The organism is Phycisphaerales bacterium, assembly GCA_016716475.1.
In the GTDB taxonomy this organism is placed as follows: Bacteria; Planctomycetota; Phycisphaerae; order UBA1845; family Fen-1342; genus JADJWG01.
This window is the reverse complement of record JADJWG010000004.1, coordinates 922,742-980,412: the sequence shown is the minus strand read 5'-3', so window position 1 is coordinate 980,412 and position 57,671 is coordinate 922,742. Positions and strand designations below refer to the sequence as shown.

General features: G+C 64.3%; 49 protein-coding genes and 1 tRNA gene (2 of these 50 running past the window's edge). 23 read left to right on the top strand and 27 right to left on the bottom strand.

Features of this window, described 5'->3' with window-relative positions:
* Both queD and IPM18_18030 read right to left on the bottom strand, forming a co-directional pair.
* On the bottom strand, window positions 1-259 hold the 5' portion of the coding sequence (gene queD, locus IPM18_18035; protein MBK9121483.1) for a 6-carboxytetrahydropterin synthase QueD. It extends 98 nt beyond the left edge of the window; the window shows 259 of its 357 coding nt (coding positions 1-259); it begins with the start codon at window positions 257-259; its stop codon lies beyond the left edge, outside the window.
* Between the two features lie 54 nt (window positions 260-313).
* A complete protein-coding gene (locus tag IPM18_18030) occupies window positions 314-973 on the bottom strand; it encodes a radical SAM protein (GenBank protein ID MBK9121482.1) in 660 nt (219 codons plus the stop codon).
* 281 nt (window positions 974-1,254) lie between these two features.
* Here IPM18_18030 and IPM18_18025 point away from each other — a divergent pair.
* Window positions 1,255-1,328: transfer RNA gene (locus tag IPM18_18025), tRNA-Val, on the top strand.
* Here the strand turns inward: IPM18_18025 and IPM18_18020 are convergent.
* From IPM18_18020 to IPM18_17955, 14 genes are all read right to left on the bottom strand, one after another.
* A complete protein-coding gene (locus IPM18_18020; protein ID MBK9121481.1) occupies window positions 1,288-2,154 on the bottom strand; it encodes a tyrosine-type recombinase/integrase in 867 nt (288 codons plus the stop codon). The genes IPM18_18025 and IPM18_18020 overlap by 41 nt on opposite strands.
* A 452-nt stretch (window positions 2,155-2,606) precedes the next feature.
* Window positions 2,607-2,819, bottom strand: a complete 213-nt coding sequence (locus IPM18_18015) for a helix-turn-helix transcriptional regulator (protein ID MBK9121480.1) — start codon at window positions 2,817-2,819, stop codon at window positions 2,607-2,609.
* A gap of 133 nt (window positions 2,820-2,952) precedes the next feature.
* Window positions 2,953-4,428 (bottom strand): DUF3987 domain-containing protein, encoded by a 1,476-nt coding sequence (locus IPM18_18010; GenBank protein ID MBK9121479.1) that lies wholly within the window; start codon window positions 4,426-4,428, stop codon window positions 2,953-2,955.
* Window positions 4,425-5,519, bottom strand: a complete 1,095-nt coding sequence (locus IPM18_18005) for a hypothetical protein (GenBank protein MBK9121478.1) — start codon at window positions 5,517-5,519, stop codon at window positions 4,425-4,427. Before IPM18_18005 ends, IPM18_18010 begins: the two co-directional genes overlap by 4 nt.
* Window positions 5,509-5,757, bottom strand: coding sequence for a helix-turn-helix domain-containing protein (locus IPM18_18000; protein ID MBK9121477.1), 249 nt, complete (start codon window positions 5,755-5,757; stop codon window positions 5,509-5,511). The genes IPM18_18005 and IPM18_18000 overlap by 11 nt, the downstream gene beginning before the upstream one ends.
* Window positions 5,758-6,083: 326 nt before the next feature.
* Complete coding sequence (locus IPM18_17995) at window positions 6,084-7,937, bottom strand: Mu-like prophage major head subunit gpT family protein (protein ID MBK9121476.1); 1,854 nt, start codon at window positions 7,935-7,937, stop codon at window positions 6,084-6,086.
* Window positions 7,938-7,939: 2 nt separating this feature from the next.
* Window positions 7,940-8,578 carry a hypothetical protein gene (locus IPM18_17990; GenBank protein MBK9121475.1) on the bottom strand — a complete coding sequence of 213 codons (639 nt, stop codon included), beginning with the start codon at window positions 8,576-8,578 and terminating at the stop codon, window positions 7,940-7,942.
* 719 nt (window positions 8,579-9,297) lie between these two features.
* Window positions 9,298-9,483: a hypothetical protein gene (locus IPM18_17985; GenBank protein MBK9121474.1), complete on the bottom strand. Its 186-nt coding sequence runs from the start codon at window positions 9,481-9,483 to the stop codon at window positions 9,298-9,300.
* 21 nt (window positions 9,484-9,504) lie between these two features.
* Window positions 9,505-9,807, bottom strand: coding sequence for a type II toxin-antitoxin system prevent-host-death family antitoxin (locus tag IPM18_17980; protein ID MBK9121473.1), 303 nt, complete (start codon window positions 9,805-9,807; stop codon window positions 9,505-9,507).
* A 526-nt stretch (window positions 9,808-10,333) separates the two neighbouring features.
* Entirely contained in the window at window positions 10,334-10,609 is a 276-nt protein-coding gene (locus IPM18_17975) for a hypothetical protein (protein MBK9121472.1), read from the bottom strand.
* 23 nt (window positions 10,610-10,632) lie between these two features.
* Window positions 10,633-10,854: a hypothetical protein gene (locus IPM18_17970; protein ID MBK9121471.1), complete on the bottom strand. Its 222-nt coding sequence runs from the start codon at window positions 10,852-10,854 to the stop codon at window positions 10,633-10,635.
* Window positions 10,855-10,871: 17 nt separating this feature from the next.
* Window positions 10,872-11,411, bottom strand: a complete 540-nt coding sequence (locus IPM18_17965) for an SUMF1/EgtB/PvdO family nonheme iron enzyme (protein MBK9121470.1) — start codon at window positions 11,409-11,411, stop codon at window positions 10,872-10,874.
* Between the two features lie 131 nt (window positions 11,412-11,542).
* On the bottom strand, window positions 11,543-13,363 hold the full coding sequence (locus IPM18_17960) for a hypothetical protein (GenBank protein MBK9121469.1): 1,821 nt from the start codon (window positions 13,361-13,363) through the stop codon (window positions 11,543-11,545).
* Between the two features lie 67 nt (window positions 13,364-13,430).
* Window positions 13,431-14,123 carry a TVP38/TMEM64 family protein gene (locus tag IPM18_17955; GenBank protein MBK9121468.1) on the bottom strand — a complete coding sequence of 231 codons (693 nt, stop codon included), beginning with the start codon at window positions 14,121-14,123 and terminating at the stop codon, window positions 13,431-13,433.
* Window positions 14,124-15,235: 1,112 nt separating this feature from the next.
* On the opposite strand from IPM18_17955, the gene IPM18_17950 reads away from it, so the two are divergent.
* The 9 genes from IPM18_17950 to IPM18_17910 all read left to right on the top strand — a co-directional run bounded on the left by IPM18_17950 (window position 15,236) and on the right by IPM18_17910 (window position 25,445).
* Complete coding sequence (locus tag IPM18_17950) at window positions 15,236-15,679, top strand: transcriptional repressor (protein MBK9121467.1); 444 nt, start codon at window positions 15,236-15,238, stop codon at window positions 15,677-15,679.
* A gap of 205 nt (window positions 15,680-15,884) precedes the next feature.
* Window positions 15,885-18,119, top strand: coding sequence for a catalase/peroxidase HPI (gene katG, locus IPM18_17945; GenBank protein ID MBK9121466.1), 2,235 nt, complete (start codon window positions 15,885-15,887; stop codon window positions 18,117-18,119).
* 502 nt (window positions 18,120-18,621) lie between these two features.
* Window positions 18,622-20,334, top strand: a complete 1,713-nt coding sequence (ftcD, locus tag IPM18_17940; GenBank protein MBK9121465.1) for a glutamate formimidoyltransferase — start codon at window positions 18,622-18,624, stop codon at window positions 20,332-20,334.
* Between the two features lie 63 nt (window positions 20,335-20,397).
* Complete coding sequence (locus tag IPM18_17935) at window positions 20,398-20,919, top strand: asparaginase (protein ID MBK9121464.1); 522 nt, start codon at window positions 20,398-20,400, stop codon at window positions 20,917-20,919.
* Between the two features lie 276 nt (window positions 20,920-21,195).
* A complete protein-coding gene (locus IPM18_17930; GenBank protein MBK9121463.1) occupies window positions 21,196-21,780 on the top strand; it encodes a PEP-CTERM sorting domain-containing protein in 585 nt (194 codons plus the stop codon).
* A 194-nt stretch (window positions 21,781-21,974) separates the two neighbouring features.
* Complete coding sequence (locus IPM18_17925; GenBank protein ID MBK9121462.1) at window positions 21,975-22,913, top strand: hypothetical protein; 939 nt, start codon at window positions 21,975-21,977, stop codon at window positions 22,911-22,913.
* 67 nt (window positions 22,914-22,980) lie between these two features.
* Window positions 22,981-23,400, top strand: coding sequence for a hypothetical protein (locus IPM18_17920; protein MBK9121461.1), 420 nt, complete (start codon window positions 22,981-22,983; stop codon window positions 23,398-23,400).
* A gap of 115 nt (window positions 23,401-23,515) precedes the next feature.
* Window positions 23,516-24,544: an HD domain-containing protein gene (locus tag IPM18_17915; protein ID MBK9121460.1), complete on the top strand. Its 1,029-nt coding sequence runs from the start codon at window positions 23,516-23,518 to the stop codon at window positions 24,542-24,544.
* On the top strand, window positions 24,516-25,445 hold the full coding sequence (locus tag IPM18_17910; GenBank protein ID MBK9121459.1) for a phytanoyl-CoA dioxygenase family protein: 930 nt from the start codon (window positions 24,516-24,518) through the stop codon (window positions 25,443-25,445). Before IPM18_17915 ends, IPM18_17910 begins: the two co-directional genes overlap by 29 nt.
* A 28-nt stretch (window positions 25,446-25,473) precedes the next feature.
* Here IPM18_17910 and IPM18_17905 read toward each other — a convergent pair whose 3' ends face one another.
* Window positions 25,474-28,236 (bottom strand): ABC transporter permease, encoded by a 2,763-nt coding sequence (locus IPM18_17905; GenBank protein ID MBK9121458.1) that lies wholly within the window; start codon window positions 28,234-28,236, stop codon window positions 25,474-25,476.
* Window positions 28,190-29,005 carry an ABC transporter ATP-binding protein gene (locus IPM18_17900; protein MBK9121457.1) on the bottom strand — a complete coding sequence of 272 codons (816 nt, stop codon included), beginning with the start codon at window positions 29,003-29,005 and terminating at the stop codon, window positions 28,190-28,192. The genes IPM18_17905 and IPM18_17900 overlap by 47 nt, the downstream gene beginning before the upstream one ends.
* A gap of 167 nt (window positions 29,006-29,172) precedes the next feature.
* Here IPM18_17900 and IPM18_17895 point away from each other — a divergent pair, with 167 nt between their 5' ends.
* The 3 genes from IPM18_17895 (at window position 29,173) to IPM18_17885 (ending at window position 32,637) form a co-directional block, all read left to right on the top strand.
* Window positions 29,173-29,841: an HAD family phosphatase gene (locus IPM18_17895; GenBank protein MBK9121456.1), complete on the top strand. Its 669-nt coding sequence runs from the start codon at window positions 29,173-29,175 to the stop codon at window positions 29,839-29,841.
* A 218-nt stretch (window positions 29,842-30,059) separates the two neighbouring features.
* A complete protein-coding gene (locus tag IPM18_17890) occupies window positions 30,060-31,274 on the top strand; it encodes a hypothetical protein (protein MBK9121455.1) in 1,215 nt (404 codons plus the stop codon).
* A complete protein-coding gene (locus IPM18_17885; protein MBK9121454.1) occupies window positions 31,249-32,637 on the top strand; it encodes a sigma-54-dependent Fis family transcriptional regulator in 1,389 nt (462 codons plus the stop codon). Before IPM18_17890 ends, IPM18_17885 begins: the two co-directional genes overlap by 26 nt.
* Before the next feature lie 65 nt (window positions 32,638-32,702).
* Here IPM18_17885 and IPM18_17880 read toward each other — a convergent pair whose 3' ends face one another.
* Genes IPM18_17880 through IPM18_17870 form a run of 3 tightly spaced genes read right to left on the bottom strand, consistent with a single transcriptional unit; the run spans window position 32,703 to window position 36,162 of the window.
* On the bottom strand, window positions 32,703-33,878 hold the full coding sequence (locus IPM18_17880) for an ABC transporter permease (protein ID MBK9121453.1): 1,176 nt from the start codon (window positions 33,876-33,878) through the stop codon (window positions 32,703-32,705).
* Window positions 33,875-34,786, bottom strand: a complete 912-nt coding sequence (locus tag IPM18_17875) for a sterol desaturase family protein (protein MBK9121452.1) — start codon at window positions 34,784-34,786, stop codon at window positions 33,875-33,877. Before IPM18_17875 ends, IPM18_17880 begins: the two co-directional genes overlap by 4 nt.
* Window positions 34,783-36,162, bottom strand: a complete 1,380-nt coding sequence (locus IPM18_17870) for a phenylacetate--CoA ligase family protein (GenBank protein MBK9121451.1) — start codon at window positions 36,160-36,162, stop codon at window positions 34,783-34,785. The genes IPM18_17875 and IPM18_17870 overlap by 4 nt, the downstream gene beginning before the upstream one ends.
* A gap of 342 nt (window positions 36,163-36,504) precedes the next feature.
* On the opposite strand from IPM18_17870, the gene IPM18_17865 reads away from it, so the two are divergent.
* Window positions 36,505-37,977, top strand: a complete 1,473-nt coding sequence (locus IPM18_17865) for an undecaprenyl-phosphate glucose phosphotransferase (GenBank protein ID MBK9121450.1) — start codon at window positions 36,505-36,507, stop codon at window positions 37,975-37,977.
* Between the two features lie 100 nt (window positions 37,978-38,077).
* Entirely contained in the window at window positions 38,078-39,463 is a 1,386-nt protein-coding gene (gene lpdA, locus IPM18_17860) for a dihydrolipoyl dehydrogenase (protein ID MBK9121449.1), read from the top strand.
* Window positions 39,464-39,505: 42 nt separating this feature from the next.
* Here the strand turns inward: lpdA and IPM18_17855 are convergent, their stop codons facing one another.
* Window positions 39,506-40,312: an HAD-IIA family hydrolase gene (locus IPM18_17855; protein ID MBK9121448.1), complete on the bottom strand. Its 807-nt coding sequence runs from the start codon at window positions 40,310-40,312 to the stop codon at window positions 39,506-39,508.
* A 185-nt stretch (window positions 40,313-40,497) separates the two neighbouring features.
* Here IPM18_17855 and IPM18_17850 point away from each other — a divergent pair, with 185 nt between their 5' ends.
* From IPM18_17850 to mgtE, 3 genes are all read left to right on the top strand, one after another.
* A complete protein-coding gene (locus IPM18_17850; protein MBK9121447.1) occupies window positions 40,498-41,742 on the top strand; it encodes a pyridoxal phosphate-dependent aminotransferase in 1,245 nt (414 codons plus the stop codon).
* A gap of 205 nt (window positions 41,743-41,947) precedes the next feature.
* Window positions 41,948-42,682, top strand: a complete 735-nt coding sequence (locus IPM18_17845) for an arginyltransferase (protein MBK9121446.1) — start codon at window positions 41,948-41,950, stop codon at window positions 42,680-42,682.
* Window positions 42,683-42,861: 179 nt separating this feature from the next.
* Entirely contained in the window at window positions 42,862-44,184 is a 1,323-nt protein-coding gene (gene mgtE / locus IPM18_17840; protein ID MBK9121445.1) for a magnesium transporter, read from the top strand.
* Window positions 44,185-44,635: 451 nt separating this feature from the next.
* Here the strand turns inward: mgtE and IPM18_17835 are convergent, their stop codons facing one another.
* On the bottom strand, window positions 44,636-46,738 hold the full coding sequence (locus tag IPM18_17835; protein MBK9121444.1) for a hypothetical protein: 2,103 nt from the start codon (window positions 46,736-46,738) through the stop codon (window positions 44,636-44,638).
* Window positions 46,739-46,991: 253 nt separating this feature from the next.
* On the opposite strand from IPM18_17835, the gene IPM18_17830 reads away from it, so the two are divergent.
* Window positions 46,992-47,735: a phytanoyl-CoA dioxygenase family protein gene (locus tag IPM18_17830; protein ID MBK9121443.1), complete on the top strand. Its 744-nt coding sequence runs from the start codon at window positions 46,992-46,994 to the stop codon at window positions 47,733-47,735.
* 39 nt (window positions 47,736-47,774) lie between these two features.
* On the opposite strand, the gene IPM18_17825 is transcribed toward IPM18_17830, so the two are convergent.
* From IPM18_17825 to IPM18_17815, 3 genes are all read right to left on the bottom strand, one after another.
* Window positions 47,775-48,449, bottom strand: a complete 675-nt coding sequence (locus IPM18_17825) for a uracil-DNA glycosylase (protein ID MBK9121442.1) — start codon at window positions 48,447-48,449, stop codon at window positions 47,775-47,777.
* 83 nt (window positions 48,450-48,532) lie between these two features.
* The gene (locus IPM18_17820) at window positions 48,533-49,213 is read right to left on the bottom strand and encodes a type II secretion system protein (protein ID MBK9121441.1); all 681 of its coding nucleotides are present in this window, start codon (window positions 49,211-49,213) and stop codon (window positions 48,533-48,535) included.
* Window positions 49,204-50,331 carry a hypothetical protein gene (locus tag IPM18_17815; protein ID MBK9121440.1) on the bottom strand — a complete coding sequence of 376 codons (1,128 nt, stop codon included), beginning with the start codon at window positions 50,329-50,331 and terminating at the stop codon, window positions 49,204-49,206. The genes IPM18_17820 and IPM18_17815 overlap by 10 nt, the downstream gene beginning before the upstream one ends.
* A gap of 515 nt (window positions 50,332-50,846) precedes the next feature.
* Here IPM18_17815 and IPM18_17810 point away from each other — a divergent pair.
* The 4 genes from IPM18_17810 (at window position 50,847) to IPM18_17795 (ending at window position 55,138) form a co-directional block, all read left to right on the top strand.
* Window positions 50,847-51,722, top strand: coding sequence for an alpha/beta hydrolase (locus tag IPM18_17810; GenBank protein ID MBK9121439.1), 876 nt, complete (start codon window positions 50,847-50,849; stop codon window positions 51,720-51,722).
* Between the two features lie 131 nt (window positions 51,723-51,853).
* On the top strand, window positions 51,854-52,879 hold the full coding sequence (locus tag IPM18_17805) for a transcriptional regulator (GenBank protein ID MBK9121438.1): 1,026 nt from the start codon (window positions 51,854-51,856) through the stop codon (window positions 52,877-52,879).
* A 585-nt stretch (window positions 52,880-53,464) separates the two neighbouring features.
* On the top strand, window positions 53,465-54,001 hold the full coding sequence (locus IPM18_17800) for a cysteine dioxygenase family protein (GenBank protein MBK9121437.1): 537 nt from the start codon (window positions 53,465-53,467) through the stop codon (window positions 53,999-54,001).
* 60 nt (window positions 54,002-54,061) lie between these two features.
* A complete protein-coding gene (locus tag IPM18_17795) occupies window positions 54,062-55,138 on the top strand; it encodes a putative sulfate exporter family transporter (GenBank protein MBK9121436.1) in 1,077 nt (358 codons plus the stop codon).
* A gap of 54 nt (window positions 55,139-55,192) precedes the next feature.
* Here IPM18_17795 and IPM18_17790 read toward each other — a convergent pair whose 3' ends face one another.
* Window positions 55,193-57,671, bottom strand: the 3' portion of a protein-coding gene (locus IPM18_17790) for a beta-galactosidase (protein MBK9121435.1). Its footprint extends 362 nt past the window's final position; only the last 2,479 of its 2,841 coding nucleotides appear in the window; the start codon falls outside the window, past its right edge; its stop codon occupies window positions 55,193-55,195.

Sequence of the window (57,671 nt, the reverse complement as noted above, 5' to 3'; positions counted from 1 at the left end):
GGGCGAGATTCTCCGCCGTCGGGTTCTCCAGCCCAGGAATCTCGTTCAGGCAGTAGTGATCAAGCCGCTGCTGCACCGGCTCGCAGGCCGCTTTGATTTCGCCGTAATCGATCAGGTAGCCGCGCTCCGCGGGGACCGTGCCCGCCACACGCACCTCCACCCGGAAGCTGTGCCCGTGCAGGCGGCGGCACTTGTGCCCCACCGGAAACGTCGGAAGGGCGTGGGCCGCTTCGAACGTGAACGATTTCGTCAACTCCACGTGCACGGGCGACTCCTGCTGCGGCCGGCGCGGCGAACCCAGCGGCGGTGCATCCTACACGCCGCGCGTCTCCGGCGGCCAGATGTATTTGTGCAGTTGCAGCCCCAGCCGTACGTCCAGCCGGTCGGCGAGGACCCAGTCGGTGAGGGTCAGCGGTTCGAGTCGCCCATGTACAGGCGCGAACAGCACCGGGCATTTCGCCGTCAGACCGTGCGTGTGAACCACGTCGCGCGCCCATTCGTAATCCGCACGGTCTGCGAGCACGAACTTCAACTCATCGCGGGGTGTGAGCAGTGCGATGTTCGGCCAGCAGTTGCGCGCTGCCTCGCCGCTGCCGGGACACTTGATGTCAAGGATGCGGATCACGCGTGGATCCACCTGTGCGATGGAGACCGCGCCGCTGGTTTCAAGGAGCACGGTCGGGTACTCCTCGCAGAGTTGCGTGAGCAGGGGAAAAACGGCTGGTTGCAGCAACGGTTCCCCACCGGTGACCTCAACCACCGGGCAGCCGAATTCTCGCACCCGTGCACGGATCGCGTCGAGTGACATCCAGCCGCCCTCGTAGAAGGCGTAGGCAGTGTCACACCAGGTGCACCGCAGGTGGCAGCCGGTGAGCCGTATAAAGACGCAGCGCAGGCCGGCACGGGTACCCTCGCCCTGGACCGAATGGAAGATCTCGTTGATCCGCAGCCGCGGCGGTCCGTCGCGCTTCATACTGATCCGTTCGGCATCACACTAATGTACTATGCAACTCCGCGGGTCACGTTCCGCGGCGGGGTGGGGAATTATAGAGGCGGCCAGACCCCGGCCGGCGGCGAGTGCCGCCCGCATTCGGCTGGGGTAACACGACCCGTCGGAGCGGAGCAATTCTGCATAAGCTGTTGCAGTCGCTTATTAGGGAGTGGCGGTCGGTCGAGCGGCAGCGCGGATCAAACCTTGACGGGAGCCGGCGAGTGTGGTTTGATACAAAAGTAGTCGGAGAGCCGGCTGCGGCCGGGCGTTTAGCTCAGTTGGCTAGAGCGCATCCTTCACACGGATGAGGTCACAGGTTCAAGTCCTGTAACGCCCAACCCCTTATTTTGCAAAGACTTACGATCGCTTGCAAACCCTTGCAGGGAAGCGCAGAACGCGGATTCTGATTCTTCCCCTTCTTCCTCCTGCATCTGTTTGCAAGCCCTCGCGTCAGTCTGCTGCACCGCATTTTGCAGCGCGCCCGGCTGCTCAGATTGTCCCGGTGTCTCAACCGCGGCCCCGAAGTGCGCATCCGTGACTTGCAGGTAATGCCGAGCAGCCACCAGCGTACTATTTCCGATCCAGGCCGCAGCCACATGCACCGGGAACCGCTCGGCTAGTTCTGTCTCACGGCTAGAACGAAGGTTCTGAAACAGCTTCGCCCACGGTGTAAGCCCCGCCCGCTTGATGATCTTCAGGAACGTCGTGCGGAGGTTCTGTGTTGCCTCCCGGTAGCGTGTCACAACGTGCACCGTCCCCGGCTCCGCCAGTTCGTGCAAGTCTTCAAGGATCGGCAACAACTCCGGGAACAAGGGCACCAGCCGGAATGCCTTGCCCGCATGGTGCTCCGTTTTGGGTGAGTGCACCATCATCTTGCTCGCTGCGAAGTCGATATCTTCCCACTTCAGCGCCAGTACCTCAGACGGGCACCGGAGCCCCCCAAACCGCGTCAGGGCCACGATTGCCCGCCATTGGGTGTCCGGGCATGCCTCCAGCAGCTTGACTGTCTCTGCGGGCGTTACGAAGCGGTCCTTAGTCCTGTTCGCAATCACGCCCCCGGAAAGGTCCGCAAATGGATTCACGCTCACGAGTCGTTTCCGTAGGGCAGCCCGGAAAAGTTGCTTCCCAATCTGCACGGTCTTTCGGGCTGTTGCCTCAGCCAGCCCCCCACCATCCGGCTTCCGGAGCCACCGGGCAAAGTCGTCACACTCTCCGGGATGGATCGTCCCCAGCTTTCGATCCTCGCCGAAGAATGTCACCAGCTTTGCCCGCGCCCGCTTGTACGTCGTGCAGGTTGAGTTCTTCGTGTCCGTGCGGCTCCCGATGTAGGAGTCGATGAACGATGCGAGCAGGGCAGATTCCCTATCTGGGACCAGCCCTACCGCCACCAGGCGAGCATAGAAGGGGTCATCCAGGGCGAGCAGCCATTCCGCGGTACCTTGCTCGGGTGTATGTCCGGTCCGCTTTGATGCGAGCAGCCGTTCAACGTGCAACTTGACGCTGAGGGCTTCCCGGCGATGCACACGCCCCAACCTGATCGTTCGGCGCTTCCCGTCTACCGGGCCGATGAATTGCACCGCTTTCAGGCCACCATGGTTACTGATGCTCGCCATAGCTACGGACCTCCTCTCCGCCGCCCGCGCTTCCGTCGCAACATGATCTTGTAGCCCAGGTAGTTCGCGACCCGCTCCGCATGCTCAATCTTGAGTGCGGAAATCCCGTTTACGAAACGAGACAGGCAGCTTTCAGGTACGCCTGTATCTTGCGCAATACGATACCTTGCGATTCCGCAAGTTTTGATAAGCTCTTTAAGGTCCTCGTAGACCATGGCACCATCCTATCGCCCCCCTTGCTAGTCCGCAATGATATTCCGGCCCTTCCCGCTCCCTGCTCGGAAATCCGATTTTCATCACATACTGCGCGCCGACGTAACCGAAACCCCGCGCCACGATAGCGCCGACCTAGGTTTCGTCGGCGCCCTGAGCCGCTTCAAGCTGAAACCGCTCGGCTGGACGCCCTCCGGCGGGTCCGATCGGCGCGTACTTGAACCGCCCAAATCCGGCCGCTTCCAACTGTTCCAGGGCCTCCCTTGCCGCCTCAGCATCGCCGCCGAACCGCCTTAGTCCACGCGCTAAATCACGGGCTGTGACCGACCCGCCGCGGGCCTCGATCCAGCTTGCAAGGTGACGCTGTTCCCGCTCCTCGTCACCCTCGTTGAGCAGCCCATAGACCCTGCGCGTTTCGCGGGCGAACCAGTCCACAATTTTGATTGCACGGTCGATGGAGTCACGGCCGATGCTCCGTGCGGCCTGCCCACCGGCTGCTACGGTGATGCACTCAAAGATGAGGGCGAGCCGAACGGACATCCCCTGCAACTTGGCCATGTGTGCACGAATGTCGTCATCGGATTCATCGGCAATCATGCGTTCGTGGGCATCGTGCCACGACACCCAGGCCATTTTCGCCCACTCGTCGATGGGCAGGCAGCGCGGCCGGGGGTCGCCGTCTTCATCAACGCCCGGAGGCAAATTGAGCAGGGTCTGTAACAGCGTCTTCCACGCGGCCATGACGGCATCGGGTACGCCCGCATCACGATACAAAGACGGCTTCTCAGGGGGCCAGCAGAGCAGCACGCGCGCGAGCAGCCCCGCTTCACGTTCAGCAGCGCCAAACACCCGGCGCAAGGTGCCGGGCTGGATGGTGCCGCAGATGGAGACGGCGCCGCGCTCCACGAAGGTACTGCCTCCTCCCTTGCGGTCAACCGAGTGTGGCGCCGCATCGTAGAAGGACAGCCAGCCCTCAGCATCGGCCCCCTTGCCGCCACGGTATTGATCGAACGATTTCACCCACCCGGCGAGCTCGTCACGAACAACGAGCAGGCCAAGGGGGTTGTCGTTGAGCAGCGCCGCCAACTTTTCAATCGTGACGTCGGACACCAGCACCCTTTTTTCGCGCGGTTCCGGGGGCCGGACCGGCGGGTCGGTCGTCTCGTTCTTCTGTTTTGATTTCCAGGTGGCGAGCTGTACGGCGTACCGCTCAGTTTCTACCTCATGCCGCTCGATTTCGTCGGCATACGTCTTTCGGTTTGCCTTGAAGATTTCCACCAGGGGACGGGTGCAGATTTTCAGAACGGGGCTTTTTGTGGTTCCGGACCGGCCCACCAGCGCCGCCCACACAATCGCGGGTTCAACCCAACTAGAATGAACAAGTCCGGCCGCCCGATTGCCAATGCATCCCGCGGCCGTCGTCAGCGCGGCCAAGGCAGAAAACGCAGGGTCCGTACCGGTTGCGTCAGCGACCGCGTGCACGAAGGTCTGCATCGGCTCCGGTAGTGCCTCAGCAGGGAAGGGTTGCCAAGCAATTGCCGGGGTCAGCGGGGGGTCATTTTCTGCCGATGCGAGCAGCATTGCGTTTGCAATGTCGGATGTTCTAGTCATGCGCGCACCCCCTTCCGGCGCGCGACCGCTCGCACGGCCGATGCAAACGACACCTTGACCTCCGACATGGACATGCCGCAGGCGCGGCCGCCGCCGAGCACAAGCTGGTACACTGCGCCCTCCGGCATGCCATGTCCGAGCAGCGTGCAGGCCGTTGAAAAGCACGCGGCGTTACGGGCACCCTCAGTAGTGCGACCCTCCAGGAAAGCACGCCCGCGACCGTCCAGGAAAGCTAACGGCCCCCGTCGGTCCCGTGGCAGATATGGTGCGCTATTGAGCCAGTCAAACTTCTTTCTCGACCGCGGGCGCGCTCGCGGGGTCCGGGCGCGGGCCTCAAAGACCCACTTGTGCCAGTAGTAGGCGTCGGCACGGGGCACAGCCCGAAGCGTGACATTGGGTTCACCATCTAGAACGTCAACCAGCAGGCCGCCGCCCCGCTCGGCGTAGACCCCGGCCCCGGGCAGTGTGAGCGGCCAGCCGTATGCCGGTCGCTCTACGGAGCGCGGGAACAACTCCACCGCCCCGGGCTGGCCGAGCTCGGCGACCCCTTTCGCGGTGGAGAAAGCGTGCGGGAATGGGCCGTCGGCAGCATCTTGGTGTGATACCCGCATCGCCGCGGCCGCGATGGCAGCCAGGCCAACGACAGCATCGGCCAACGGTGTTGGGTCAGGCAGCAGTAGCCATACATGCCTACCCTTCCCTCCTCTGCTAGTGGCCGTCAGTAGGCCGCCCCCCAGCCCGGCGTACTCGGCCTGCTCGGCCAGACACCGAGCAGCGTGACGCGGGTCCAGTAGGCCACCTTCCCCATGGCCATCGGCCGCGTCAACATCGACGGCAATCCACCGCGCCCGGCCATCGGCGTCCGGGCAGTATGCGCCGAGCGCGACGGCCGGGACGCGCTCTTTCCACACTTTGTCACCCGACGCTACAAATTGCAGCATGGCGGGTCTACCTGCAACATGCAGTGCGACTAGCTCGCGCCGCGCCTTCTCGTCGTCGGGCAGAATGATCCTCCCCGGCCGTCCATCGGCGCGGATCGCGGTTGCGGACTTGGCACCACCCAGAAGGGCGAGCAATGTATCAACTAACATGTTGCACCCCCTGTCCGCGCTGCTGAACCCACGCGCTAAGTGCAGCGGGGTCAAAACGCACGAGCTGGCCGATTTTGATGTAGGGCAGCCCATGCCGGGCGCGCCAGTCCGCAACAGTGCGGGCCGATACGCTCAGCAACTTAGCAGCACCACGGGTATCAACCAGCAGCGGGCCGGGCGAATCGGGGGATTCAGACTTGACAGTAACAGCACCAGTCGTATACTTGTTTCTTACCATCTTTTGCCTTTCGCGAACGCCCGGTTGCCTGCCGGGCGTCTGCATTTCTCAGGGCCGTCATCAGCTTCCTCCTTCGTGCGAAGCACCCGGACAACCTGCCCGGGAATCTGATCGCGTGCCACATTCCTTCCGTAGCACACCAGGAGCGCCACCGGCACCGTGCCAGCAGCTTCCAGATTCAAGCCCCGGCCGCGCGGGTAGCGTGGGCGCACCACACCGAGCCCGGTGTGATGCTTGATTTCCCGCGCGACCGGGAAGTACTAAGGTCGGTGGCGCCGAGTATGCTCGTGGTCACACCCAGCGCCACCTGGGGGCAGGGAGAACAATCAGTTTTCGCCCTTCATGTAGACGGCCGCCGCGGGGTCGGCCAAGGCGCAGCCGAAGCGGATGGTCCCGCGAAGCCCGATGCCGAGTTGGTCGATGGGCAGATCGACAATTTCAACCTGGGGCTCCTCGGCGCCATCGACGAAGGCCATCAGCACCGGGCTGGCGTCGGTCGGGCCGAACAGCAGCCAGTGCTTGGCGCTCGCACCCGTGAAGGTCTCGTTGCTCAGTCGCGGGTCAACAGCGAGCTCGGCCGACTTGTACCACGCATTGCCCACCGGGGCCGTCGCGCTGGTCTCGTCAGCGAAATTGTTGACTTCGACGGAAGTTAAGATGCGCCGCCCGATCGCCTCCAGCGCGGGCGGTACCAGTAGCGTTCGGGGTTCGACGTCGATCGGCCGCCCGTCGGCGTCGGTCATGCCCCGCAGCAGCGCCACCGCCGCCCCGAATGAGTCGATCGAGAGCGGCGTATCGGTGCCACTGTCATAATTGCCATTTCCCGATGTGAAGTGTGAGCCCACACCACTGAGCACGGTACGAATGAAAGCATCCGCCACCGCCCGGGCGCCAGCGCGACCAACGGCCGTCGCCGCATCCGCCAGCACCCCGGCGTCGTCGTTCTTGATGATTTGCTCGTCAATCACCAAGACCTTGCCGAGTAACTCAGCTTTCACCGAGAACGGCTGCTCGCCCGCCTGCGCGTGCTTCAGTTCGCCGCCGGGGGGCAGCACGTCGAAGTCGCCAGCGACGTTGAGGCGGATGAACGAGTTGTCCTTGTAGTTGGTGACGGGCACCACCCTGCAGCAGCGCCGCCACGCAGAAGGGGCCGCCTGGTAGGCCGCAAGCGCCAACTTGTGCGCCGCGTTGCCCAGGGCAACCGGCATGCTCAACGTCGAGAAAGCCGCCTTCAACATCTCGCCGCGGCCGCGGGGAACGGTCTGATGCTCCAGCGTCAGCGCCGCCGCCGCAAGATCGTGCAGCGAACCAACCCGGAGATCGTCGGCAGCTTCCATCGTGGCAGCACCGTACGCCCGCTCGCCGACGTCGGCACGGCCGCAGTACTTCAGCAGGGCCGCAGCCAGAACGTCGCCCTTCTGCGCCGGACTGTGCCCGCGCGTTGTGGTAGTGCCACTCACGTTCGGGCGTGCCGCCCGAACGTGGGCCAGCAGTCGGCGCGAAAGCTCGCGCTCGTCAATCTCGCCAGCCAGCGCCGCCGCGCGGATTTCGTCGCACCCCTGGACGCCTTTGCAGATCGCCTCGATGTGCGCGACCCGCTCGCGCTCGACCACCAAGGCCGCATCAACTTCGGTAGTAGTCTCTTGCATGTGTTGCACCTCCTGTGCATAGCTCGCCGCAATCGTTGCCGCGGCTTCATCATCCGCGCCGATTGCGACCAACGAGACTTCCTGTAGAACGCCGGACCGCGCCACCGTGAGCGGTCCCCTTTGCGCGCGACCGTTCACAATCACGGATGCACCAGCCGCCACGAATTCGGATCGGTCAACGCGCACGCCCACCGAAGCGGACCACTGAAACCCGCCCGCGGCGTGATTCAACACCTTCTGAACATTTTCATCGTCGCGGGCGGTGAGGGTCGCAGCTACTTCAACGCTCTTGTCCCCGATCACCGCCCGCCCCTGCCCCACCGGTTTCGATCCGTCATGATCTAGCAGGATGGTGAGCGGATCGCGGGCCTTGAGCCCGGCAAGGTCAATGACAACAGGGGAGTACCAGCCCGGCACGCGCAGCGCGCCGCCGCCGTAGACCAGTGCCGCCACCTTGGGCAGCTTCTTTGGATCACCGGCGCGGGCCTCAACATCGACGGGGGCGGTAGTAATAAGTTGCAGATTCTTCATGGTCAGTCCCCCGCGCCGAAGTCATACTGCGCACCGAGTTCGTCGCGATGATTCTCATACGCGCGCTTCACCGCCGCCAGTTGAAGTTGGTTCATTTTGCCAACATCAAACTCGTTCGCAGCCGCCCACGTCTCGAAGGCGCCCGGCACCGGCTCGGTGCGCTCAACCTGCCACATGTTCTGCCCTTCCGGGCGCCGGAGCACCCACGGGTAGTCCAGCAACTCGCCAGCGAGCACCTTCCCGGCGCTCTTGGCCAGCGCCTCGCGGGCAGCAATCTGCTGACAGGTCACCCATCGCGTAAACAGCAACGCAGTTTCATCGGGTGTCAAGTGCTCGACATCGCGAGCACCTAGACGCGGCTCGTTCGCGGTCATCACCCACTTGAGCGCCACCGCCATGCACTCAGTAGCAGCTGCGTTTGTCGGCACGTCCCGAGCGGCTGGCGCGGTGTACTGAACAAACTTTGCCAGCGCCTGCGCCCACTCAGGCGGGAGCACTGAATCGCGAAGCACCTCGGAAACTGTTCGTCCCGCTTTCACGGCCGCCTCTTTGAAGCCCTCCATGATTTCCTCATCTAGCCGGAAATTGGCATGCTGTTTTCTCGTCATATCTGTATCTCCTTCTGTGCGCCACCAGTGCATACAGAATCGTACGCGATATTTTGGGCGAGTCAAGCAGAATATCTCCCGCAACCTGTGCCACCCGACCGCTTGCTACACGAAATGTCAGCACCCCTGCCCCGGGTGCCCCGGGCGTGCTCAACCCGGGGCACCCCGACCGTCTACCGCTCTGGTTGCCGGAGTCTGGCCAGCAGCAGCCCCACCGGGGGCCACCCCGCGCTCGTGTGTGAGCGCAAATAGCTCACACCTACCAGTCGAAAGTTCCCGCCCATGGTCAGACAAACGCACGAACACACGTTCCCGCCGGTTGCCAGCCCCTCGCTTGAAGATCAGGTAGGTTGAGCCGTTCTTCATCAACGGCCGGAGCGCCTGGTTGGGCTGCCTCAGTCGCCAGCCATGGGCGGATGCGGTGGCGAGCACGCGCAGAACAACGTCACGGAGCCAGTCAGCATGACGAGCGCGTCGGCCGTAACCCGCGGGAACCGGGGGCAGACCAGAAAATTCATCCAGCAGTAACATCGTGGGTTTCCTCCACATGCAGGCATGGCGCCGCCCGTCGGCTCATCCGCTCTTGCGAAGCGGCGGGGCCTTACGGCTGGTCCCCGGCGAGCGGCGCCGTGCCTGGTCGCGCTTTTCGCGCGCATGGAGTCGGGTTTGGATTGTGACGCAAGATTCATGAGGGCTGCCACCCTACCGGTTGGTCGGGCAGGGGGTCAAGGTGCCGCCCTGAATTACATATCCTAGACGGGCAGGAAAACCCGTGCGAGCCGAGCTACGGTCTTTTCCTTCAAGTCCTCATTTTGAGGACTTGAACGCCGATCCCCACCATGCTGTTCCTTCAGCCGGTTGTAGCGCCGCCCACGCAGCAGCGCCGCCTGGTTCGGCGTCAGGTTGCGCCGCCCCGCCCAACTGCCCCGGGCGGTCAATCCGCAGAATGCCCCGAAAGATCAAAGTGACACTTCGGGGGGCGAGTCCACCGCCGCCACACTCGCCCCGGGCGCCAGCAGTTCCGTCAGGTCGGCGCGGTCCATGACGGATGCAATCCACGCATCCAAGGCGCTTTGCGTGAACGGTGGCACCCTATCCCGGAAGCGCGCTTGCAGCGCTTCGCACCAGACCGCCGCATCCGCGGGCAGTAGGGCCGCTACCGGCGCACCGTCCCTGGTGATGGTGATGGTCTCCCCGCGTTCAACGCGCTCAAGCACCGCCGCGGTGCCCATCCGGAGGGCTGTCACAGAAATTTCATTCATCTCTAGGTATTCCTTGCTGTAAAGAAAGTGTGTTACCATCGGTTGGTGCTCCGAGTGGGGTGTTTCCGCCCAACCAAAAGGAAGGACCCGTGAACCACCCCCACCCGTGCGCGCACGGCCAGCGACCCGCCCGGCGAGCAGTGGAAGAACATCGGGGGCGCCGACGAAACCCCCCTCTGCGGGAGCGTGTGCGCCGACGAAACCTAGGTCGGCGCTATCGTGGCGCGGGGTTTCGGTTACGTCGGCGCTCATAGACGTTTGAAATCTAGCCCTCAAGGTCTTTCACCTCCGCAGCGCCCACCAGCGCCACGATACCGGCCCGTACCGCTGCCGGGAGTCTGGGCCATGCCTGTACTACTAGCAGTAACCCGGAATCACCGAGTGCACCGCTTTTTGCAGCGCGCCCATCAGGAATTGACGTATTAGCCTTGACGTGTGTAAACGGTTCGAGTCCTGTAACGCCCAATCCCCTGATATGTCAACACTTGCGCACGTGCGACTACCTGCGTCCGCGGGGCTTTGTCGCTCAGAAGTTGCTATCAGCCCGGACCTGCTCCCCAAGAACCGTTCTAGGTGATATGAGAGTCGCTGAGCCGTCGGCGTCGTAGCCCAGCGACTTGTTCGGGCTTCCCGGTGGGCAGGTATCGGCGTCGTTGATCGTGAGGATCTGGTTGAGCGCATTGGTGCAGTAGTATTCCGGCGAGAAGCCCGCCAGCGGCTGGGTCGCCTGGCGGCGATTCCCGATCGGGTCGTAGGCGAAGCCGTGGTCGTTCGCGCTCACGTGGTTGGTCGCCGGGTACACGGCCGCGTGGTACTCCGCACTCGTCAGCTCCCCGCGGTCATTATACCCGTAGGCCTCGTAGAACGAAGGGGAATACCCGTCGCCGCTGCGCTGGTGGTGCGTACGCTGGGCGCGCGGGCGTTGAAGCCGTACTCGTGCTTGGAGACGGTCACAGGGTTGGCCCCGCCGCTGTCGTACCACGTGTTCGTGACGGCGTTCACGAGGTCGCGGTCGGCTTCGTAGGCCCAGACGGTCTCGAAGCGCATCGTCGAGCCGCCGGCACCTATTCCGGCACCAGCACGCAGCGGAAACCGGCGTTCCACCCCTTTCTGTCCTTGTCCATGAACCCCGCCCGATTGCGCACCGTAAGGAAGTCGCTGCGGTGCGTGTTCCAGTCGGCCCCAACCAGCGTCAGCGACCCCGTGTTGTAGCGTTCGCTCAGGTACTCCGACACATTGCCGCGCAGGTCGTAAATCCCCAGGCGGTTAACCTCCCCGCTGCCCACCGGCAGGGCCGTGTCCAAATGCGTACCGCCGCGCCCGCCCGCGGGTGTCACCGACCCCTCCAGCGGAGCATCCGCGACGTACTGCAAGTATTGGGCGTAGGTCGGCAGCCCATAAACGTACCCCTCCGGCAAGGTGCCCCGCCCGCGCTCGAACTCCGTCAGCCGCGCGCAGAATTCGAGCGCCTCGTCGCCGGTGACATTGGCGACCGGGCAGCGTGAGCACGGCCGCGGCATGGGGTTCGAGCCCATTACGAGTTCGTATTGCTCCTGCGTGGTCTCGTAGCGCGAGACGTAGTAGCCGGTGGAAAGCCGGATCATCTCCATCCCGGCCGCATTCGTGAACGATTGGCCCGGCACAGCTTGGACCGATTGTCCACACCCTGCAGCAAGGCATAGTACGCCGCCCACAGCAGCGAGCAACAACACGTGCCCTTTATATTGACAGCTTCTCACATCTGATATCCTGGGTTGAACGGATCCCAATGCCAACGCCAGACGGGCCCGTAGCCGCGTCGCTTGGGTTGAGGCGCTGGCTTCGCAGGCAGCGGCTGTGGCTGTGGTTTCGCCTCATCAGGCGGGACGCGCGGCTTGGTCGGCGGCGATGTCTGGGGTGCCGGGCAGTCGTCCTCCTCCTCGTCCTCGGGCTCGTCCTCCGGACAGCAGGTGCAGTGCTCTTTCTGTGTTTCTGTGTGTGCGTTGTCACCGTGGTCTCGCACCGCTCTGGCATACGTTTCAGCAATAGCCAGGCACCGCTTGAGTTGAATATACCGATCATACGGCATTGGATCGTAGCTTAGCCACCCATATTTGAGGTGGCATGCAGCCCGCATGTCGGTACGGAATTCCTCGTCGCATTCGGCCTGCGTCATTCCGCAATCTGCATAGCAGCGGTCGTGGGAGTTACACGATTCGGTGAAGTCGGCTCCGCCCGTTGGGTTATTGGGAACTACATACTGAGAGTACTTCGCTCCACAGCCATTGACCGATGGCTCTTTGCCCTCTATGGGGCATGGCTTCTGGCCCGGGGGACAGTCAATGCCTTTCAAGCCATATGGATCAATGACCCGATACGGTGAGTTGCCAACGAAACCATAAAGGGTGGCGCCTCCGGCCTCCTCAATCGGATCCCGGTTCACCCACCGTCCGTACCCGGGGTGGTAGTACCGTTCACCCCAGTAGCCCAGGCCACTCTCGTCATCCCAGGCCTTGGTGCTGAATCGGAACTTGTTCGTCAGCGCGTATGCCCCGCTGTGGGTGCGAACCTGTCCGTACGGCGTGTAGTCGTATCGCGCCTGACGCACGCCGCTACCCCAGGTGGTCGGCGCGAGGTCGACCACGTCCGTGACGTTGCCGTGGGCGTCGAAGGCGTACACGTACTCGGCGGTGCCGCCGACGGTGGCATCGTCGACGGCCAGCAGGCCGCCGATCCCACCGGCCGCATCGCCCGGCCGGCCGCCGCGCTGGCCCGCGAGGTCGAGGCCCCACCAGAACGTCCGCAGGGGGGCATTGCTCGCCAGCCCGTCGAGCTCGGCGATCAGCAGCCAGCCGTCCCACACGTACCGCGTCCGCGCGACCGGCGACCCGCCCCACGCCGAGCCGTTGTGCTCATAGACCGACTTCTGGACGCGCCGGTTGCGGTAGTCGTAGACGAACACCGCCTTCTTGTCGCCGTTGCCGGGACTGGCCGGCGCGACCTCGATCAGCCGGTTCTCGCCGTCGTACACCAGCGCCAAATCGCCGTCCGCGGTCATGTTCCCGTCGGCGTCGTAGGTGAACGACCGGTTCGGGCTTCCCGGTGGGCAGGTATCGGCGTCGTCGATCGTGAGGATCTGGTTGAGCGCATTGGTGCAGTAGTATTCCGGCGAGAAGCCCGCCAAGGCCTGCGTCGCCTGGCGGCGATTCCCGATCGGGTCGTAGTCGAAGCCGTGGTCGCTCGCGCTCACGTGGTTCGTCGCCGGGTACACGGCCGCGTGGTACTCCGCACTCGTCAGTTCCCCGCGGTCATTATACCCGTAGGCCTCGTAGAAGGAAGGGGAAACCCCGTCGCCGCTGCGCTGGTGGTGCGTGCGCTGGGCGCGGGCGTTGAAGCCGTATTCGTGCTTGGAGACGGTCACCGGGTTCGAGCCGCCGCCATCGTACCACGTGTTCGTGACGGCGTTCACGAGGTCGCGGTCGGCCTCGTAGGCCCAGGCGGTCTCGAAGCGGGTGGTCGAGCCGCCAGCATCTTTTTTCGGCTCTGAGCTGCGCGCAGTATCCCGCGAGACCAGCACCGCACCGCATTGCGAGCACCGCCCAGCCGGACGCCCCTGCTAGTCACATACCCGCACGCTTGGCGTTCTACCGGCTCCCCGGTCGCCCTGCCCGCGCCCGACGTCGCGAACGCAGTCGCGGGACCCACACCAGGTAAACACACCAAAGGCCGGCCGGCACCAGCGTCAATACCAGCAGCAGTCTCGAGGATGTGCCCGCCGCGTGTCCGGCCCACGCCAGCAGGAAGCCCATCGGAATCGACCCCATCGCAAGCGCCGCCAAGAATCGTCCCAGGCGCATCCGCGCGAGGCCCGCCATGAAGGTCAGGACCTCGGGAGCCACAGGCATGGCACGTGAGGCGATAATCCCACCGACCCCCCACGTGTTGAAGAACGTCTGCAGGTCGGCAATCTCCTCGTCACTGGCCAGCAACCTCGCGGCTCGACGCCCGGCCAGTCGCGCCAAGCCATACGCCACCAGTCCCGCCAGCATCAACCCCACCGTCCCGATCAAACCACCCCAGAACATGCCGTAGACGAGCCCCACGGTCGCAATCACCGGCGGGGCCGGAATCGGCAGAAACAGATCACCCACCAGCAAGAAAATCGCGATCGCCCATGCGTAGGGCCGTGCGGAGGCGACTCGCGCCGCGAACTCAGACGACTCGAAGTACGCATCCAGCGGCTCGTGCCAGAGGAAATACGGCACGAGGATCAGGCCGACGATGCCCGCCACAATGAGAAACAGCTTCAGATGCAGGGATGGCGTCAAGCTCTTCACGGGCAACCTGACCGTCGGCGCTCCGCTGGCTGCCGTTCTACGCGCACAGGTTGCCATCCTTCGCTCACCGACCAGCCGGGATGGAGGTGGCTCTGTTCGTGCTCCACTGTCCCCATACGTACAAGTGTACCACTGCTCTGTGAGTAGATTCTTCCGACGCCGGGCGGGCATTCAGATATAGGGGGGCCACGGCGAGCGGTACGTGCGATCTGCCTTCCCAGAACCGTGCGCTGGACCCCTCGCAGTCCGACGGTTGCTCTTCAAGCCCATGTCGAACCGGGTTCGCGAGGACGTATTCTACCACGGACGGGATGGTCTGCTCGCAGAAGATGTTGTGATCGCAAACGCCGCCGTGCTGCCAGAAGCGGAACACCGTCCGCGGCGGGTTATCCGCCGTCAGGTGAATCAGCCCATCGCACTGGCAGCGCCAAGTCAAGAACGCCTTGGCCGCGGTCGCGACGGGCCGCTTGAGGGCCAACAGTAATCCGGCGCATCTCGTACTGCGCCCGGCGCGGGCACGGCAGCAGGTGCAAGTGCTCGGGGATGTTGACATAGGACCACAGCGCCGGATCGAGCTCCCGCCGAACCATCTCCAGCGCGTCGATGATCCAGCGCCGTGTCCGGTCGCGCGACAGAACGCGACAGATGCGGCAATTGGCGGAAACATGGGTATGTGAGGGAGTGCATGCCCCGACTCGTTCCGGGCGATGCGGGTTTTTTGAATCGCGCTGGTCACGCCGGTAACGTACTGCAAGGGTCGTGCAGGGACCCAGTGCACTGCTCACAGGGCAAGTGGCTCACGGCACCCTCCCCCGGCCCCTCCCTGGGAGGGAGGGGGGTTTACGGATAGGGAGTGGGGCAGCTCACCCAAGTCTGTGGACACCCTGCCCGAAGAGCAGTGGGACACCGACGAGCGGTTTTACACAGTCGCCCAAGGGAGGGTGACACGACGCGCGCGAAGCCGTTTCGCCCACACGAGGGGAGACGCGACGCGCGAGAGGTGTGCCCATGCCACACCACCGGCCACAAGGCGACCTGGGAGTACCGATCATTCGTGCCGTGGACCTTGACCAGCTCTTGACACGTTCTAACATTTGATCTAAGAAACGGACATGCCGAGCGATCCAGCCATCTTACTCCGCGAACGCGGCATCCAAGTTACAGCCCAGCGCCTGGCCGTGCTGAGAGCGGTTGCGGGTCGCCCCCACGGCACGGCAGACGCCATCGCCGAGGATGTGCGTGCCAATATCGGAGCCATCTCGCGCCAGGCGGTTTACGACACGCTCGGCCTCCTGGTTGAGAAGGGCCTCATCCGGCGCATCCAACCGGCCGGTTCGCCGGCCCGCTACGAAGATCGGGTCGGGGATCATCACCACCACATGATCTGCCGCACCTGCGGGAAAACGGTCGACGTCGACTGCGCCATTAGTGGCGCCCTGCATCTGAACGACGAAGTCCGCGCAGGTTTCCGGATCGATGAGGCAGAAGTGATCTATTGGGGCGTCTGCCCGGGTTGTCTCAGCGCGAGGCCCGGCGCGGATGATGGAGCGAAGTGACCGAACGAGCTGCGAAGCTCAGATACAAGCCGTCCGCTTGAACACGAGGAGAATCCACATGACAGATGAAACAGTCCCAGTCCATTCCCCACCGCAGATGGGAAGCGTATGTCGAACCCAGATACGGCAAGCCCGAAGAACCACACCTCTCAGGAAGCTTGCCATGGCACTCGGTGTGTGGGCGACTTTCCATGGAGGTATCGCGATGGCTCAATCCACACCCGAGAAACAGGCCGAGAACGGCGGCAAGTGCCCCGTGACGGGTGCACATTCCGAAGCCGGTCGATACACCGCCGCGCGGACCATGTCGCTACAGGACTGGTGGCCGAATCAGTTGGACCTCCAGATGCTGCATCAGAATTCGGCACTCAGCAATCCGATGGGCGCGGAATTCAATTACGCCGAGGAGTTCAAGAAGCTCGATCTCGCGGCCCTGAAGCGGGATCTCCGCGAGTTGATGACGGATTCCCAGGATTGGTGGCCGGCCGACTACGGGCATTACGGGCCGCTGTTCATTCGCATGGCCTGGCACAGCGCGGGAACGTATCGCGTGTCCGACGGCCGCGGCGGCGCCTCCGATGGCACCCAGCGCTTCGCCCCGCTCAACAGTTGGCCGGACAATGCCAACCTCGACAAGGCGCGCCGGTTGCTATGGCCGATCAAGCAGAAGTACGGCCGCCAGATTTCCTGGGCCGACTTGATGATTCTGACGGGCAACGTGGCGCTCGAATCAATGGGCTTCAAGACCCTCGGATTCGCCGGTGGGCGCGAAGACGTCTGGGAGCCCCAGACCGATGTGTACTGGGGGCCTGAGACAGAGTGGCTCGGCGACAAGCGTTACAGCGGGGATCGTGAGCTTGAGAATCCCCTTGCGGCCGTACAGATGGGCCTGATCTACGTGAACCCGGAAGGCCCGAACGGCAACCCCGATCCCCTGCTCTCGGCCCGCGATGTTCGCGAAACCTTCGCGCGGATGGCGATGAATGACGAAGAGACAGTCGCACTCATCGCCGGTGGGCACACCTTCGGCAAATGTCACGGCGCCGGGGATGCGGCCCTCGTCGGGCCGGAACCCGAAGCTGCCCCCATCGAGCAGCAGAACCTTGGCTGGATCAGCAGTTATGGCAGTGGCAAAGCCGGCGACACGATCACCAGTGGTATCGAAGGCGCCTGGAAACCAAACCCGACCACGTGGGACATGGGCTATCTCAAGGTGCTGTTCAAGTACGAGTGGGAACTCGTCAAGAGCCCGGCTGGCGCCCATCAGTGGCTGGCCAAGGACGTGGCCGAAGAGAACATGGTGGTGGACGCCCACGATCCGTCCAAGAAGCACCGGCCGATGATGACCACTGCGGATCTGGCGCTGAAGTTCGACCCGAACTATGAGCGCATTGCACGACGTTACCTCGAAAACCCGGAGGAGTTCGCGGATGCCTTCGCCCGCGCATGGTTCAAATTGACCCACCGCGACATGGGCCCGCGCTCCCGTTACCTGGGACCGGAGGTTCCGGAAGAGGTCATGATCTGGCAGGATCCCGTTCCCCAGGTCGATCACAAGTTGATCGGGGACGAAGAGATCGCGGTCCTCAAGAGCAGGATTCTTGACTCCGGCTTGTCCGTTTCACAACTGGTTTCGACCGCCTGGGCATCCGCATCAACTTTCCGCGGCTCCGACAAGCGCGGCGGTGCCAACGGAGCCCGTATTCGCTTTGCGCCACAGAAGGATTGGGAAGTCAATCAGCCGGCCCAGCTTGCAGAAGTGCTCCGCACGTTGGAGAAAATCCAGCAGGACTTCAACAGTGCGCAGACCGGCGACAAGAAGGTCTCACTCGCGGATCTGATCGTCCTGGGCGGCTGTGCGGCCGTCGAACAGGCGGCGAAGCGCGCCGGGCATGAGGTGCGGGTTCCGTTCTCGCCGGGCCGCACCGATGCGTCGAAGGAGCTGACCGACGCGAGTTCCTTTGCAGTACTCGAACCGACCGCAGACGGTTTCCGCAATTACCTCAGAGCAGGGCATGGGCGGCCGGCGGAGGAACTGCTCGTGGATCGGGCGCAGTTGCTGACGCTGACCGCACCTGAAATGGCGGTACTCGTCGGAGGGTTGCGGGTTCTGGGGGCGAACTTGGGCGCTTCCCCGCACGGGGTGTTCACCAAGCGCCCAGAGACCCTCAGCAACGACTTCTTCGTGAACCTCCTGGACATGGGCACGGAGTGGCGACCGGCGGAGGGGAAACCGGGCGTTTTCGAGGGGCTGGATCGTGCCACCGGTGCGGTCAAGTGGACGGGTACACGGGTTGACCTGATTTTCGGTTCGCACTCCCAATTGCGCGCGATCGCGGAGGTCTATGCCAGTACCGATGGACAGCAGAAGTTCGTCCGGGACTTCGCGGCGGCGTGGAATAAGGTGATGAATCTCGATCGTTTTGACTTGGCAAACTGATCCGTTCTCACCCATTTCACCATGGGTGCGGCGGCAGGCGATTGCTGCGAACGGGTATACCATTGCCCGTTCGCAGCACCGGCTGCACCTCGCGGCAGCATCAACACACTTGATCTGGGCGTCCACGCCAGGGCTGGGCAACGCGACGCGTGGGGCGAAAAACAGAAATCTGGCTTTTGGGGGCGGGCTCGGCAGCGACTGGTCGGGCGCGCGCTGGATGGCATGGGAGTATTCCTCGGGCTTTGTCGTACACGCCGGCCGCACACATTCACCTTACGCCCGGCTTCCGCTCAATCCGGCACCAATCTCAACTTCACTTTTCCCGCTCCTGCTGCGCCCCCTGTCACGCACGTAACCCCGAAGTGCGGCGCGCCACGGGACAACGTTTGATCCGCTGCGCTGGAACTGTGATGTCTGCCGGTTATCCTCCGGGTTCGGCGTCACATTCAGGAACCGTCGGCGGGTTGTTAGCGCTCCGCCACGAAAGCAGGAGACCCTTGCCGTGCCCACTCCCATCGTCGAGTGCGTCCCCAACTTCAGCGAAGGCCGCAACCCGGAGATCATCCGGGCGATCACCGCACAGGTTGAGACGGTGCCGGGCGTGAAACTGCTCGACGTCGACCCCGGCCACGCCACCAACCGCACGGTCGTCACCTTCGTCGGATCACCCGCAGCCGTCGTCGAGGCCGCGGTGCGTACCGTCCGCAAGGCGAGCGAACTGATCGACATGCGGCAGCACCACGGCGAGCACCCGCGCTTCGGAGCGTGCGATGTGTGCCCACTGGTGCCCGTCGCCGACATCACGATGGAGGAAACAGCCGAGTACGCCCGCATGCTCGCCCGCCGCCTCGGCGAGGAACTTGGCCTGACCATCTTCTGCTACGAGCACGCCGCCACGCGCCCCGAGCGCCGCAATCTCGCGACGGTCCGCGCCGGTGAATACGAGGGCCTCGCCGACAAGCTCAAGCGTCCCGAATGGCAGCCCGACTTTGGCCCGGCCGCGTTCAACGCACAAAGCGGCGCGACAGCCGTCGGCGCCCGCGACTTCCTCGTCGCCTACAACGTGAACCTGAACACGACCTCGACGCGTCGCGCAAACGCCATTGCCTTCGACATTCGCGAGAAGGGCCGCAAGCTGCGCAGCGGCGACCCGCTCACCGGCCCGGTCGTCCGAGACGCAGACGGCAGGGAGGTCTGGCAGGCGGGCAGTCTTAAGGCGGTGAAGGCCATCGGCTGGTTCATCGAGGAGTACGGGATCGCGCAGATCTCCATCAACCTCACCAACATCAGCGTTACGCCGATTCATGTCGCGTTTGACGAGTGCTGCCGCAAGGCCGAAGAGCGCGGCGTGCGCGTCACCGGCTCCGAGATCGTCGGCATGGTTCCGCTCAGCGCGCTGCTCGAAGCCGGACGGTACTACCTCCGCAAGCAACGCCGCTCGCTCGGTGTGCCCGACCGTGAACTGCTCAAGATCGCGGTACGTTCGCTGGGCCTGGATGAACTGCGGCCCTTCAATCCGGAGGAGAAGATCATCGAATACGCGCTCGCCCGCGGTGCCGAGAAACGGCTCAGCGACCGCTCACTGCGCGTTTTCACCGAGGAAACAGCATCGGAATCACCGGCTCCGGGCGGCGGGTCGATCAGCGCCGCGCTGGGCGCGTTCGGGGCCGCCCTCGGCACGATGGTCGCGAACCTCTCCAGCCATAAGCGCGGCTGGGATGACCGCTGGGAGGAGTTCAGCACATGGGCCGAACGCGGCAAGCAGCACTACGTCGAGTTGCTGCGCCTGATCGACGACGATACAGCCGCGTTCAACCGACTGATGGAGGCATTCGGCCTGCCGAAGTCCACGCCGGAGGAGGAGCGGGCGCGGAAGCGGGCGATTGCCGCGGCGACGCGCGGTGCAATCGAAGTCCCGCTGCAGGTGATGGAAGTGTCGGTGGCGAGCATGGCAGTAGCCCGCGCCATGGCCACGTCGGGCATGCCGGCGTCGGCATCCGACGCGGGCGTGGCGGCCCTCGCCGCCCGTGCGGCCGTCCGTGGAGCTTCGCTCAACGTGCAGATCAACGCCAAGGACCTGAAACCGCAGGATCTCGACGATCCGAATTGGCTGGAGCAGACGCGCGCCCGCGCCCGTGAGCTGGAGTCCGTGGCGGAAAAGGCGGAGGACGAGATTCTCGCCCTGGTTGGCGAAAAGCTGCGCAAGACGGAGTAAGTGCGACACGACCAAACGTCAACCAGCACCACGTGGACGATACCGAATCGGTACAATGTCCCCATGCGAATCGCCATCCTCACCACCGGCGGCACGATCGTAAAGGTTTATAACGAGGCCGACGGTTCGCTGCGAAACATCGGCTCTGGTTTCGAGCACATCATCCGCGGGCTGCGGCTGCCGGATACCACCTGGCGGCACATCCCGGTAATGAATAAGGACTCGCTCGACCTTACTCAGGAGGACCGCCGACAAATCCTGGCAGCCGTCCAGGATGCCTTACCTCAGGACGACGCCGTGATCGTCCTCCATGGCACCGACACGCTGTCGGAAACCGGTGAACTGCTGCACACCGAGTTATCAGACCTTCATAAGCCGGTAGTGCTCACAGGGGCGATGCGGCCGTTTGAATTCCGTGACACCGATGCGTTTCAGAACCTCACCGAGGCCCTGCTGGCGAGCCGGCTGCTGGCGCCAGGTGTATATGCGGTCATGCACAACCTCGTACTGCGGTTCCCTGGCGTAGTGAAGGACCGCGAGCGGATGACGTTTACCCGGCTAACCGGGCCGGAAGGGGCCAGGTAGAAGAAAACTCCCTCCGGAGGGTCGCTGGTCCGGTTTCCGGACTCGACCATTCCGGTACTGGCCTGGCCGAAACGTCTTATGGGACTGGCACATAGACCCAGTGCGGGAAATCCCCCAGCAGAGGAAATTTATTCGCATGCGCTTCCAATTCGGGGGACATTGGGCTAGTATTAGGCAGTGGAGAGAACTCGCGGACGGGAAAGCAGCACCACCGCTGGGGTGATGCGCAGTAAGATTCAAAGGATCGATCGACCTGAAAGTCTCAGGAGGACAGGAATGAAGAGCATGGTACTTGGCAAGCTTGCAGCGGCGGCGTTGGCCTTTGGCCTCGTCGCATCGGCCAACGCCGACACGGTTGCAACGTTCTTTGACCCCGCACTCAATGGCAGCACGCCGTTGTTCCAGCTTGACGCCGTCAATGGCGTATTTACAGGTGGCTGGGATGCGAACGTGCAAACACAGCAGCTCATTCTCGAGGTACCGATCACCGGCTCGGTGTACGTGGATGCTTCATTCACGATGACCCCGCTGACGGTCGCCGGCTCGAATCTGAGCGGCGGCGTGATCACTTTTACGGACGCCGGTAACGCCGTCGTCCTGACGATCACGTTCGACGCCGGCTCGCTCTTTGGCCCGTTCGGCTTCGGCGCCTCGGCGTTCGCCGGCCAGAACGTGACCTTCGCGGGCCCGGGCATCCCGGCGGGTCTGTCGCAGGAGCAGTTCGCGTTCAGCTTCGCGAACCCGGTGGCAATCCAGAATGGGTTCAGCTACACGGCGTCGTTCACGTCGTCGGCCATTCCGGAGCCGGCCTCGCTGGCGCTGCTGGGCCTCGGCGGGCTGATGTTCTTCCGCCGCCGCTAAGCTCGCACGCTTCTACGGAAGATAGCAAATTCCCAGGAGCGCCCGCACTTCGGTGCGGGTGCTCTTTTTTTCTAACTACCACTGCCGCGCCCCCACCCGCTCACGCTCCATTGACGCGCTTTCGCCTCGCGACTACGGTGCGTGCTGGTTCGCGACTCAGCCCACGCGACCCACGGCACAAAGAGGGTTTGGCCATGCGCAGACAGTGGTTCTCCGGATTGGTGGTAGTGAGCATACTGACCCTGTCCGGGTGCGGAGATGCTGTAACACCCCCCGCAATTGACTCGCAGTCCGTCGGCGGCGTGCCCGCCGGAGCCCCGTTGGGTGCCGCACGCTCCAACCGCGCTGTACTGCTGACGGATGCCACACAGTACCGCCCAGCCCAGGCGGGACCCGGGGCCGCGGGCGGCGACGGTGGCGGCGGGAGCGCCGGGCCGGCAGCGGCATCCGGTGGCGACGCCGATGCCCAGGTGCGCGACGCAGTCCGCGACATGGTCAGTCTGATCCTGGACGGTGAGGCCCTCGTCGCCCTGCGAATCTTCAACCCGGAAGAGGTCGCGGCACTGATCGACGGTACTGATCCGCTGTTCGCCACGCTCGAGCAGCTCGATGCGCTGCGCAGGAGCGTGGCCGAGAAGCTGGGCGATGTCGAAGCGGCCCGTCTGGACCGTGTGGCCCGCGGCCTGGAACCCGCCCCGAACCATCGCGTACTGGATGCGCAGAATGCGAGTGTCGAACCGGTTCCCATCATGATCCTGATCGGACCGGAGCGCACGCCCGGTTCTGCGCGGCTCACGCTGATGGACGGCCGTTGGCGCCTGCAACTTGACCGCACGCTTACGGCACAGGACGTGGAGGCGATTCACTCGTATCACGCCCAGCTTGGCGATCGGCTGGCACGCATCCATGACTGGGTACTCGACAGCGCCCAGATTGACGCTGCGGTGCTGGAGAACGCGTTGCGGGCGGCGTTACGGGGTGAGGATGTCGACCTCGCCGGAGCCGCTCCGGCGGTCCCTTCCGGTATGCAGCCGCCGCCCGGAACCGAAGCTCCACCGGGCGTGCAGTTGCCGCCCGAACGGCCGGATGAACGGCAGTTGCCCGGCGGCGTGGTAGCGCCGGAGCTGCCGTAACAGTTGCCTTTGTGGGCGTTCGTCCGGCATCCGTGCCGGCGAAGGAGGACCGGTCGGCGAGGGAATTGTGGCGCTACTGACCAGTGACGAGATTGAGCGATTGCGGCGGGCGATCACCGCACAGGATCACCTGCAACGAATCCTGGCCGAGATCGAGCGTCTGCAGCGGCTCGTCTTTCACTCCACCGACCGGACGCACTGGGATCGCTTGCGTACCTCCGCAGAACAAATCCTGATGGCCGAGCTCGTGAGCCGTCACGAGGGCGATCCGGTAGGATTATTCTTGGTGTTGCGCGCCCACGAGGATGCCGGGCAAACGTGGGAGGCGGCGATCGCCAGTGTCGCCGGACAGATCCACTCGTACTTTACGACTCCACTGGGAATCGTGCTGCGGCGGAACCTCTTCGGGGATGCCGCGGCATACCTCACGCCCGATGCGATCCGCTGGTTGGCGGGTTACACCCGGGAACAGCGCGCACCTCGGTAGCGCGGATCAGCGCGCGGGTACGCATGGTCCAAGCGGGGTGTTACACTGCGTAAAATCACCTTCGAATCTCGCTCGTGCGCCGCGCAGCGCAGCTAGCACGGTGAAAGGAGTGCGGATGAGCAGTACCCCCCCGGTTCCCCCGCGGAAACCCGTCGCCGAATTACAAGCCGGCGACCGCCTCGATGACCAGGTTTTCCGCATCCAGCAGAAAGATCTACGGACCACTTCGAACGGCGGCCTGTACGTGCATGTCGTCATCGCCGACGCGAGTGGCCAGATGCTCGCCCGCATCTGGAACGCATCCCAGGAGTTGTTCGACTCGTTGCCCGACGGCGGGCTCGCCCACTTCCGCGGGCGCGTCGAGAACTACAAAGGCAACCGCCAATTCATCGTCGACGGCGTCCGCACTGTCGAACCCGGGGCGGTTGATCCAGCCGAGTTCCTGCCCTCCTCCAGGCACGACCGCGATGCGCTGTGGAACCAGGTCAAAGATCACCTGCGCCAGGTTCGCAACCGAGACCTGCTTGCGCTACTCGCAAAATTCGTTCAGGATGAGGAGTTCGTCACGCGCTTCACGCGGGCCCCGGCCGCCGTGCAGATGCATCACGCCTATGTCGGCGGCTTGGTGGAACACACGCGGAACTTGTTGCGGCTGGCGCTGGCCGTGTGCCCGCTGTACCCGGAGATCAGCCAGGACCTGGTGCTCGCAGGCGTGTTCCTGCACGATGCGGGCAAGACGGCTGAACTCGCCTTCGAGACTAACTTCGAGTACACGAATGAAGGGCAGCTCGTCGGGCATATCGTGCTGTGCACGCTCTGGGTCCATGACCGCTGCCGCGCGCTCGAGGCCGAGACGGGGCGCCCCTTCCCGCACCAGCTTGAAACGGTGCTCAAGCACCTGATTCTGTCGCACCATGGGAAGTACGAGTTCGGCAGCCCGCGGTTGCCGGCAACACCCGAGGCGTTCATGATCCACTACCTCGACAACCTCGATGCGAAGCTCGCCATGACTTTTGGCGCCATCGCCGCGGACTCCAATGCCGCCAGCGACTGGACGGGCTACATTCACTCGCTGGAGACGCGCGTTTTCAAGCCGGATGTACTGGGTGTCCGCGATGCCGCGCCGCGCGACGCCGCGAGTTGAGAACTTCCCCGGAGCGCTACTCGTGACCGGCCGCCCCGACCACGCGCCCGTCCAGCTCGCCGCAGCGGACGTGCAGCACTACGTGCACGCGGGATTCCTCGTGGTGCCCGGTTTACTGACCGGTGGCGAAATCGAGGCGCTGCGTACCGACGCCGTGGCCATCGCACGCGGGCACTATCCGAGCCCGCAGATCACACCAGCACCCGACAGTCTGAGCGACGACACGGTGCTGAGGAGCTTTCTCGCCATTCACCAACCACATTTCCTGAGCCCGGTGGTGCGGGCTTTCGTACAGCACGTTGGTATCGCCGGCGTCCTGGGGCGGATCGTCGGCGCGCACCTGCCGGCCTGGGACGGCCGCGTGAAGTGCATGCAGTCGATGCTCTTCGTGAAACCCCCGGGTGACCCGGGGCAGGCGTGGCATCAGGACGAGATCTACATCCCGACGCGCGACCGCTCACTCTGCGGCGCGTGGATCGCACTCGACGACGCTTCGGTTGATAACGGCTGCCTGTGGGTGCTCCCCGGGTCGCAGCGCCTGGGGTACCTCTACCCGCAGCGGGCACACCAACAGCCCGACGAATTCGACTTCGCCGCAGAGAGTTACGGCTTTGACGAAACGGCCGAGATTCCGGTGGAATTGCCGGCCGGGGGGGTGGTGTTCTTCAATGGCTACCTGTTGCATCGCTCGCGACGCAATCGTTCAAGCGGCTATCGCCGCGCGCTGGTGAGTCACTACATGAACGCGTGGTCACTGCTGCCGTGGGAAGTGCGGGCGGGTGAACGTCCGGCGACGGCCGACCGACGGTGCGTGCTGCCGATTTGCGGCGCGGACCCTTACGCGTGGAAGGGGTACGAGGAACCGGGTGGAGTGTGGTTGCGGCCGCGGCAGCAGCCGTAGCATCGGGCGCTACGCGACACGCAGGGCTTCAATCACGTTGGTGCGCGCGGCGTATCGAGCCGGGACGATGGCCGCCAGCACACACAACCCCACGGTCATGCCCACAGCCAAGGCCACCATATCCCAAGGAACGGCAAACGGTAGTTCGTATCCCCACATGCAGCGTCATGGTGCGGACGTTCCACGCCAAGTGCAGCCCAAGCACCAAGCCCAGGGCGCTCCCCAGGACTCCCAGCACGAGCGCCTCACCGATGACAAGCCGCAGAACCAATCCGCGTGTCGCGCCGACTGCCCGCAGGGTCGCCAACTGCTTCGTGCGGCTGGCCACGTTGGCAGTCATCAGGTTCGCGACCCCCAGCGCAGCCACCAGTAGCGCCATGCTCGGCACGGCCGTCAGGAGATACGTCAGCCGCGTCAGTTCACCGTCGATTTCATCCTTCAGTTCCGTCGCGGTGCCATAGCGGGCCGGCGCGTTGATCCGCCGGCAGACTTCCTGCAGCACGCGCGTCTCACGGTAATTCTGCCAGCGGCGCTCGAGCGGGATCTTTTCGTTGTAGTGCATGTGTGAGAGCATGCGCCCCTCCGGCGAGCCGAGTGGCGGTGGCCAGTCCGCGGGAATGGGCTCGGCACCCAGGTCAAAGTTCAGCAGGATCAGCCGTGTGCCGTCCACACCGAACAGGCGGCGCAGGTCTGCGTTCGACCCGATCACCGACCCGACCGCCGCCATCTTCGCCTCACTTTGCACTTGGAAGTAGCTCGCGGCAATGTCCAGCGCCGGGGAGTCAATCACGCCGGCGACTTTGAACGTCGTCCAGCGATTGTTGAACCAGACCCGCACGTCGTTGCTCTGCAGAATCCGCCCATCCGGGTCGCGGATCTCCGTCACGCCTTTTTTGCGGGTCCGGGCGAAGTCTGCCGCGACCAGCACATGACCACCCTGCTCAAGCAGCGCAATGGCTGAATCACGATCACCCTCGACGAATTCCATCTGGATCAACCGGAAGAATGACTCGGGGTCGATCCCGAGAAACCACGTGATGGACTTCAGCAACTCCTCATTGAACAGCGGCCGCTCCTCGACAATCACGTTCGGAGCGTTGGCCGTGGTGAAGTTCGCCACCCCGGGCACCGCGCGCAATGCCGCCGCGGCCGCCTCGCCCGGAATCTGTTCGTCGCTCCAGATGTAGGCGGCCGGAAACTGGCTGGGAAATTGCCACCCGGTCTTGAAGCTGGTGCTGAAGACCACAAGTCCCACGATCAGTGACAAACCCACCATCAACCCGCAGCAGATGCCCGCGGAGCGCCAGACGGCGTGCCCCACCTGGTCCTGCAACAGCACGGCGCGCACACCCAGCACCCGTGCCGTGAGCGGCACCGCCAGCCGACTCGCGATATACACGAGCAGCGGCGCGAGCGCCGCGTAGATCATGTACAACAGCACGACGGCCGCCGCCGACCACTGCACGAATTCCAGATCGCGTTGCACCCGGTAGCCGATGATGAGGTGCTGCACACCCAGCAGGGTGAACGCGATGACGGCAGCGGCCACGAGCCAATGCGCCCCCGTGCGGCGAGCCCGTGGGCGCGTGGCTTCCAGCGGCGAAACCCCCAGCGCTGCCACCGCTGGCAGCACGGCCGCCAGCAGCGTGGTCAGCAGCCCGGCCCCGCACGCGAGCCCGACGCCCCAGGTGCTGATGGCGAAGCGGCCGACGTACTCCGGCACCGCCCACACGGTCCACTGGGTCAGGTGCAGTCCGATGGGCACACCCAGAGCAACTCCGAGCAGGCCCAGCGGCAGGACCTCGGCCACCACAAGAACGGCAAGTTGCCCTCCCGTCATGCCGACGCAGCGCAGCAGGCCAAGCTGGGCGAGGCGTTCGATCATGCCCATGCTGAGGGTGCTGAGTATGATGAAGAGCGCCGTCAACAGGGCCATGCAGCTCATCAGAACGAGCACGACCTGCTGCTGGCGCTGCGCGAGGTTGATCTGCTGCATGCGGGCTTCGCTGCTGCGCATGTAGACCTGCGGGAAGCCCTGCAGCGCCGCCTGGATGCGTGCCCCGACAAGGCGCACGTTCTCGATCGTCGGATTGTCCAGCACCACTTCAACCGAATTGACCAGGGCAAACGTCCCGCTGATGCGCTGGAGCGTCGGCAGTTGTACCAGGGCCACGCCCTTCTGGAAGCGGGCCACCCGCTCGCGATGAATCACCCCCACAATCTCAAGTTCGAACGGCGGCTGATCGTCGAACGGCCCACGCCACACCAGCAATCGGTCGCCCACCCCGACACCCTGCTCCTCGGCAATCGACTGCTCCAGAACGCACGCCGCATCGTCCTCTGCACGCAGCATCCGACCGCCGGGCATCAGCCGCTCGGACCAGTCGCGAATCGCACTCTCGCGCTCCAGATCGAGCCCGTGAAAATCGACGTCGGGCATTGTCCAGAAGCGCTGGTTGGCCGGCCGCGGAGCAGTGCGGCGCTCGGCCGCCGACGGCAGCCGGCGCACCAACAGCGGCACGACTTGGCGCACGCCCTCGACGGGCTCGATCTGGCCGACGATGCGCTGCGGCAGGGTATCGTACTTGCCCAGCGGGGACTGGATGGTGATGTGACTGCGGCCGACATGTGTTTCGGCCCATTCCATGACCGTGCGTTGCACGGATTCATAGCAACAGGTTACCCATACAACCGCGCCGGTTCCAAGCGCAATCGCAAGCACCGCGCCGGCCGTGCGAGTTCGTTTAACCCGCCAATTCCTGGTAGCCAGCGCTGACCAGTGCTGCATCACGATTGCCCTTCGGCGCGAGCGTGCCCACTACGCGGCCGTCCTTGAGAATGACCACCCGGTCGGCGTAGGCCGCACCGGGGGCTTCGTGTGTCACCATGAGAATCGTCTTGCCGCGTGTATCGGCGATGTTGCGGAGCAGTGCCCAGATCTCCGCTGATTGCTTGGAATCCAGGTTGCCGGTCGGCTCGTCTGCGAGGATCAGGGCCGGGTCATTGAGCAGGGCACGGGCGATCGCCACGCGCTGCTGCTCACCGCCAGAGAGCGCATCGGGCCGGTGCGTGGCCCGCGGGAGCAGATGCACGGTATCGAGCAGTTCGTCAACCCGCGCCAGGCACGCCCGCAGCGGATGCCCATCCACCAGCATCGGCAGCGCGACGTTCTCGCGCGCGGTGAGCGTGGGCAGGAGGTTGAACTCCTGGAAAATCACGCCGATACGGCGGCGGCGGAAGATGGTGCGCGCCCGGTCGGACATGCGGGCGATATCGTGGCCTTCGACGCGCAGCGTGCCGCTCGTAGGTGGAGTAAGACCACCCGTCACATGCAGCAGCGTACTCTTACCCGAGCCACTGGCACCCATGATGGCGCAGAACTCACCCATCGGAACGGTGAGATCAAGGCCGGCAAGTGCCTCAACCCGTTCACCGCCACTCTCGTAAATCTTGCGGAGATCCACAGCTACGACGATGCCGTCGCGCGCCGCGGCGAGCGCAGGCCCCGAATGTGCCGCCTGCGCGGGGATCGAGTCGGCCTGATCGGGAGCTGGACTCATCATGGGCCGCAGTGTAGACGGCACAACTTTGCCCCTCAACGTCGGAAGTTGTGGCGGGTGATGCGCAGATTGCGTCCGCAATCTCCTCGTTCCATCGTGGCTGTCAAGGACCATCAGGCCCCTTATACTCCCACCGAAACGGAGTGCATCTACAGAGGCCCCCTCCAATGCCGGCAGTGATCTTTGACATGGACGGCGTGCTGGTGGACTCCGGTCCACCTCACGCCGAAAGTTGGCGCATTCTCGCCCGCCGTGACGGCATCGAGATCGACGATGCGCAGTTTCAACAACTCTTCGGCCGGCGGAGCGCCGACATCATCCGCACTCTCTGGGGCCCCACCACCAGCGACAGCATGGTGGCCGCCTACGATGCCGAGAAAGAGGCCGTCTACCGCGATCTGGTACGTCAGAACGTGCCTATCATGCCGGGCTGCCTCGACCTCCTGGAACGCCTGCGAACAGCCGGCCTCGCACTGGCGGTCGGCACCTCCGGTCCCCCTGAGAACCTGATGCTGGTCCTCGAAGCCGGTGGCCTAGATCGCTATTTTCAGGCCACCGTGCACGGCTACGATGTGGTCCACGGCAAGCCGGCTCCGGACGTCTTCCTGCTGGCCGCTCGCCGGCTGGGTATGCCACCGAAGGCGTGCGTGGTCGTCGAGGACGCCCCTGTCGGCATCCGGGCCGCTACCGCGGCAGGAATGCCGTCTATCGGCCTGACCGGGACGCACCCGGCGGACCGACTCCGTGAAGCCGGGGCCAACCGGGTCGTCCACGAGCTAAGCGCAATCACCACGACTGTTATCGAGGACGTGCTCTCAACAGGCCACACGCCGTGAGAGATGTCCAGACCGGGCGGCCACGGCCGATGGGGAAACTTCCCCGATTTATGCGGAGCTTACGCACCGCAGCACATGCGGGACGTTCCAAAGGTGCGATACAGGCCCGTAATATCCTTGAAATGGATCGCAGCGGGCTGGGGGCCTTTCCGCAACGCGCGGGATTTCACGCAACACCACCCAGCTTCGGGGTATACTGTCGTGGGATGTTCACTACGGTGCTGGAGCAAGTCAAATACTACGTCTCCTTTGGCGACGATGATGCGGAGCAGCTTCGCCAACTGGGCCAAGCGCTGCGTCTCAGGATGCCTGCATTGGTGGAGCGCTGCCTAACGCAGATCATCTCCTGGCCCGGGACAGAGGGCGCTTTTGAAACTCCGGATCAGGTCATGGGCGTGCGACAGGAACTCGTGGCATGGTTCCGGCGCCTCTTCAGCGGCCATTACGACGCCGATTTTGCCGCCGACGCAGCGCGCCTGGGTCGCAATCAGCTCCGCGATGGGCTCCCACAACAATTTCTGGTTGCAGCCCTGGAACTGGTCAAACTCGAAGTTGAACGAGAGGTTGCCGGTCTAGCGCTACCCAATCTGCCGGCGGCGCAGCATGCGCTGCGGAAGTTGCTGATCCTCGAGACCGCATTGCTGCTTGATGGTTACCGTGAAGTGGACACGCACCAGGTACGTCAGCACGAGCGGGACGCCGTACAAGCACGTCTGCGCGAAGCCGAGCAGCTCGCACACATCGGGCAGTTGGCCGCCTCGCTCGCTCACGAGATCAAGAACCCGCTGGCCGGCATCAGCGGTGCGATCCAGGTGATTCGGGCGGGGCTCAAGCCGAGTGATCCGCATTTTCCCGTACTCGGCGAAGTGCTACGGCAGATTCATCGCCTTGATCGCACGGTGAAGGACCTGCTCATCTACGCCCGCCCCCGACCGCCGCGCTACCAGCGTTGCGATCTGCCCCGCGCCATCGAGCGCGTTCTGGCACTCCTTGGGAAGGAGCCCGAATTTGCAAGTATCCGCTTCGAGTTCAGCATCGCGCACGACCTGCCCCCGCTGGCTGCGGATGAACACCTGCTCGAACAACTACTCATGAACCTGCTGCTCAATGCAGCCCAGGCGTCGACCGTCAGTGGCCTGGTCCGGTTGGTGGCGACCTGCCACGGAGCCGATGTGAGATTGAGCATCGTGGACGAAGGTGCCGGGATGTCCGAGGAGGTGGCCCGGCGCGCACTCGAACCCTTCTTTACCACCAAGGCCCGTGGAACGGGTTTGGGGCTGCCGATCTGCCTGAAGATCGTGGAGGCGCACGGCGGAGCACTCGAAATCGAAAGTCGACCGGGTGCGGGCACGGAAGTCGCCGTGACCCTGCCGGCCAGCTTGCCCTCCGCGGCCGTGGGAGTGCCGGATGAGCATACGCGCACTGATCGTTGAGGATGAGAGTCTGATCCGCTGGTCGCTCCGGCAGAAGTTCGAGGAGCGCGGCTTCCAGGTGACCGAAGCGGCCACCGGCGCCGCGGCCGTAGAGGCCTTTGGAGAAGGCACCTTTGACCTGATCATGCTCGATTTCAAATTGCCCGACATGACCGGGCTGGATGTCCTGATGGCGGTTCGTGAAGCGGATCAGGACGCGGTCGTCATCATGATGACGGCCTTCAGCACGATCGAGACGGCCGTGCAGGCCATCAAGCTGGGGGCGTTCAACTACATCGCCAAGCCCTTCCAGATGGACGAGCTGCTCGCGACGGTGGATAAGGCCCTGGAGACGACCCAGCTCAAGCGTGAAGTGCGCGAGTTGCGGCGACACCTGGAGTCGCAATACGGCGTGAACGCGATCATCGGCCGCGATGCTTCCATGCTGAAGCTCTTCGACACGATCAAGCAGGTGGCGCGCACCGGGGTCTCGACCGTGTTCCTGCGCGGGGAAACCGGCACCGGCAAGGATTTAATTGCGCGCGTGATCCACCACAATTCCGAACGCGCTGCCATGCCCTTCATCAACGTCACGTGCACGGCCCTGTCTGAGGCGCTGCTCGAATCGGAGTTGTTCGGCCACGAGCGCGGGGCGTTCACCGACGCGAAGGCCCAGAAACAGGGACTGTTCGAGCTGGCCCACGGCGGAACCGTGTTCCTGGATGAAGTCGGGGACATGCCGGCCGCCCTGCAAGCCAAGTTGCTGCGTTTTCTCGAGGAGCGCACCTTCCGGCGCGTGGGCGGGACGCGTGAAATCAGCGTCGACGTGCGCGTGATCGCCGCCACCAACCGCGATCTGGAGCAGGCGATCCGGGCCGGAGAATTCCGCGCCGACCTGATGTACCGGCTCAACGTCGTGACGATTGTGCTGCCGCCGCTCCGGGCGCGGGGTGACGACGTCCGACTGCTCGCACAGCACTTCATCGACCGCTTTGCGAAGGAATTCAAGAAGCCCATGACGAAACTCGCACCGGAGACCGCCGCCCTGTTGCAGTCCTATACCTGGCCCGGCAACGTCCGTGAGATGCGCAATGTCATCGAGCGTGCGGTCCTGCTGTGTAAGGACACCGTCATCACCCCTGAAGACCTCGTGCTGGGACGGCATGAACCCGCGCCGGTGTCCACGGGGGAGATGTCGTGGGATCCGGATGCGATCACGCTGCCGCCGGAGGGATTCGACTTCTCGAAGTTGCACGATCTCGAGAGCCAGCTCCTGAAGCAGGCGCTGGAGCGCACCCAGTACAACCAGACCAAGGCCGCCAAACTGCTCAACCTGTCGCGCGATCGGCTGCGCTACCGGCTGCAGAAGCACGGACTGCTGTAGCGGGAACGAGGAAGCCGGGTGCGGGAGAAGTCGCCGGCGCAGTTCGTGGTGGCCCGGTATGCCCATTACGTCGCGCGCGCGGAGAGGAACGGAGCCGAGAGGAAACGCGCTCCGATCACAAAGCTTCCGAAGCCGATCGCGCATAGGATCACCACCGGCAACAGCATCTCCCACAGCGAGAAATGACGCCAGATGGCGCCCTCGTACGCATGCATGGCCCATTTGACCGGGCTGATCAACGATAACGGCTGCAACCACTCCGGCATGAAGAAAACGGGCACCAGGGCCCCGCCGATCATCGCCATGACCGTGAATACTGCCCAGCCGAGACCGCCCGCCGTCTGTTCCGTCGTCGCCAGCACCGCCAGCAACATCATGATGCCCGTGAACGCGATCGCCGTCGCCACCGCCGCCAGCAGCAGCAGCGGCAGGGAATCCGGCCGGACCCCGACCGCAAGCGCTACGGCGATCATGAAGAGCGAGACGATCGTGAGTGTGATGAAGCACGCCAGCGCCTTGCCGGCCACGATGTAGGCCCGGTCCACCGGCACAAGCTGCAATCGTGCCAGCGTACCCGCCGTGCGCTCCGACACGATCGAGATGCTGAAGCCCGCCGCCGCGCTGATCAAACCCCACATGATCCCCTGTGGGAAGGACACCGAGAACGCGTTGCGCGGACCGGTGTTCCGCTCGGTCAGGTCGTTGATGACGATATGCACGGGCTCGAATCCAGCCCCATCACCACGGCCCTGACCGGTGAGCCGCAAGAGGGAGCTGAAGGCCCCGCGCAGCTCGTCGAACATCATGCGCGTCAACACGCCCTGGAGCAGCCGCTGCTGGGCCTGGCGCCGCGGACTGGTGCCGATCTCCAGCACCGGCGGTTCCGCTCCCAGGGGGCGGGCGCGGGCCGCGGCGAAGCCGGCCGGAATCACGACCAGCGCGGCGCGCTCCCCGCGGCGGATCTGGTCGGCCGCAAACGCCCGGTTGGGAGCCACTTCGGACTTGAGTGCATCGGAAGCATGCAGCTTGGCGACAAACTCCCGCGACTTGTCCGTCTGATCTTCGTCGACCACGAAGATCTCGATGGCCTTCTCAAACTGCGCCCGCCCGACGCTGTCGAACACCCACCCGAAAAAGAAAGCGTAGACGAGCGGGAACAAGAGCGCGAAGAACACCGCGGTGCGATTCTGCGCGAGCACACGGAGATCCTTCCGCGCCAGCAGCAACGTCGAGCGAATCATGCAAGCCCTCCCCCGGCTGAGGTTTTCAATGCGCCCCGCCCGGTCCGCGCCGGGGAGTCCGGTGGAAGTTGCGCTGGAGGCGCCGCTCCGTCCTCCGCGATCGGCCGGGAGGACCCGCAAAACTTCCGCCGTACACCGTCATCGTCGTAGCACACGGTGGCAAACTGCCCGGTGTACGTGTCGGGGAACGCCTCCATGCCCTCCACGCCCACCTGCTTCGGCCACTCGCCGCGCGGGTAGTAAAACGTGCCGAACAGCCGGTCCCAGATCGAAAAGATCGAGCCGTAGTTCGAGTACTGCCCGGGGCCGTCCACCGCGTGGTGCCACCAATGCAGCTCGGCCGAGTTCAGCACGTAGTTCCAGGAGCCGATCACCGTCCGCACATTCGCATGATGCCAGAAGCCCTTCAAAATATCGATCGTGGTGTACACGATGATGACGGTCGGATCGATCATGAGCACATAGAAGGGCGTCATGATCACACCGTATTTGATCACGGCTTCGAGCAGATGTACACGAAATGTCGAGAGCGCATCCATTTCCGTGCAGGTGTGATGGACCCGGTGAATCCGCCACAGCAGGTCTGATTCGTGGTACCAGCGGTGCAGCCAGTAGCGCATGAAGTCGTTGTAGAGCAGAAAAATCGCGAACTGGAGCCACCACGGCCAGCCACCGAAAGCATCGTAGAACACCGGCAGCATGATCAGCACGTTCGCAGCGCCGATTTTCGTCAGCGTTCCAAGGAACGGACCATTGACAAAGGCCGCCGCAAGGTCTGCGAAGTAACCCCGGCGCTTCGGGCCGGACGTCTGGGCGGCTTGAATGGGGTAACGCCGCTCCAGCCAATGGAATAGGATCAGGCCGATTACAAATACGGCCATATGTATCACCAGTCCGGGGACTCTCATGCGCCTATCTCCGCCGGGCTCGCGCCATTCACCACCGCGGCTTTACCATTACCGCTGCCGGACGTGGCCCCCTCGATCCAGGCGCGCTCCAGACCGGCGTGTGTCGGTCGCAGCTTTGAGATGATACAACGGCGTTTCCCCGCCTCCGTCAGCGGGATGTGGGCCACGGCCTGGACATCCAGCCGGCAGGTCGGTCCGAACCGCTGCCGTATCAGGGTCATGCCGCGCTCAAACTCTTCCGGGCACGCGCCGGATTCGGGCTCGTATTCGTAGCTCAGATGCACGCGGGAATGTTGTGTCAGCCGCCAGTTCCTGACCGGATTGCGCTCGGCATGGTCGAACAGATGGAAGAAGAAGTGCGGTGAAACGAGCTCGCCGTTCGGTGTCGGCAGGAAGTCGTTGATCCGGCCCTGCACCGCCGTCATCAGCGGGAAACGTACGCCACAGCCACAGGTGTCCGTTCGCAGTGCGGCGATATCGAGCAGCCGGTACCGGATGAAGGGCATCGCGTGGGCGTGCAGCGCCGTGCACACGACCTGTCCGGGCACTCCGGGAGGGACCGGCCGGCCATCGGGGGCGACGATCTCCACGGCCAGACGGTCGGCATCGATGTGGTAGTTCCCGTGCGAACACTGCATGCTGATGGGGCCGACCTCGATGGCACCGTACATGTCCCGGGGCTCGACCGCGAACGCCAGCGCGATGGTCTGCCGCATTTCATCCATAAGCGTCGCCCCGGTCGGCAGCACCGCGCGCATTGGCAAGGTCCGGCCGCGGCGCAGCAACTCGCGCGCGAGGAGGTAGATGCCACCGGTCTGTCCAATCACGCCCAGCGGCTGGAACCGGTCGAGGATTGCAATCTGTTCGTCCAGCGGGAGCAGCGGAAAGAGGTGCCGCACTTTGGCGATGGCGTTCATCACCATGCCCTTCCGTGTGTGCAGCCAGGGACTCGCCACGGTAACGACGCGGTGCCACGGCCGGAGCCCCGCATGCACGAAGGTGCGCAGGATCGCCCGGCGCGTGACCCGCAGTTCGCTGATGGTACGAGCGATGCGGATGGCGCGGCCGGACGTGCCGCTGGTAGTCATCAGGTTGAAGCGCTGCCGTGGTACGCGGGGATCGAGCACGGCGTCACCGGCCTCCACGAGCAATTCCTTGTCCACGGGCGGAATGCGGGGCAGATCGGTGTGGTCGCGGAAATCGCGCGGGTGAAATCCGGCGGAGCGCCAATGCTCGCGATAGAAGGGAATGTGCTCGTACGCATGGCGGACCAGGAAACGCAAGCGTTGATCGGCCTGGGCGGCAACGAGCGCAGGCGGACGCCGACGACTCACGAAGAAAAGTTCGAGCAGTCCTGGCCGGCGGGCCTCTTGCATGGTCAACGCTCCCTGTTGTCGCTCTGAGGCGACCACGGGCCACCCCGGTGATTATCGGAACGGCCGCCGGCTTCCCAGCAACTTCAACATGCTTGCCAAGGGCGGGACGTGGGTTCGACCGAAACCGCGCCCACTCATTGTGTGGGTAGCCACAAGGCCACCGGGAGCCGCGCCATCCACCTCCGGTCTCGGGATTATTTCTGACACGCGCGGGGTGTCAAGGTTGGCACGGCGACAACAGCTCTGGGTCGGGAGTCCCACCTGTCGCGGGTTTGCCCGGCACGGCATAATGCTGCGACGGGTATGCGTTCCGGTTCGTGGCGGGAATCGTAGTGAGTCTCGATGCTGAAGCAGTACCACCAATTTGTGCTCGCACTGCTGGTCGCGGCGGATGCGCTGGCGGTGAGCACGGCGTGGCTGGCGAGCTACTGGTTACGATTCGCCTACCTGCCGGTGGACGAGGCGAAGGGTGTCCCGGCCCTGGGTGACAAGTTCCTGCCCATGCTGCCGCTGGTCGTGCTGGGGCACCTGGTCATCTTCAGTTGGGTACGTCTGTACCGGCCGCGGCGGAGCGAGGGGCTGTGGCGGGAAGTGCGTGACATCGTGAAGGCATTTCTCGCGGCGGTGGCGGTAGTGGTGCTGATCGACTACCTCCAGCCCGAAGCGCACAAGATTTCGCGCGGCTTCATCGCGACCTATGCCGTGGTGGGAACATCACTTTTTGTTGTATTCCGCCTTTCGGTGCGGGCGTTTGCGCGGTCGTTGCGGCAAGCCGGATTCAACCAGCGCAGCGCCGTCATCGTGGGCACGGGGCGAAACGCGCAGCAACTCCTCCGTGCTTTACAGAAAAATCGCTGGATCGGCATGGACGTGGTCGCATTCGTGGACGATGTTCCACCGGATGTCGCCCGGCGGCTGCGCGGCATTCCGGTCCGCGGACCACTGGGTGCCCTGCGCGCGGTCGTCGATGAGACGCGGATCGACTGCGTCTTTGTCGCCTTGCCCGCCGCCCAGGCGCAGCGCGTCAACGAAGTGCTTGACCAGCTTTCGACCTCGATGGCGGACGTCCGCCTCGTGTCCGATCTCAACCCGCTGCTCGCGATGCGTCCGACGGTCTCGACCCTCGACGGGCTGCCGATTCTCTCGCTGCGTCAGACGCCGCACTACGGCTCGAACGCGCTTGTCAAACGGGGATTCGACCTCGTGGTGGGGACGCTGTTCCTGTTCCTCGGCGCTCTGCCGATGCTGATCATTGCCGCGCTGGTCAAGCTCGGCAGTCCGGGCCCGGTGCTGTACCGCCAGCGGCGCATGGGCCTCGACGGGCAGGAGTTCGACATGCTCAAATTCCGCACGCTGCGTGTCGACGCTGAAGCCGACGGTCCGCAGTGGCGCCCGCGTGGCGATCGGCGCACCACCATCGGTACGTTCCTGCGAAAGACAAGTCTCGACGAACTACCGAACCTGTTCAACGTACTGGCCGGCCACATGTCACTGGTCGGTCCGCGCCCGGAACGTCCGGAGTTCATCCGCGAATTCAAGCACGAGATTCGCCATTACATGCTGCGGCACAAAATGAAAGCCGGGATGACCGGCTACGCCCAGATTCGCGGTTACCGCGGAGATACGTCGCTCTCCAAACGAATCCAGCATGACCTGCACTACATCCGCAACTGGAGTCTCGGCCTCGACTGCTACATCCTGTTCATGACGATCTTCGGCGTGTGGTTCAGCCGGCACGAGGCGGACGCAGGCGCCGCATCGACCGCAGGCCCCGATGCCGGCCTCCCGCCTGTTCCCCCGGCTGCCCACGAATAATCCGCGGCACGTCCGCGCGCTCTGCCCGCTTGCCATTTCCGCCGCGCCGCCTGATCCTACCGCGCGCGGCCGATGGTCTCTGCCGCGAAGGGAGCAACACGTGACGGAACACGACCTCATCGTAATTGGCGCCGGACCCGGCGGATATGTCGCGGCGATTCGCGCCGCCCAACTCGGGTTGAACGTCGCCTGCATCGAGCGGGAAGAGGCCCTCGGCGGCACTTGCCTCCGGATCGGCTGCATCCCGAGCAAGGCCCTGCTCGAGTCGAGCGCGCATTACCACGCCGCGCAGTCGTCCCTCGCCGAACACGGGTTGAAGATTGGCAAGCTCGAACTTGACTTGGCACAGATGCTGAAGCGCAAGGACGAGATCGTCAGCGGGCTCACCAAGGGCGTCGGGCAGCTCTTCAAGAAGAACCGCGTCACCCGCTACCACGGCCATGGCCGCATCGCCGGACCGGGCCGCGTCGACGTAACCAGTTCCGAAGGTACACAGGAACTGCGCGCGCGGCACATGATCCTCGCAACCGGCAGCCAAACCGCGCCGCTCCGCAGCGTGGACCTAGATGGCGACCGGATCGGCACCAGCACCGAGGCGCTCTCCTATTCCGAGGTACCCCGGCACCTGGTCGTCATCGGCGCCGGGTACATTGGGCTCGAACTGGGCTCCGTCTGGCAACGACTGGGTGCGCAGGTCACCGTGCTGGAGTACCTTGACCGGATTCTTCCCGGGATGGATGACGAGATCGCGACCGAGGCGCTGAAGCTCTTCAAGAAGCAGGGCCTGAGCTTCAAACTCGGGACGCGCGTCACCGGCGCGAAGGTGAAGAAAAACAAGTGCATCGTTGCGATCGAGGGCGCGGACCCCGTCGAGTGTGACCGTGTGCTCATCTGCGTCGGCCGCGTACCGAATACCGATGATCTGGGGCTTGACCGCGTCGGCATCCGGGTGGACGACCGCGGGCGCATTCCGGTGCAGGATCATTTCCGCACCACCGCCGAAGGCATTTACGCGATCGGCGACGTCATCGCGGGCCCCATGCTGGCGCACAAGGCCGAAGAGGAAGGCGTCGCCTGCGTGGAGGCGATCGTGAACGGCTACGGGCATGTGGACCACGACGCGATTCCCGGCGTCGTGTACACCGAACCCGAGATTGCCACCGTGGGGCGGACCGAACAACAGCTCAAGGATACCGGCCAGGAGTACCGGAAGGGCATCTACCACTTCCGCGGTAACGCGCGGGCACGGGCGCTCGGCCAGGTTGAGGGGCGCGTGAAGATGCTCGCCGATGCGAAGACCGACCGCCTGCTCGGCGTGCATATCCTCGGGCCACGGGCGGGCGACCTGATCGCCGAAGCCGCCGTGGCCCTGTCCTTTGGCGCATCAGCCGAAGATCTCTTCCGGTGCTCACACGCACACCCGACGCTGGCCGAGTGCCTGAAGGAGGCCGCCCTCGCTGTTCACGGCCGCCCGCTGAACGCCTGAGCGCCGGGAAGTATCGGGGACTGTAACCACATACGCGCATGTTCAGCGCGCCAGGGTGATCGCCTCGCGCGTCAACAGATCTCCCAGTTTGGGGACAATGAGGTCCGGCCGTTCTTCCGCGGACAAGCCCTCCACCACCTCCGGCTGAGCGTACTTGCCGGAAAGCACGAACGCGGTGCGCAGGCCGAGCCGCCGTGCACCGGCCAGATCGCTGAGCGGGTCATCCGACACCATCAGCACATCCCGCGGCAGCAGGCGCAGTTCCTCCAGCGGCCGGGTATACGCCGTGGGGCTCGGTTTTCCGAGAACGAGCGGCGCGCGTTGCGTGGCGTACTCGAGTGCCGCCGAAATCGAACCGACACTCGGCGCCGGCCGACCAGAGTCATCGCCGTAAATGCGGTTGTGGTGCAGCGCAATGAACACGACCTCCGGTCGCAACAGTGCCTGGACTGCGAGCTGTAACCGCGCGAAAGTCAGCTCAGGATCCAGCCCCACCACGACTGCATCGACGTGCGGGTCATCCGCGGTTTCGAAACCGGCGGCGGCGAGCATGCGCCGGAGAGCCACCGTGCCTAGCACGAGCAGCCGACGCAACCCGCGCGCCCGCAGTTCCTCCACGGCAGCGTAGGTACAGGTGTGCAGCTCGTCGAGTCGGAAGTCGAAGCCGGCCCGGCAGAGCTTCTCCAGCATCTCGGCGCGGTCGTCCGTCGTGTTGTTGCTCAGGAGCCGCAGCGGGCGCCCGGCGGTCCGCAGGGCCGCGACGAATCCGATCGCGCCTTCGATGGCAAGATAACGCTTGTCCGAAACGAGCACCCCCTCCACATCGAGCAGGACACCACGGATCTGCATTTCGGACTCCTTGCCGACTTTCCCGACCGGGGACAAACAACCTACGTCCCATAGCGTACCGTCCGGGAACTGACCCGGTCAGGCCCACTGCGGGAGGGGCCCGTTGACGTCACTGCAGCGGCCGTTTAGCGTGGTTTATTCACCGGGAGCGCGGGGAGGCGTCCTCCCGGGGCTTGGGAGCCACCATGAGTATCAGCCAACTCGCCCGCCAGATCAGTGAATCCGCCACCCTGAAGATCAACGAACTGGCCGCCACGCTCGCAGCCAAGGGCGAGCCCGTCATCCACCTCGGTGGCGGTGAGCCCAAGAGCAAGCCGCCGCTCGATGCGCTTGTAGCGGCCGCGGCCCAGCTCCACACCGGCGAGATCCGGTACACGCCCGCAGATGGTTTGCCAGCCCTCAAGAAGGCGATCATCCGCTACATGGAAGAGCACTACGCACACCATGTGAAGCCCGAGCACGTGTTGGTATCCAACGGTGCCAAGCAGGCCATCATGGTCGCGCTGCAGACGATTCTGAATCCGCATGACGAGGTGATTTTCCCAGCGCCCTACTGGGTCAGCTACCCGGAGATGGTGCGCCTGTGCGGCGGAATCCCGGTGCAGGTGGTGCCCGAGGACGGCAGCTTCTGCCCGCGGCTACAGGACATCGTCGACCGTGTGGGGCCGGACACGAAGGCGATCATCATCAACAGCCCCAACAACCCGACCGGCATCATTTACCCCGCCGAGTTCATCGCCGAGATCGTGCAATTCTGTGAACAACACGAGTTGTACCTGATCATGGATGACATTTACCACCGACTGGCGTTCGACGGTGTGAAGCCCGCGAACTGCTACGCCTACGCCGGTCGTAAAGATGAGAACTCCCGGCTGATTGTCGTCAACGGCGTGTCGAAGGCCTATGCGATGACCGGCTTCCGGATCGGCTGGGCGGTCGCCAACAAGCGGCTGATCGAGGCCATGGCCAACGTCCAGGCGCACCAGACCTCGGGCCCCTCCGCGCTCCTGCAACATGCGGCCGTAGGCGCACTGCTCGGGGTGCAGTCAGGCGTGGAGGCGTTGCGACTGACACTGGAGAACAACCGCAACGTGATGCTTGCCCGGCTCGCCGGCATTCCGGGTGTGCACGTCGAGAAACCGCAGGGTACGTTCTACTGCTTCGCGGATTTCCGACACTATGATCCGGACTCGACACGGCTCGCCCGCCTGCTGCTGGGTAAGGTGCGGGTGGTGACAGTGCCGGGAGTGGAGTTTGGACTCGAGGGCCACCTCCGACTCAGCTATTGCGGCACGGTGAAAGACATTACGGAGGGGCTTGAGCGGATCAAGTGGGCCCTCGATCCAGAGGCCCCCAACGAGATTTACATCGGCGACCGCCGCCGGGTGCGCGATTGGGCCCTGCCCGGGCTCGCCCCGGCCCTGCCATAGCTCACCACACCCACCCACGTCGGAAGCCGGTGTGCAGGGTAACAACACTCACCGCTCTGCGCTGTCCACTTGCCACGCCCAGCGTACGTAGTGCCAGCGACACAGCAGGGTGACGGTCTCCTAGCCAAACACCCCAGGCACCGAGGTGCGCGCTGTCCTGTTCAGCACTCCCGGAAATCCCCCCCGGCGGTATCCTGAGGGTGTCATGGACGCGCAGGAGCCCCAGCTTGAATGGCTGCCCGAAATGGGATTGCCGATGCTGCGCGGGGACCGCGACGAGTGTCCCTACCTGCCGCAGCGCGCAGCCGAACTGGTCTACCTGCTCGGTCCGGTTCCTTCGGCGTCCGACTACCGCTCCCTGCTCGACCTCCGCTTTCGTCGCAACGGGCTGGTCTTCTATCGCCCGGATTGCCCGGGCTGCCGCGCGTGTGTCCCGCTTCGCGTGCCTGTGGGCGCATTCCACGCCAGCCGCTCGCAGCGCCGCGTAGCGCGCCGGAATGCGGACATCACGGTCGCGGCTGGCCCGCTCTCGACCGACGACGAACATTTCGAGCTTTTCTGCCAGTATCAGGCGTCCGTACATGCCGACGACCTCGCCTATGACCGGTCACTTTTCGCACAGTTTCTGGGCTGCTCAGCACTACCGACTTTCGAACTGCGCTACCTGCTGCGTGGCCGACTCGTCGGCGTGTCGGTGGTTGACGCGTGCGGCGATGCGCTCTCCAGCGTCTACTTCTACTCCGAGCCCGCCGAAGCTCGCCGCTCACTCGGCGTCTTCTCGGGTCTGGCCGAGCTGGCCGAATGCCGGCGGCGTGGCCTGCGGTATTGGTATCTCGGCTATTGGGTCGCCGGATGCCGGAAGATGGAATACAAGGTGCGCTTCCGGCCATACGAGTTGCTGGGGTCCGACGGAGTGTGGCGCGGGGGGACGGATGCCTGAGCATCCGGACAGCGAGTTGCTGGTTCATGCCCGGGGGAGTTGGACTCGCCCGACGTGGCGCAACATGCGGCTGCATCTGGACGTGTGCGCAGCGCTGTGTCAGAATCCCGCATTCCCGTTCGTGAAGAGCGCTTGGCCCCCTGGTGGACGTGTACGGCAGACTCAGCAAGGGTGTGTCCATGTCGGAAGAAGCACTCAGCAAGCTCTCGCTCGACGAGCTCACCGAGGCATGGCCGGCCCTCTCGGACGAAGAGCGCCGCCAGGGCTTCGTGATCCTGAGCGCGGAGGATGGGGAGGAGTTCCTTTCGCACCTGAGTGCCCGTGACACATTCGACCTGATCTCGTCATTGTCACCGGAGCAGCGCCGGCGCTGGCTGCGCCTGCTGCCGCCCGACGACATCGCCGACATGATCCAGGAGGCCGAGGAGGATGGGCGCGAGGCCATGCTGCAGTTGCTCGATCCGCGGCTGCGGACGGAAGTGCACGCGCTGCTGACCTATGAGGAGGACGTCGCGGGCGGCTTGATGAACCCGCGCTTCGCCCGCCTGCGCGCCGACATGACGGCGTCCGAAGCGATCACCTACCTGCGCATGCAGAAGAGCCACAACGCGGAAGTCATCTACTATGGTTACGTGGTTGACCAGGCGCAACGCCTGGTCGGGGTCGTTTCGTTCCGTGAACTGGTCACGTCACCGCCGGAGCAGCGGCTGCGCGACATCATGACGACGGACATCGTCACGGTCCCGGACACCATGGATCAGGAGGAAGTCTCCACCATTTTTGCGCACGAAGACCTGCTGTGCGTTCCCGTCGTGGACTCTGAAGGGCGCATGAAAGGTATCGTCACCGCCGACGACATCGTCGACGTGGTCAAGGAGGAAGCCACCGAGGACATGCACAAGCTCGGCGGCAGCCAGGCGGTGGAGGGCCCCTACCTCCAGGCGAGCGTCTTCGAGCTGGTGGGCAAGCGCGTGGGCTGGCTGGCGATTCTCTTCTTCGGACAGATGCTCACCGTCACGGTCATGGGCACATTCGAGCGCCAGCTCGAGACGGCGGTTGTGCTGTCGCTGTTCGTGCCACTGATCATCAGCAGCGGCGGGAATTCCGGCTCCCAGACGGCAACGCTCGTCGTACGTGCAATGGCACTCGGCGACATCCGGCTCGCGGACTGGTTCCTGGTCCTGCGCCGCGAAATCCTGATCGGTCTGCTACTTGGTCTCATTCTTTGTCCAATCGGGTTGATGCGCGTGCTGACATGGGAATGGCTGTTCGGCTCGTACGGCGACTACTTCCTGCTCATCGGCCTCACCATCGGATTGAGCGTGCTCGGGGTCGTCGTGTGGGGGACGACCGTCGGTGCCTGCCTGCCGCTCATCCTGCGGCGTTTCGGCTTCGACCCCGCCAGCGCCTCGACCCCCCTGGTTGCAACACTCGTGGACGTCAGTGGGATCTTCATTTACTTCACGGTAGCTACCGCCATGCTCAGAGGCACCATCCTCTGACTTCGGTTGACCAGGGCACCACCCCGACAGAGTGGCAACAATACAAAAAACAGCCCGCCGGAACTCTCCCGAGCACCGGCGGGCCTTTCGTAAACTGGCTGCTGTCATTACAGCCACGTTCGCTGCCTGGACAGCAGCCTAGCGCTTATCACCTTGCACTGGATCACCTCCTTTGGAAGGGCCGCCCGCCGAGCCCGCCGGAGGGTGAGTCCGCAGCACTCGACATCGTCCCACTTCGCCGGCCGTCACCAGCGAAACCACAGGTACCACTTTCGCGGTGCCCGGTGTGACGCCGAACCGCTGCTGACCGCAAGCCACTTTATGAGGCCACGACAGCGATCCGTCACCTCACACACTCATAGTATGACGATGTTTCGAGCGCGGTCAAGAAAAATGTTACAGGCCACAAAAACAGGCGCGCTCAGGTACGCACCGCTACTTTTATTCCGGGTTATTCCAGCACGCACTCGCGGAGTGAACTCTCGAGCGAGTTGCCTGCGATCGTCGTCACGCCGAACCGGTCGGTGATCGGCCGGTACCAGTACACGTCCTCCGGACGCGATTGGAGATCCACGAGCACGCTGCGCTGTTCGGGACCGACTGTCGCCACGACGAACCAGGGGCGGTCGTTGAGCCCGTCGTTACTGACGCGGCGATAGACGCGGTAGCCGATCGCCTTGTCATGGTAATGACGTTCGCGCGGGTCTTCCGCCGGCGTCCACGTCACTTCCACACGGTCGCCGTCCAGTTTCTTCACCTGGACAGAAGCCGGTGGCGGCGGCGAATCCACCGAGCCATACGGTGTTTGCAATACCATTTCGAAGCGATCACGCAACCCGCGGAACCACGCCACCACGAAATCGTGCTGCTCCAGCCAGAAGTAGCTCGCCCGGCCGTTCTTGGTCACCTTGACCAGCATCAGGTTCCGAGGCCCGACCACGTTCATGTTGCCCCATGGGTTCGCGCTGCGCTGGAAGCCATTGAGTGTCCGAACTTCCGCCGCGGGGCGGTTCGGCAGTCGGAACAAGCCGCTGGCGTTTGTGGTCCCCACAGCCACCGGATCCTTCGAGATCGGCGGCTGGTAGAAATTGCCGTCTTCGACCACAGAGAACCACTTTGCGCCGTGATCGATCCCTGTCGGGCCGTCGGGATCGACAACCGCACCGCGCTGGAAAAGTTCTACTTGTACGCCCGGCAGCGCCTGGCCATTGATGTCCACGATTCGCAGGAAGCATTCCACGGGGTTCTGAAAGTAGAAATCGCCGAAATAGCCGCGCGGCTTGTCGAGGGTCATGTTCAGGTAGGCCGCGTCCGCCTCTCCGAAGAGCTGTGGGCCGTGCCAGTGCATCATCTGTTCCGGATGCCGCATGAAGTGCGAAACCTTCGCACCATTGTCGGCCCAGGTGTGATGCTCATGCCCCTCGTAGTCGAGTGCGTACCAGTCGACCAAGCCGAGCTGGTGCCCCAGTTCATGCGGCAGCGACCACTCCGTCTGGTTCCGCCAGGCGTGATCGGTCTGCCCCCACTTCTTCTCGGCAAGCTCCTGCGGGCTGTCATTCCAGACCCAGCCGCCCTGATCATAGCGGATGCCGTCGGAGGCCACGCGCTGGACCTGTTGCCCGTTCACGTACGCCTCGTGGTCGCGGACCTCGTCCGCGTAGATGATCTGGTCCAGGCGGACGCGCGCCAGGCAGCCCTCCGGCGTCGCCGGGTAGACGCTCTGTGCGAGCAGCAGGTTCATGATGTCGAGATGCCAACGGTAGAAATCCTCGAACGAGAAGGTGCCGTACGCACTCCGGAACTGGTGCCAGGCCTCGACGCGGCCTTTGCTCACGACGTATGTAAAGGCGAACGCCCACAGCGCATCCGTCGCCTCGTTGTTGATCTTCGCGATTTCCGGTCCGTCATGCCGTACGCGGGCCGTCACGCTGTGACGCCCCGGCACGTATCGCCAGCGCCACACGAACTCGGCCGCTTCCAGCTCACCCAGCGCGCCGCTGTAGCTTTGCGTCTCCGCCAGTTCACCGTTCAGCAGCCAGTCCACCTCAAAGGCCCCGGCCGGCCGGAAGCCGATGTTCTTCACATGCGCCGTGAAGGTAAGCTGCTCGTTGGGCTCCCATTGCAGCTTGAGATCGCGCACAATCTCTTCCGGCTTGGTGTACTTGTCATCGCCGATGTCGCGCAGCTTGGTCGAGTCGCCACCGATCCACGCCCGGCCGAAACGGTCGTATTGCACGCGGCCATGCAGACCGGCAAGTTTCGGGGTAATCTCGATGTAGGTGACGGTGAGGTCCGGCAGCTCCGGGCGGCGGTCCCAGTCTTCCCCGCGCTCCCTCTTCCACGCCTTGACCTGGCTCTTGGGCACCACCCGCGGCGGTCCTCCCACCTTGTCCAGCGACTCCCACACGGTGATCTGCGTTCCCTCGTCGCGGACAAAGCAATTCTGAAGCACCGTGCCATCGCTCAGTTCGAGCGTATCCGCGGCAAGCGTGCCAGCCGTCACAAGCGTGGCCGTGAGGGCAAACATGGGAAGGAAGGCGAGGCGGGATGCCATCGACGTTCTCCGGGTGAAGAGGTGCAAGGAAGGTGGACCGACCACATCTGCCGGGCCGCGGAGGCCAGTGTAGCGGTCTGGTTACGGTCCGTCAGCGCGCACGCATGAAACATTTCATTTCCCGCCGACCGCGGCGGTGCCCCGCTATAATGCCCAGCAGTCGCACGGGGCCGCGTCTGACCGGCCCGCCGCCCCATTGCGTTGTAGCGTTTCTGTGCCGGACCGAGTCCCACTAACGAGTACCCGAATCACGATGGTCACCCAGGAAAACATCGCCCAATACGAGCGCGAGGGCTACACCATTTGTCGCCAGGTCATCGATCCCGCAACGCTCGCGGACATGACCGCCCACATCGATACGTTCATCGCGGAAATGTCGAAGGTCATGCGGCCCGAACACCTGGATAAGCCCCACGTCTGGGACAAACGCTTCCTCGACTTCTGCATGACACCGACGCTGCTCGACCATGTCGAGTCCTTTATTGGTCCCAACATTGTCCTGTTCTCCAGTCACCTGATTTCCAAGGCCAAGGGCGACGGCCTCGCTGTACCCTGGCACCAGGATGGCAACTACTGGCCGCTGGAGCCGATGAACGTCATCACCCTCTGGCTTGCGATCGACAACTCAACCGTCGAGAACGGTTGCATGCGCGTCATTCCCGGGACACACACCCGCGGCCCGATTGCGCACCACAAGGACGAGCACCCCGAAGACAAGGTACTCGACCAGGCCATCTCGACCGAGCACTTCGACGAATCGCAGGCCGTCGACTGCGTGCTCGCCAGGGGCGATTGCTCCTTCCACGCTCCGTACATCATCCACGGCTCCACTCCCAATCGCTCCGACAAGCGCCGCTGTGGCCTGACCATGCGGTTCATGCCGGCGGAAACGAAGATGCTGCGGACCGGCCCGCTCGGGAAGTGGTTCGGCAATCACCCGTTGTTCCTGCTCCGCGGCCGTGATCCACACGGACACAACGTGTACGCGAACGTATAGCCGCCGCAGGACGGGTTGAACGCGCGGGCGCGGTGGCTTTCACACCGCGCTGCCCGCGGGGCTCAGCAAAGCGCGGGCACGGGTGAAGATCGCATCGAGCATCGGCTCTGTCAGACGACCCGTAAAGGTGTTCTGCTGACTGGGGTGATACGAAGCGAGCACCCACCTGCCCGTCGGTAGCGCGATCTCAGCGCCGTGACCGAATGGCGCCGCGCGCTCACCAACCCGCCGGAGCGTCTCACGCCAAGCCAACTGGCCCAGTGCGACCACGACGCGCCAAGGGGCCTGCGCGAGGGTTTCCTCCAGATAGGGGCGACACGCCGCGATCTCGCCCGGTGTCGGCTTGTTCGCCGGGGGCGCGCAACGGCAGACGGCCGTGATCAACGTATGGCGCAGCAGCAGGCCGTCGTCACGGACCGTGCTCGTCGGCTGATTCGCGAAGCCGGCACGGTGCAGCGCCCGGAACAACCAGTCCCCGCTGCGGTCTCCGGTGAACATGCGGCCGGTGCGATTGGCGCCATGGGCACCCGGCGCCAGTCCGACCAGCAGCAGGCGCGCCGTGGCCACGCCGAAGTTCGGAACGGGGCGCCCCCAATACTCTTGCGAACGGTAGGCCGCGCGTTTTTCCTGCGCTACCGCAATGCCGTGTGAACGCAGTCTTGGACAGCGATCACACACAACGACCCGGACATCCTGTTCGTCAAGCCAGCCCATGCGGAGACCTCACCCCCCTTGGTGTACATTCCGAGCCGGGATGGCATCGGGGCATACCGGACACCTTAGGTTCCCCCTGCTGCTCAGGGGCTGCGATAACTCGTTCCGCTACGGGCCTGATAATGCGTGATCACACCGGTGTCACGCGCTCCGCGGCACCAGAATCTTCCCGGCAAGGGTATGCGGCCCGGTGTGGTCGTGAATTTCGGCGACAAGATGTCCGGCCCCACGCTCCAGAGTGCGTAACGAACAGGGCTCGTGTCGACGTCGCTGTGGTACGCCCCGGCTTCGCCCCGCGTATCAGGGAACTCGGCCGGAACCCAAAGCCCCCGCCAATCCGCCACCACGACGTGCTCGTTGAAGATGGCCGCGCCGGGCGCGAGATACCGGTAGGTGGCCGTCGGGTGAAACACATCGCGAAGTTGAATCTTCGTGACGAACCCCGATACCGCGCCGGCTGTGAGAAACTCCTCATCAGCCGGGAGGTGGTGATAGCGGCCGAGTTCGATCGGCAGTTCGAAGTCGGTGCGCAGACTGCACGAAAATCGTACGGGGGGCAGCCGGTCGCGCTGCTCATCCCCGTACATGGCCAGGGCCACTTCGACGCGGTGCAGGTCCGCGTGGGCTTTCACGAGGCGTGCCTGGAGGCGTGCCGTGCCGAGCGCCGGCAGCAGGATCGCCAATAGCGTCACGACGATGGCGACGACCACCAGCAGCTCGACCAGTGTGAATCCGTGCGTATACCGCCTCCGGATCATCGGCATCGTCCGCCATTCTTCATCGCGTCGATGAACGGAGAAAGATCCGCGAAAGTCACCGTGCCACTTCCGGAAAAGTCCGCATAGCAGTCGGGATAGGCCGCTACATAGCCGGTGGGATCTTTCAGCGCGAGGATGAACGGGGAGATATCGCCAAAGTTCGTCAGCCCATCACAGTTGAAGTCCCCGCAAACGAATGCATCGCGGTGCAGCGCCACGAGGTAGTACCCGCCGACACCTGTGAAGGAACTCTGGTTCAGAATCCCCGTAAGATGAAAGTAACCCTGTGGGGGCGGCGACGCGGCGAACACCATGTGATTCCCAAGTCGTACCGGCAGCACCCTTCCCAGCCGATCCACAAGTTGCGTATCGGTATTCCGGCCCCATGCGCCATCTGCGGCCAGTCGCACCCCCTGGATGCGAATCCGTTCGGCCTGGTAACGTTCTCCGCCGGTCGCACGCGTGGGATCCCAGATGAAGGTCCAGCCGCCGAACCCGTCTGCTTCAAAGAGATCCGCGAGTGTCAGCTCTGCCGGAGTCGGCAACCCGTACCCCGGTGCGAGGATCACCACGTCAAAATCGTTCTCCGGGGCCTTGCTGTGATTCTCGTTGACGTTCGTCTTTCCCTGGAACGATGAACCCTTGCGAGCCCGCAACTCAACCAGGTCGCCCGCCCTCAACGGCGGTGTCCCAGCGCCGTTCGGGAAGTTCAGACGGTCCATTTCCCCGAGCCACTCCGTATCCGAGTAGCTGAAAAACGGATCGCCCAGGAACGGCAGGTTGCCGTAGCACTGCCCGATCCAGGCAGCCGTACCGCCGAAGTCCCCCGGCTCAGCCGCTTGCACGAAGATCTCCCACTGCCCGCCCAGATCAAACGGAATCTCGTTGTAGGCCGGTGCCGGTTCCAGCCAATCCGCGGGGTCGTTCAGGACGATGCCGCGCAGCCGCACCGGCCAGCCGCCGTCGTACAACGGAGCGCCACCCACCGTCACCGCCTGGTACTCCGCATGTGTTCGCAGCGGCACGGCTTCCCAGTGCTGCGCCGACACCCACCCTGTGCCAAGCCAGGCGACAGCAGACAGAACGATGGCGAGAGCGCCCCAATGGCTCTTACCCGTCAGCATCACAATCCCCTTTCGCGGAACTCACGACGTAAATGCGGCGCCAAGCAGCGGACACATCGTATTACGAACAAGAGAATCGTAACACCGCGTCCCCCCGGGCGGCAAGTGGCTTCGCTGGGACCGGCGCCAAATCACGTCCGCGAGCGCCCATACGCGGAGAATGGTCTTTGAAGCGTGATTATGGTAGTGCCAAGACACCCTGGGGGGGTCTGGAAGCATTCCAACCCTGCGGTGGCCATATGGGCATGGACCGACGGAGTGCCGCCCGGTACGGTCGCATTTCGGCACTGCGTCAGTGAGAATCGTGTGCTGCCGCGTACCAATCTGCGTGATCCACATCACCGGGTTGCGTGCTTCGCCCCGCTTCTTCGTATGGACTTATGCGGCACAATTGGTTTCGTCAGACCGCATAGCGGGCCGGTGCAGAGTCGCGCCCGGCGCGAAGACGCTGCGTACGCCTAACGCCATGAAAATGGCGGTCGAGGTCCGGCCGGGAGGTTTGGCAGGTGTCTGCGATGGGAACAGCACAGTCGAGCAGGACTGGCACGGTACAACGAACCCCGCGCCTCCGCCGGTTGCTGCTGGTCGCACTGCTGACACTCGCGACCGGATACGTGGCGATGTGCGTCGGGGTCTGCCATTGCCAGGAACGCCTGATCTACTTTCCCGATGCGCGCCATTTCCTCACACCGGCCGCCGTCCGCCTGGACTACGAAGAGGTGCGGCTGGCTGCGGAGGATGGGGTGCCGCTCCTGGCCTGGTTTATCCCGCGGGACGACGCGCGCGGCACGATCCTGGTCTGCGGAGGCAATGGCGGGAACATGACCGAAGTCGTGGAAACGGCCAAGACCCTGCACGGCTTCGGCTTCCAAATCATGCTCTTCGACTATCGCGGGTACGGCGGCAGTGGCGGGCAACCGAGCGAGGCCGGGCTGTACCGCGATGCCGAAGCCGCCTGGCGGTATCTCTTGATTGAGCGTGGAATACCGGCCCAGCAGTTGGTAATCTTCGGCCGATCGCTCGGCGGCGGTGTGGCCATCGAGCTGGCGCACCGCCATCCGCCCGCGGCACTGATCGTCGAGAGCACCTTCACAAGTCTCGCCGCCGTCGGGCAACGCGAGTACCCGTTTCTTCCGGTCTACCTGCTGACCCGCAATCGGTACGAGTCCATTCGCAAGGTCCCCCACTTGCGCTGCCCGAAACTCTTTCTCCACGGCCGTGACGACGAGATCATTCCGCTCGCGCTCGGCCAAGCGCTGTTCGCGGCGGCGGCCAAGCCGAAGGAGTTCATCGAGACACCCGGCAGGCACAACAACAGCGGCCTTGAGTACAACCACGAAACCACGCGCCAAGTCGGTGCCTGGCTGGACCGGCACATCCCGCGGCCCTGACTCGTGGGGCTGGCTCATAGCCGCAAGGCACTCCGTTTGGCGGAGGGAGCGTGACGTCCGCATCTGAGCATTGGCCCGCCACTGGTCACTCGGTATCATGCCCGCGTCTCCACCCCTCCAGAGGACTCGCGATGGCACGGGGCGAACAAATCCTGCGGCATTGGAACCTGCTCCGAACGCTCCAGACACGCGGCCCAGGGGTGGCGTTGCGTGACCTCGCGGCCGAGTACGAGGTCAGCGAACGCACGATCCAGCGTGACTTCGAGATCCTGCAGGAACTTGGTTTTCCGATCCACCACGAGGAAGACACCCACGGCAAACGCTTCTGGCGCCTGCCCCATGACTTCTTCCGGGTCGGCCCAATGCTCCTGTCCCTGACCGAGGCACTCTCGCTGCACCTCGCCAGGCACCTGTTTGAACCGCTGGCGGGCACCCTCTTCGCCGACGGCCTCGCAGCTCTGCACGACAAGATCCGGAGCCAGCTCCCCACACCGGCGCTCGAGTACTTCCGCGGCCTCGACGAGACCGTCTACGTCCGCCGCACGGGCACCACCGACTACGCGCGACACGCCAACACGCTGCGTATTCTGACCGCCGCCACCCAGCGCTCGACCACCGTCGAGCTGACCTACGAATCGCTCTGGCGCCAGGATCGCTACGTTACACTGGTTGATCCCTACGGCCTCGTTTATTACGACGGCGACCTCTTCCTCGCAGGCCGCTCGCACAAGGCCGCCGCCACGCGCATTTTCAAAGTCACGCGTATCGCCGCTGCTCTGCCCACCAACGCCACCTTCAGCCGACCTGCGGGTTTCCGACTTGAGGAGCACTTCCGCAATACCTTCGGCATCGTGCGCTCCGGCGGTCGCCCCGTTGAGATTCTCGTCCGCTTCACCGGCCCCGCGGCCGCTCTCGTCGAAGAGCGGATTTGGCACGAGAGCCAGCAGACTGAATGGCTCACCGCAGAGGAGACCCTCTTCGAGGAGCTCCACGGAGAACGGACGGCCCTGCAGGCCACCTTCCGCCTATCGGATCTCGTCGAGTTCAAACGCTGGATCAAGGGATTCGGCGCCGATGCCGAAGTCCTGTCGCCCGATACCTTGCGCGCCGAACTGCACTCCGAGCTCGCCGCCGCCGCTGCCCGTTACAAATCCTGAAGCATCCCGCAGAATTTTCGCGGGAATTTTCCACGACGCCCCCACCACTACGGATCGCCCAGGCGCCTGTGCACAGCCACCACTGCGCGTACGTCCGACACACGCTGTCTGACCCTGCCTTTTGTCAGGACCGACCCCCCATGTCGCCCACACCGCACATCTTGTTCCCAACGGCCCGGGGCGTCAGCACTCCGACGCGGTGGCTGGTCTCCGGCGTCCCCACCCGGAACCGCCACCCGTCGGATGTGCGGCCGCTGCGCCCGGCAAGACACCCCGCGCGGCTCGGCCTGGGGGGAGCCGAGCCCGCCTTGGGATGTCACCCAAGTCACATGCCACTTACTACTTGACCACGACAACTTCCGTCTGGCCTTGGTGTTCACCCGGACCCGTAGTATGCTGGCCATGGGTGTGCCTGACGAAGGAGTCGGGCGCGGGTCAGCGACACACGTCGGCTCGTTCTGAAGACGGAATTCACCTGCTGCCGGCCGTGGACCAGTCCCGCGGTACTTGACGGCGGGCACCGCCACAGTCCGCTATGACCGAGCAGACCTTGAGGCGTTCACCTCAAACATTGGAGGAGCCGCCATGACACCACGTCTTGCGACCTTCCTCGCAGAACTGGACGTGTTCAAGCCACGTGTGCCGCTGGACCTCCTCCTGCAGCGCCTGCACGCGCTCGATCTCACGTGTCACGATGTCCGCCATTTCATTGTGTTCGGGGACGACCGCTACCGCCGCAACCTGATGCACGCCGGGGCGGGTTTCCAGGCGCTCGTGCTGTGCTGGCGGTGCGGCCAGCGCAGCCCCATTCACGACCACGAGGGCTCGACCTGTGGCGTACGTGTGCTCAGGGGCGTCGCCACGGAGACCGTCTTTGATCGCAGCCGCGAGGGCCGGCTCGTCGCGCGGGCACCGCGGGAGTGGCGCGCCGGCATGGTGTGCGGATCCCAGGACGATGACATCCACGAAGTCGCCAACTTGCAGCCGGACGGAGACGACCTCATCACGTTGCACATCTACTCACCGCCGCTCCTGACGATGAATACGTATTCGCTCGAGAACACCTCGACACAGCGGTTTGAAGACCCGGTGTACGAATTCATCCACGGCGCTGGAATCTGAGTGCGACCTATGCTGCCCAACGAGTCGTCGCACCCGCCGACCGCAGCCCCAGCACCGCCCATGGACCGTTACCCCACCGGACACCGGTGGACGGATTACCGCTTCGGGTTGGCGCTCGCGGGAGGGATTGCGGTGACGGCCTACCTGATCCAATACCTGCCCTTCCCCCCCTTTCGGGTGAGCGCGGATTCCGGTGTGGTGCGCTACCCCGTCGGCGCCGGGCTCGTTGCGATCCTGCTGGGCGCAGGGGTGCGGAACCTGCTGCCCCTCGGCCCGGCCCCGAGCCCGGGCTGCCACTTCATCGTGCGGCGGCTCATGCCCATCTCGATTGCGCTGGTTGGCGCCGGGCTGAATCTCTCCGTGCTGCGGTCGAGCGGCACCGCAACGCTGGTCGTAGTGCTCGCGTCTATTCTGATTGCACTGGGTGCGGCCTGGCTCGTCGGACGAACCGGCCGGTTACCGCAGAAGACCACGATGCTGCTCGGGGTCGGGACGGCAATCTGTGGCAGTAGCGCCATCGTGGCCGTCGCGCCGCTCATTCGTGCGCCGCAGCGTGACCTGGTGCTGGCGCTCAGCGCGGTGAACGTCCTCGGGCTGGTGTTCATGCTTGCGCTGCCGGCCCTGGGCAGCACCCTCGGCATGAGTCCACACGCCTACGGGGTATGGGCCGGCACTTCGGTGCATGCGGTCCCCCAGGCCGTCGCGGCTGGCTTTGCCTTTCCTGGCGGAGGAGCAGGCGAGGTGGCTACGCTCGTAAAACTCGTGCGGGTGGCCATGCTCGCGCCGCTGGTGCTTCTCATTGCACTCGCCGGAGCCCAGCGCTCGGGAAACCTTCGTTCCGTACGCTTCGCACGCCTGGTCCCCTGGTTCATTTGGGGGTTTCTATTACTGGCCTTGCTCAATACCTGGATGCACACCACGACGCTGACGGGCAACCTCACGGGATTCCTGAGCGGCGCGCTCGGACAATTGAATGGGCTTGGCACCCTGCTCCTGACCCTGAGCATGGCCGCTATCGGGCTGGAGGTGAACCTCCGCGAAATCATGGGGGTCGGCGGGCAGGTTTTTCTGGCGGGGCTCGCCGTTTCACTGGCTCTCGCGGCCAGCAGTCTGGTGCTGATCCACCTGTTGATCTGACCGCTCGAAGGTCCACCGTGCGGCCGGGGGGATTTCTTGAAGCCGTTACCTGGCTCAGCGGCGGAGCAGCTTGGGCACAACCTCCACATGCAACGGCAAGGTGAGCGTGCGGTCACCCACAGTGACCGGCAGGAGCACTTCGTGCATCCCGGTCACGGCGTGCCCCGGCACTTGAATGGCCGCACGGGTCCCGCTCACCTCCAGCTCGTCAGACCAACCATGCGGCGGCACTGGCGCCTGCACCACCACACCCGCCACCGGTTCCCACGACACCTGTAGTACCTCCCCCGGATGCACCGTCGCGGGGGTCAGTCGCGCCGGAAGAACATCCCCAAGCACGCGCAACTCGGGCCGGCGCGAGCTCAACACGTACACCGGCAACCCGCGCTCCAGCCGCACGGTGAGCGCATCCTCGCCGCGGACACTCGCGGCCGGCGTACCGATTACACTGCGCAGCTCGAAATCGTCGGGCGTGATCGCGAAACGGACCAGACGCGTGGTATCGGGCGACCAGAGCGTTGCGACGTAACCATCCGGGTGACGGAACAGGTAGCCCTCGAGTTCGTCATCCAACTCAAGATCGCCGACCGGTTCCGCTTGCGCCAGCAGCTCGCCCACCGTGGCCAGCGCCTGGTAACCGATCTTCGGTGTGAGATCGCCACGAACGAGGCCAAAGTGATGCTCGTGGTAGAACGGGTCATCACCGTCCTCGCGGAAGTCGTACCAGGCGACGCTACGTACAGCGCCGGAAGCGATCGCGGCAATATAGGTCCGCGCCACGTAGCCCGCCTGGGCGCGTTCGGTCAGGCCGTCGAGCAACTGGCTAGGCCAGCCCATCTCGGTGATCCAAACGTCACGACCACCGACGAGCGTGCGAGTCTGCCGCAGCTCGCGAATGAAGGCGGTTGTATCAAGCGCGTGGCGATAGGGGTGGATCGTAAGGGCGTCGAACGGGGCCTCGGCGGCGAGCACCATGCGGATAAAGTTGCCATCGATCCCCGCCGTTGAGCACCCCAGCACCTCGGCCTCGGGATCGATCGCCTTGATCGTCTCGTACGCGCGCTTCAGCAGGACCGGGTAGCGCTCCTTGTCATCCGGCCAGAAGAAGATATTGGGCTCATTCCAGATCTCCCAGTGACGGATGCGATCCTTGTAGCGCGTCACGACGGCGCGCAGATAGTTGCAGTAGTGCTCGATGAATTCATCGGTGAAAGGCGGTTGTGACCACTCGGTCCAGTAGCACATCAGGCCATAGACGCTGATGCCGTGCGTGGTAGCGGCGTCGACGAGCTGGTCGAAGAAGCTGAAGTCGAATGTGCCCTGCTTACGCTCGATCCAGTTCCAGTGAAATTCCTCGCGTGTCCACTTCACGCCGGCACCAGCGGCGAGGCGACACATGCGGTCAAGCCAATCGCGCGCCGCGGGATGACCGTGGAAACGATACAGGTACAGCCCCGCGCCAATGCGACTCTCGGGACGAAGCGGGGTGCCGGCGGGCGCTGTGCGGGCCGCGGCGATCGTCGTACTGAAGCGACCGGAGCTGCCGCCCGCAAACAGAAACTCGAATTCCCCCTCGAGGACCAGATGGCTGCCGGGCGAAACCACGGTGTCAAACATCACGGTACCGCCGGCCGGCACCGTGAGTTCCTCGGACTTCGTGGCGATGACCTCGTCGAGCGACCGTACGACCAGCTTCAACTCACCCCGCAGGGGTTCTTCCGCAAGACTGCGCAGCAAAGCCCGAAACCGCACCGCGTCGCCCTCGCGCTCCACCTGCGGGACCACATAGATCGGGCGCTGTGCATCGTGGTCGGTCAGGTACTCCAGCTTCCAGAGGCGCAACTCACCTGCGTCCTGCGCGCCCTTCCGCACCAGGACAATCTGCTCCAGACGCAGTGGATAACGCACAACACCGTCATCCTGCCCGCCGGAGTGCTCCCAGGTGCGCATGTCGCCCATCGGAACGGTGAGCGTAACCCGTCCGGGGTTATCCAGCGTGCCGAGCGCGCGTGAGAAATTCTGGAAATGCGAGCCGAAGATCGCCCGCACTTCATGCCCTGTGCCATCGCTCTCCAACGTCAGCCGTAGTGCCTGCGGCCGTCCCAGTGCGGAGCGGCCGTAGTGCAGGCGGCAGCCGGCCTGCTCATCGCTGAAGCGGTAGGTCCACAGGCCACTCGCATACCGCGTACCCGCCGCGCCCCCGCCGGGTGAGAACCCGTCCGCGGCGTCAAACTCACTCTCCGTATACAGGGTCGTTCGAGTGCCGGGGTCGGCGGCACTGGACTCGTAAACCCACTGCACTTCGTCGATCAGCAGCTCACCCTTCCGGTTGCCACCCTGGCTCTCGATCAGGATGTGGAAAGCCGTGGCGGGTTCGTCGAACTTGCCGTCGCCGCCCCAGCGGTGAACCCAGCCGTCGAGGCCGATCTCGAGTTGCTGCCAGCCCCGGTAGTCGAAACGCACATCCTTCTGGAACACCTCACCGTGCGCATCGACCGCGCGGAAGATCATCAGGTTCGCGGCAGGTTTGTGT

What these genes read in the sequence shown, in the direction of transcription:
- IPM18_18015 (MBK9121480.1), bottom strand. Translation starts at nt 2,819, where the DNA reads ATGGTCTACGAGGACCTTAAAGAGCTTATCAAAACTTGCGGAATCGCA.
- IPM18_17915 (MBK9121460.1), top strand. Translation starts at nt 23,516, where the DNA reads ATGAGCAGTACCCCCCCGGTTCCCCCGCGGAAACCCGTCGCCGAATTA.
- IPM18_17980 (MBK9121473.1), bottom strand. Translation starts at nt 9,807, where the DNA reads ATGAATGAAATTTCTGTGACAGCCCTCCGGATGGGCACCGCGGCGGTG.
- IPM18_17885 (MBK9121454.1), top strand. Translation starts at nt 31,249, where the DNA reads ATGAGCATACGCGCACTGATCGTTGAGGATGAGAGTCTGATCCGCTGG.
- IPM18_17845 (MBK9121446.1), top strand. Translation starts at nt 41,948, where the DNA reads ATGGACGCGCAGGAGCCCCAGCTTGAATGGCTGCCCGAAATGGGATTG.
- IPM18_17805 (MBK9121438.1), top strand. Translation starts at nt 51,854, where the DNA reads ATGGCACGGGGCGAACAAATCCTGCGGCATTGGAACCTGCTCCGAACG.
- IPM18_17970 (MBK9121471.1), bottom strand. Translation starts at nt 10,854, where the DNA reads ATGCGCTTCGAGACCGTCTGGGCCTACGAAGCCGACCGCGACCTCGTG.
- IPM18_17870 (MBK9121451.1), bottom strand. Translation starts at nt 36,162, where the DNA reads ATGCAAGAGGCCCGCCGGCCAGGACTGCTCGAACTTTTCTTCGTGAGT.
- IPM18_17795 (MBK9121436.1), top strand. Translation starts at nt 54,062, where the DNA reads ATGGACCGTTACCCCACCGGACACCGGTGGACGGATTACCGCTTCGGG.
- IPM18_17935 (MBK9121464.1), top strand. Translation starts at nt 20,398, where the DNA reads ATGCGAATCGCCATCCTCACCACCGGCGGCACGATCGTAAAGGTTTAT.
- IPM18_17895 (MBK9121456.1), top strand. Translation starts at nt 29,173, where the DNA reads ATGCCGGCAGTGATCTTTGACATGGACGGCGTGCTGGTGGACTCCGGT.
- IPM18_17855 (MBK9121448.1), bottom strand. Translation starts at nt 40,312, where the DNA reads ATGCAGATCCGTGGTGTCCTGCTCGATGTGGAGGGGGTGCTCGTTTCG.
- IPM18_17850 (MBK9121447.1), top strand. Translation starts at nt 40,498, where the DNA reads ATGAGTATCAGCCAACTCGCCCGCCAGATCAGTGAATCCGCCACCCTG.
- IPM18_17925 (MBK9121462.1), top strand. Translation starts at nt 21,975, where the DNA reads ATGCGCAGACAGTGGTTCTCCGGATTGGTGGTAGTGAGCATACTGACC.
- IPM18_17830 (MBK9121443.1), top strand. Translation starts at nt 46,992, where the DNA reads ATGGTCACCCAGGAAAACATCGCCCAATACGAGCGCGAGGGCTACACC.
- IPM18_17820 (MBK9121441.1), bottom strand. Translation starts at nt 49,213, where the DNA reads ATGCCGATGATCCGGAGGCGGTATACGCACGGATTCACACTGGTCGAG.
- IPM18_18030 (MBK9121482.1), bottom strand. Translation starts at nt 973, where the DNA reads ATGAAGCGCGACGGACCGCCGCGGCTGCGGATCAACGAGATCTTCCAT.
- IPM18_17930 (MBK9121463.1), top strand. Translation starts at nt 21,196, where the DNA reads ATGAAGAGCATGGTACTTGGCAAGCTTGCAGCGGCGGCGTTGGCCTTT.
- IPM18_17995 (MBK9121476.1), bottom strand. Translation starts at nt 7,937, where the DNA reads ATGAAGAATCTGCAACTTATTACTACCGCCCCCGTCGATGTTGAGGCC.
- IPM18_17875 (MBK9121452.1), bottom strand. Translation starts at nt 34,786, where the DNA reads ATGAGAGTCCCCGGACTGGTGATACATATGGCCGTATTTGTAATCGGC.
- IPM18_17880 (MBK9121453.1), bottom strand. Translation starts at nt 33,878, where the DNA reads ATGATTCGCTCGACGTTGCTGCTGGCGCGGAAGGATCTCCGTGTGCTC.
- IPM18_17900 (MBK9121457.1), bottom strand. Translation starts at nt 29,005, where the DNA reads ATGAGTCCAGCTCCCGATCAGGCCGACTCGATCCCCGCGCAGGCGGCA.
- IPM18_17825 (MBK9121442.1), bottom strand. Translation starts at nt 48,449, where the DNA reads ATGGGCTGGCTTGACGAACAGGATGTCCGGGTCGTTGTGTGTGATCGC.
- katG (MBK9121466.1), top strand. Translation starts at nt 15,885, where the DNA reads ATGGCTCAATCCACACCCGAGAAACAGGCCGAGAACGGCGGCAAGTGC.
- mgtE (MBK9121445.1), top strand. Translation starts at nt 42,862, where the DNA reads ATGTCGGAAGAAGCACTCAGCAAGCTCTCGCTCGACGAGCTCACCGAG.
- IPM18_18010 (MBK9121479.1), bottom strand. Translation starts at nt 4,428, where the DNA reads ATGACTAGAACATCCGACATTGCAAACGCAATGCTGCTCGCATCGGCA.
- IPM18_18000 (MBK9121477.1), bottom strand. Translation starts at nt 5,757, where the DNA reads ATGGTAAGAAACAAGTATACGACTGGTGCTGTTACTGTCAAGTCTGAA.
- IPM18_17810 (MBK9121439.1), top strand. Translation starts at nt 50,847, where the DNA reads ATGGGAACAGCACAGTCGAGCAGGACTGGCACGGTACAACGAACCCCG.
- IPM18_17990 (MBK9121475.1), bottom strand. Translation starts at nt 8,578, where the DNA reads ATGCACTGGTGGCGCACAGAAGGAGATACAGATATGACGAGAAAACAG.
- IPM18_17835 (MBK9121444.1), bottom strand. Translation starts at nt 46,738, where the DNA reads ATGGCATCCCGCCTCGCCTTCCTTCCCATGTTTGCCCTCACGGCCACG.
- IPM18_17910 (MBK9121459.1), top strand. Translation starts at nt 24,516, where the DNA reads ATGCCGCGCCGCGCGACGCCGCGAGTTGAGAACTTCCCCGGAGCGCTA.
- IPM18_17815 (MBK9121440.1), bottom strand. Translation starts at nt 50,331, where the DNA reads ATGCTGACGGGTAAGAGCCATTGGGGCGCTCTCGCCATCGTTCTGTCT.
- IPM18_17865 (MBK9121450.1), top strand. Translation starts at nt 36,505, where the DNA reads ATGCTGAAGCAGTACCACCAATTTGTGCTCGCACTGCTGGTCGCGGCG.
- IPM18_17965 (MBK9121470.1), bottom strand. Translation starts at nt 11,411, where the DNA reads ATGATCCGGCTTTCCACCGGCTACTACGTCTCGCGCTACGAGACCACG.
- IPM18_17950 (MBK9121467.1), top strand. Translation starts at nt 15,236, where the DNA reads ATGCCGAGCGATCCAGCCATCTTACTCCGCGAACGCGGCATCCAAGTT.
- IPM18_18005 (MBK9121478.1), bottom strand. Translation starts at nt 5,519, where the DNA reads ATGTTAGTTGATACATTGCTCGCCCTTCTGGGTGGTGCCAAGTCCGCA.
- IPM18_17800 (MBK9121437.1), top strand. Translation starts at nt 53,465, where the DNA reads ATGACACCACGTCTTGCGACCTTCCTCGCAGAACTGGACGTGTTCAAG.